This is a genomic window from Streptomyces sp. NPDC055239, assembly GCF_053606205.1.
This window is the reverse complement of the sequence record NZ_JBSGRD010000018.1, coordinates 131775-176970: the sequence shown is the minus strand read 5'-3', so window position 1 is coordinate 176970 and position 45196 is coordinate 131775. Positions and strand designations below refer to the sequence as shown.

52 protein-coding genes and 2 pseudogenes are annotated in these 45196 nt (G+C 67.6%); 42 read left to right on the top strand and 12 right to left on the bottom strand.

All coding sequences use genetic code 11. The features are described from left to right. Window positions 1–341: 341 nt before the first annotated feature. Window positions 342–509 (bottom strand): helix-turn-helix domain-containing protein, encoded by a 168-nt coding sequence (locus tag ACWFRJ_RS40235; protein WP_453543122.1) that lies wholly within the window; start codon window positions 507–509, stop codon window positions 342–344. A 781-nt stretch (window positions 510–1290) separates the two neighbouring features. On the opposite strand from ACWFRJ_RS40235, the gene ACWFRJ_RS40230 reads away from it, so the two are divergent. The 3 genes from ACWFRJ_RS40230 to ACWFRJ_RS40220 are packed head-to-tail and all read left to right on the top strand — an operon-like array spanning window position 1291 to window position 3891. Continuing rightward, a complete protein-coding gene (locus ACWFRJ_RS40230; RefSeq protein ID WP_453543119.1) occupies window positions 1291–2361 on the top strand; it encodes a DNA polymerase III subunit beta family protein in 1071 nt (356 codons plus the stop codon). Between the two features lie 22 nt (window positions 2362–2383). Then, window positions 2384–2893, top strand: coding sequence for a hypothetical protein (locus tag ACWFRJ_RS40225; RefSeq protein ID WP_453543116.1), 510 nt, complete (start codon window positions 2384–2386; stop codon window positions 2891–2893). Then, entirely contained in the window at window positions 2890–3891 is a 1002-nt protein-coding gene (locus tag ACWFRJ_RS40220) for an IS481 family transposase (RefSeq protein ID WP_453543113.1), read from the top strand. The genes ACWFRJ_RS40225 and ACWFRJ_RS40220 overlap by 4 nt, the downstream gene beginning before the upstream one ends. A gap of 97 nt (window positions 3892–3988) precedes the next feature. Here the strand turns inward: ACWFRJ_RS40220 and ACWFRJ_RS40215 are convergent, their stop codons facing one another. Next, a complete protein-coding gene (locus ACWFRJ_RS40215) occupies window positions 3989–4870 on the bottom strand; it encodes an aminoglycoside phosphotransferase family protein (RefSeq protein ID WP_453543110.1) in 882 nt (293 codons plus the stop codon). Next, window positions 4867–6270, bottom strand: coding sequence for a helix-turn-helix domain-containing protein (locus ACWFRJ_RS40210; RefSeq protein WP_453543108.1), 1404 nt, complete (start codon window positions 6268–6270; stop codon window positions 4867–4869). Before ACWFRJ_RS40210 ends, ACWFRJ_RS40215 begins: the two co-directional genes overlap by 4 nt. A 173-nt stretch (window positions 6271–6443) precedes the next feature. On the opposite strand from ACWFRJ_RS40210, the gene ACWFRJ_RS40205 reads away from it, so the two are divergent. The 12 genes and pseudogenes from ACWFRJ_RS40205 (at window position 6444) to ACWFRJ_RS40150 (ending at window position 14708) form a co-directional block, all read left to right on the top strand. Continuing rightward, entirely contained in the window at window positions 6444–6890 is a 447-nt protein-coding gene (locus ACWFRJ_RS40205) for an ATP-binding protein (protein ID WP_453543142.1), read from the top strand. Window positions 6891–6934: 44 nt separating this feature from the next. Beyond that, a pseudogene (locus ACWFRJ_RS40200) lies at window positions 6935–7114 on the top strand (DUF5999 family protein); the annotation flags it as partial. Between the two features lie 298 nt (window positions 7115–7412). Continuing rightward, window positions 7413–7787, top strand: coding sequence for a DUF6415 family natural product biosynthesis protein (locus tag ACWFRJ_RS40195; protein WP_453543105.1), 375 nt, complete (start codon window positions 7413–7415; stop codon window positions 7785–7787). Window positions 7788–8017: 230 nt separating this feature from the next. After that, entirely contained in the window at window positions 8018–9538 is a 1521-nt protein-coding gene (locus ACWFRJ_RS40190) for a sensor histidine kinase (protein ID WP_453543102.1), read from the top strand. Window positions 9539–9616: 78 nt separating this feature from the next. Beyond that, window positions 9617–10129, top strand: coding sequence for a roadblock/LC7 domain-containing protein (locus tag ACWFRJ_RS40185; protein WP_453543099.1), 513 nt, complete (start codon window positions 9617–9619; stop codon window positions 10127–10129). Continuing rightward, entirely contained in the window at window positions 10126–10539 is a 414-nt protein-coding gene (locus tag ACWFRJ_RS40180; RefSeq protein ID WP_453543096.1) for a DUF742 domain-containing protein, read from the top strand. The genes ACWFRJ_RS40185 and ACWFRJ_RS40180 overlap by 4 nt, the downstream gene beginning before the upstream one ends. Before the next feature lie 52 nt (window positions 10540–10591). Continuing rightward, a complete protein-coding gene (locus tag ACWFRJ_RS40175) occupies window positions 10592–11179 on the top strand; it encodes a GTP-binding protein (protein ID WP_453543093.1) in 588 nt (195 codons plus the stop codon). Continuing rightward, window positions 11179–11820: a GAF domain-containing protein gene (locus tag ACWFRJ_RS40170; protein WP_453543090.1), complete on the top strand. Its 642-nt coding sequence runs from the start codon at window positions 11179–11181 to the stop codon at window positions 11818–11820. The genes ACWFRJ_RS40175 and ACWFRJ_RS40170 overlap by 1 nt, the downstream gene beginning before the upstream one ends. A gap of 87 nt (window positions 11821–11907) precedes the next feature. Further along, a complete protein-coding gene (locus ACWFRJ_RS40165; RefSeq protein WP_453543087.1) occupies window positions 11908–13179 on the top strand; it encodes an acyl-CoA dehydrogenase family protein in 1272 nt (423 codons plus the stop codon). A gap of 95 nt (window positions 13180–13274) precedes the next feature. Further along, window positions 13275–13754, top strand: coding sequence for a helix-turn-helix transcriptional regulator (locus ACWFRJ_RS40160; protein ID WP_453543084.1), 480 nt, complete (start codon window positions 13275–13277; stop codon window positions 13752–13754). Window positions 13755–13846: 92 nt separating this feature from the next. After that, entirely contained in the window at window positions 13847–14404 is a 558-nt protein-coding gene (locus tag ACWFRJ_RS40155; RefSeq protein WP_453543081.1) for a hypothetical protein, read from the top strand. Between the two features lie 100 nt (window positions 14405–14504). Next, window positions 14505–14708 carry a DUF5999 family protein gene (locus ACWFRJ_RS40150; protein ID WP_453543078.1) on the top strand — a complete coding sequence of 68 codons (204 nt, stop codon included), beginning with the start codon at window positions 14505–14507 and terminating at the stop codon, window positions 14706–14708. A gap of 59 nt (window positions 14709–14767) precedes the next feature. Here ACWFRJ_RS40150 and ACWFRJ_RS40145 read toward each other — a convergent pair whose 3' ends face one another. After that, on the bottom strand, window positions 14768–15622 hold the full coding sequence (locus tag ACWFRJ_RS40145; RefSeq protein WP_453543075.1) for a hypothetical protein: 855 nt from the start codon (window positions 15620–15622) through the stop codon (window positions 14768–14770). A gap of 330 nt (window positions 15623–15952) precedes the next feature. Further along, the gene (locus tag ACWFRJ_RS40140) at window positions 15953–16414 is read right to left on the bottom strand and encodes an NUDIX hydrolase (protein ID WP_453543072.1); all 462 of its coding nucleotides are present in this window, start codon (window positions 16412–16414) and stop codon (window positions 15953–15955) included. A 168-nt stretch (window positions 16415–16582) separates the two neighbouring features. Here ACWFRJ_RS40140 and ACWFRJ_RS40135 point away from each other — a divergent pair, with 168 nt between their 5' ends. From ACWFRJ_RS40135 to ACWFRJ_RS40090, 10 genes are all read left to right on the top strand, one after another. Then, window positions 16583–17380, top strand: coding sequence for a TauD/TfdA family dioxygenase (locus tag ACWFRJ_RS40135; RefSeq protein ID WP_453543069.1), 798 nt, complete (start codon window positions 16583–16585; stop codon window positions 17378–17380). 274 nt (window positions 17381–17654) lie between these two features. Continuing rightward, a complete protein-coding gene (locus ACWFRJ_RS40130; RefSeq protein WP_453543066.1) occupies window positions 17655–18059 on the top strand; it encodes a 6-pyruvoyl trahydropterin synthase family protein in 405 nt (134 codons plus the stop codon). Next, entirely contained in the window at window positions 18056–18814 is a 759-nt protein-coding gene (locus ACWFRJ_RS40125; RefSeq protein WP_453543063.1) for a 7-carboxy-7-deazaguanine synthase QueE, read from the top strand. Before ACWFRJ_RS40130 ends, ACWFRJ_RS40125 begins: the two co-directional genes overlap by 4 nt. Continuing rightward, the gene (locus tag ACWFRJ_RS40120) at window positions 18804–19298 is read left to right on the top strand and encodes a phosphoribosyltransferase (RefSeq protein ID WP_453543060.1); all 495 of its coding nucleotides are present in this window, start codon (window positions 18804–18806) and stop codon (window positions 19296–19298) included. Before ACWFRJ_RS40125 ends, ACWFRJ_RS40120 begins: the two co-directional genes overlap by 11 nt. Next, window positions 19268–20131, top strand: a complete 864-nt coding sequence (locus tag ACWFRJ_RS40115; protein WP_453543057.1) for a class I SAM-dependent methyltransferase — start codon at window positions 19268–19270, stop codon at window positions 20129–20131. Before ACWFRJ_RS40120 ends, ACWFRJ_RS40115 begins: the two co-directional genes overlap by 31 nt. Next, complete coding sequence (locus tag ACWFRJ_RS40110; protein WP_453543054.1) at window positions 20128–20808, top strand: hypothetical protein; 681 nt, start codon at window positions 20128–20130, stop codon at window positions 20806–20808. The genes ACWFRJ_RS40115 and ACWFRJ_RS40110 overlap by 4 nt, the downstream gene beginning before the upstream one ends. Further along, window positions 20793–21827 (top strand): radical SAM protein, encoded by a 1035-nt coding sequence (locus ACWFRJ_RS40105; protein WP_453543053.1) that lies wholly within the window; start codon window positions 20793–20795, stop codon window positions 21825–21827. The genes ACWFRJ_RS40110 and ACWFRJ_RS40105 overlap by 16 nt, the downstream gene beginning before the upstream one ends. 44 nt (window positions 21828–21871) lie before the next feature. After that, entirely contained in the window at window positions 21872–22909 is a 1038-nt protein-coding gene (locus ACWFRJ_RS40100; protein WP_453543051.1) for a DegT/DnrJ/EryC1/StrS family aminotransferase, read from the top strand. Beyond that, window positions 22897–23565 carry a 3'-5' exonuclease gene (locus tag ACWFRJ_RS40095; RefSeq protein ID WP_453543049.1) on the top strand — a complete coding sequence of 223 codons (669 nt, stop codon included), beginning with the start codon at window positions 22897–22899 and terminating at the stop codon, window positions 23563–23565. The genes ACWFRJ_RS40100 and ACWFRJ_RS40095 overlap by 13 nt, the downstream gene beginning before the upstream one ends. Window positions 23566–23585: 20 nt before the next feature. After that, window positions 23586–24320 carry a dTMP kinase gene (locus ACWFRJ_RS40090; RefSeq protein WP_453543046.1) on the top strand — a complete coding sequence of 245 codons (735 nt, stop codon included), beginning with the start codon at window positions 23586–23588 and terminating at the stop codon, window positions 24318–24320. Here ACWFRJ_RS40090 and ACWFRJ_RS40085 read toward each other — a convergent pair. After that, window positions 24310–24801 carry an NUDIX domain-containing protein gene (locus tag ACWFRJ_RS40085; protein WP_453543043.1) on the bottom strand — a complete coding sequence of 164 codons (492 nt, stop codon included), beginning with the start codon at window positions 24799–24801 and terminating at the stop codon, window positions 24310–24312. The genes ACWFRJ_RS40090 and ACWFRJ_RS40085 overlap by 11 nt on opposite strands. Here ACWFRJ_RS40085 and ACWFRJ_RS40080 point away from each other — a divergent pair. The 5 genes from ACWFRJ_RS40080 (at window position 24794) to ACWFRJ_RS40060 (ending at window position 28925) form a co-directional block, all read left to right on the top strand. Then, complete coding sequence (locus tag ACWFRJ_RS40080) at window positions 24794–25552, top strand: HAD family hydrolase (protein ID WP_453543040.1); 759 nt, start codon at window positions 24794–24796, stop codon at window positions 25550–25552. The genes ACWFRJ_RS40085 and ACWFRJ_RS40080 overlap by 8 nt on opposite strands. Continuing rightward, on the top strand, window positions 25549–26427 hold the full coding sequence (locus ACWFRJ_RS40075; protein ID WP_453543037.1) for a hypothetical protein: 879 nt from the start codon (window positions 25549–25551) through the stop codon (window positions 26425–26427). Before ACWFRJ_RS40080 ends, ACWFRJ_RS40075 begins: the two co-directional genes overlap by 4 nt. Window positions 26428–26864: 437 nt before the next feature. Next, window positions 26865–27917, top strand: coding sequence for an NUDIX hydrolase (locus ACWFRJ_RS40070; protein WP_453543035.1), 1053 nt, complete (start codon window positions 26865–26867; stop codon window positions 27915–27917). 110 nt (window positions 27918–28027) lie between these two features. Beyond that, the gene (locus tag ACWFRJ_RS40065) at window positions 28028–28540 is read left to right on the top strand and encodes a class I SAM-dependent methyltransferase (RefSeq protein ID WP_453543032.1); all 513 of its coding nucleotides are present in this window, start codon (window positions 28028–28030) and stop codon (window positions 28538–28540) included. 37 nt (window positions 28541–28577) lie between these two features. After that, window positions 28578–28925: an NUDIX domain-containing protein gene (locus ACWFRJ_RS40060; protein ID WP_453543029.1), complete on the top strand. Its 348-nt coding sequence runs from the start codon at window positions 28578–28580 to the stop codon at window positions 28923–28925. Window positions 28926–29045: 120 nt separating this feature from the next. Here ACWFRJ_RS40060 and ACWFRJ_RS40055 read toward each other — a convergent pair whose 3' ends face one another. The 3 genes from ACWFRJ_RS40055 to ACWFRJ_RS40045 all read right to left on the bottom strand — a co-directional run bounded on the left by ACWFRJ_RS40055 (window position 29046) and on the right by ACWFRJ_RS40045 (window position 32070). Next, on the bottom strand, window positions 29046–30479 hold the full coding sequence (locus ACWFRJ_RS40055; protein WP_453543026.1) for an IS701 family transposase: 1434 nt from the start codon (window positions 30477–30479) through the stop codon (window positions 29046–29048). A gap of 169 nt (window positions 30480–30648) precedes the next feature. Further along, a complete protein-coding gene (locus tag ACWFRJ_RS40050; RefSeq protein ID WP_453543024.1) occupies window positions 30649–31101 on the bottom strand; it encodes a hypothetical protein in 453 nt (150 codons plus the stop codon). Window positions 31102–31209: 108 nt separating this feature from the next. Beyond that, entirely contained in the window at window positions 31210–32070 is an 861-nt protein-coding gene (locus ACWFRJ_RS40045) for a restriction endonuclease (RefSeq protein ID WP_453543021.1), read from the bottom strand. 470 nt (window positions 32071–32540) lie between these two features. Between ACWFRJ_RS40045 and ACWFRJ_RS40040 the strand changes: the two genes are divergently transcribed. The 4 genes and pseudogenes from ACWFRJ_RS40040 to ACWFRJ_RS40025 all read left to right on the top strand — a co-directional run. Continuing rightward, complete coding sequence (locus ACWFRJ_RS40040) at window positions 32541–32957, top strand: hypothetical protein (protein WP_453543018.1); 417 nt, start codon at window positions 32541–32543, stop codon at window positions 32955–32957. Next, complete coding sequence (locus tag ACWFRJ_RS40035) at window positions 32957–33505, top strand: hypothetical protein (RefSeq protein WP_453543015.1); 549 nt, start codon at window positions 32957–32959, stop codon at window positions 33503–33505. Before ACWFRJ_RS40040 ends, ACWFRJ_RS40035 begins: the two co-directional genes overlap by 1 nt. Before the next feature lie 18 nt (window positions 33506–33523). After that, the gene (locus ACWFRJ_RS40030) at window positions 33524–33670 is read left to right on the top strand and encodes a hypothetical protein (RefSeq protein ID WP_453543012.1); all 147 of its coding nucleotides are present in this window, start codon (window positions 33524–33526) and stop codon (window positions 33668–33670) included. After that, a pseudogene (locus ACWFRJ_RS40025) lies at window positions 33661–33909 on the top strand (coenzyme F420-0:L-glutamate ligase); the annotation flags it as partial. The gene ACWFRJ_RS40030 and the pseudogene ACWFRJ_RS40025, both read left to right, overlap by 10 nt. A gap of 369 nt (window positions 33910–34278) precedes the next feature. On the opposite strand, the gene ACWFRJ_RS40020 reads toward ACWFRJ_RS40025, so the two are convergent. Next, window positions 34279–34683: an acyl-CoA thioesterase gene (locus ACWFRJ_RS40020; protein WP_453543010.1), complete on the bottom strand. Its 405-nt coding sequence runs from the start codon at window positions 34681–34683 to the stop codon at window positions 34279–34281. Window positions 34684–34797: 114 nt separating this feature from the next. Beyond that, a complete protein-coding gene (locus ACWFRJ_RS40015) occupies window positions 34798–36195 on the bottom strand; it encodes a helix-turn-helix transcriptional regulator (RefSeq protein WP_453543007.1) in 1398 nt (465 codons plus the stop codon). Window positions 36196–37215: 1020 nt separating this feature from the next. On the opposite strand from ACWFRJ_RS40015, the gene ACWFRJ_RS40010 reads away from it, so the two are divergent. From ACWFRJ_RS40010 to ACWFRJ_RS40000, 3 genes are read left to right on the top strand one after another with little or no spacing between them, the layout of a single operon-like run. After that, window positions 37216–37605: a hypothetical protein gene (locus tag ACWFRJ_RS40010; protein WP_453543004.1), complete on the top strand. Its 390-nt coding sequence runs from the start codon at window positions 37216–37218 to the stop codon at window positions 37603–37605. Continuing rightward, window positions 37605–38786: an MAB_1171c family putative transporter gene (locus ACWFRJ_RS40005; protein WP_453543001.1), complete on the top strand. Its 1182-nt coding sequence runs from the start codon at window positions 37605–37607 to the stop codon at window positions 38784–38786. Before ACWFRJ_RS40010 ends, ACWFRJ_RS40005 begins: the two co-directional genes overlap by 1 nt. A 17-nt stretch (window positions 38787–38803) precedes the next feature. Next, window positions 38804–39994 (top strand): amidohydrolase family protein, encoded by a 1191-nt coding sequence (locus ACWFRJ_RS40000; protein WP_453542998.1) that lies wholly within the window; start codon window positions 38804–38806, stop codon window positions 39992–39994. 35 nt (window positions 39995–40029) lie between these two features. Here ACWFRJ_RS40000 and ACWFRJ_RS39995 read toward each other — a convergent pair whose 3' ends face one another. Next, window positions 40030–40893: a helix-turn-helix transcriptional regulator gene (locus ACWFRJ_RS39995; RefSeq protein WP_453542995.1), complete on the bottom strand. Its 864-nt coding sequence runs from the start codon at window positions 40891–40893 to the stop codon at window positions 40030–40032. 551 nt (window positions 40894–41444) lie between these two features. Between ACWFRJ_RS39995 and ACWFRJ_RS39990 the strand changes: the two genes are divergently transcribed. From ACWFRJ_RS39990 to ACWFRJ_RS39970, 5 genes are all read left to right on the top strand, one after another. Next, window positions 41445–41591 (top strand): hypothetical protein, encoded by a 147-nt coding sequence (locus tag ACWFRJ_RS39990; protein ID WP_453542992.1) that lies wholly within the window; start codon window positions 41445–41447, stop codon window positions 41589–41591. Further along, window positions 41588–42475: a helix-turn-helix domain-containing protein gene (locus ACWFRJ_RS39985; RefSeq protein ID WP_453542989.1), complete on the top strand. Its 888-nt coding sequence runs from the start codon at window positions 41588–41590 to the stop codon at window positions 42473–42475. Before ACWFRJ_RS39990 ends, ACWFRJ_RS39985 begins: the two co-directional genes overlap by 4 nt. 2 nt (window positions 42476–42477) lie before the next feature. Next, entirely contained in the window at window positions 42478–43182 is a 705-nt protein-coding gene (locus ACWFRJ_RS39980; protein ID WP_453542987.1) for a zinc finger domain-containing protein, read from the top strand. A gap of 156 nt (window positions 43183–43338) precedes the next feature. Continuing rightward, complete coding sequence (locus ACWFRJ_RS39975; RefSeq protein ID WP_453542985.1) at window positions 43339–43980, top strand: WhiB family transcriptional regulator; 642 nt, start codon at window positions 43339–43341, stop codon at window positions 43978–43980. Beyond that, window positions 43977–45196: hypothetical protein (locus ACWFRJ_RS39970; RefSeq protein WP_453542982.1), on the top strand; the 1220-nt coding region annotated here is incomplete at its 3' end. The genes ACWFRJ_RS39975 and ACWFRJ_RS39970, both read left to right, overlap by 4 nt.

Sequence of the window (45196 nt, the reverse complement as noted above, 5' to 3'; positions counted from 1 at the left end):
AACCTCATCGCCCCATACTTCGCAACACGAACCGCCCTACTCGCACGGCCGGGAGCAGCCCTCTTCGCGTTGTAGATATCCGTCAAACGCGTGATGGCGCTCTCTTGGGTCGCATACCCTGACTCTTGGGTTTGCCGCCCACCGCCCGCCCTATATCTAATCTTGTAATGATGAATACATTTGGACCACCGCTCCTGCGCATGCTCGCAATCCTTAAAGAAGGACCCCATCCCGCGGGCGAGGGTTCTTGTTGCCAAAGTGACAATACCTCTTAGTCGACTACCCCGGACCTCTGTGCCGTCGCGATCACCCCGCTCAATGGGCTGCCGCGTATCACCACATCACCCCCTACGCTGCCACATCCACGCCCTCACCTCAGACTCTTTGAATTGCAGCTTCGCATTCCTGCCAAGGCCAAATCGATAGGGCACCAGACCCAACCTCCGCCCACTCTTGTAAACCCAAGAGGTGGACATATTTATATACTCCGCCGTCTCTCTTACACTCATGAATCGCTCCACAGAGACTCCCGATACGTCGCCTTATAGCCGTCCGCGCCAGCGACTATCAGACAGATGAAGCAAAGCTCTCTCGCCCTCCAATCACGCAGCACGGACCGACCCCTACGGTGCCTGCGTCCGCCACTACTCCGCCGCCAAGCGCAGCCGAATGCGAACACCTCAATGGTCGCGACGATCGCCGGTTTGGCTAACCGGCGATCGTCGGCTATGTTGCGCGCCGCATCACGTACCCGACGTCTGCTCGGCCTTGCCGTCGGCGAGAGGGAGCGGGTACGAGCACAAACCTCCGGGGGGCGCTGTCCGACGCGACCGCTAGCAGCCCGTGTTCGTAAGCCGGTCGAGATTCGCCGAGGCGCGGCGCTCGGAAATCCCGAGGGCCGGGCCACGTGCCGGGTTGGGCACCTAGATACCGTGCAACGTACGCGAGGACGACACGAGCACCGCGGTACCCTCGCTGCAAGAGATCTTCACCGAAAAGGCTGGCCGCACAGACGCAGAGCCCGGTGGAAACCGCAAGGCAGTCACCCGCCGTTTGGCCAACCCAAGCATGCAGTCCACCGAGGACAAAAACCGCCGGTGAAGTAAAGCGGGCAGATCGTATTGCGTATTCATACAGGCGGGCCTCCCAAGTAGGGGCCACGTCAGCCGGGCAACCCGCGCGACGCGTCGTTCCGAGCCGTTTCGGGAACTAGGTGTTGCTGGCCATGAGGTTGGTGTCGCTGCTCGCTGGTGTTGACCTTCGAGTTGGTTGAAGCTCCATGATGACGTGGTGCCAAATGATGAGCTGATGCCGATCGGGGCCTTCGCCCAACGCAGTGGTTTGACCTCCAGCGCGTTGCGGTTCTATGGCGACTCCGGGCTGCTGCCCCCTGCTGAGGTCGACCCGGTCTTGGGCTACCGCTACTACAGCGCCGACCAGGTGGCGCGGGCGACCGCGCTGCGTCAGCTTCGCGAGCTCGCCATGCCCCTGGCTGCTGTCGAGGCGGTGCTCGGTTCCGGGGCTGACGAAGCATCCCGGCTACTCGATGAGCATGTCGCAAGGGTCGTTGGGGATGCAGCGGCCGTGCAGCAGAAGGCTGCTGTCATCAAGTCTGCGTTCGGCAACGTGCCAGGTCTTCTCATCGCGGTGATGAAGGGGCCTGTGCTGGCGGATGCGGTCGAGCAGGTACTGACCGCGACCGCGCATGACCCCGGGATGCCAGCACTCGCCGGCCTCCGCATCGAGGCACGTCAGGAGGCAGTCACCCTGACTGCGACGGACCGGTACCGGCTCTCCACTCGAACCCTGGTGCCAGCTGAACCACCGGGGCAGACGTGGGCCGGCACGGTCGACGGCGACGAGCTGCGGGCCTCGGTCGCCGGTAGCCGCCGCAGTCCGCTGGTGCGGCTGGAAGCGGTCTCGAACGGGATCTGGTTCCGCGTGGCCGACCGGGAGGACCGGCACTGTCGGTTGCTGCCAGAGGAGTTCCCCGACTATCGGCTGATGCTCGCGTCGCTGGGCGAGGTCACCACCCGCGCGACGGTCTCGAAGGATCTGCTCCTGCGAGCTCTGGAAGAACACCCCGGCGAGCGCATCGCTCTGCACTTTGCCGACCACGAAGTGAACGTCGTGTCAGTGGACGACGAGCACCCAAAGGTCCCACTTCCGGCTACCGCGACGGGCCTGTCCCTCCAGATCTGGTTCGAGCTGACCACGCTCTATCCCGCAGTGAGCACCGCGATCGGCCCTGACGTAATGCTCGACCTACGGGGACACGACCAGCCCGTCACGATCCGCTCCGCCGACCGCGGCGATCTCACCACCTTGGCCATGCCTGTCAAGCCCGACCACTCCGCCTGAGATAGATGAAGAGGAACAGCTCATGACCACCGCACCCGCCAGCCCCGACCCGACCATGGAAGCCATCGGACAGGCAGTCGCCGAGGGCCAAGCCGGTGACAGCGTGTCCGCCCGCCAGAAACTGCTGGACATATGGTCCACGATCGGTGTCACCGGCGACCCGTTGCACCGCTGCTCCCTCGCTCACTACCTGGCAGATCTCTACCAAGATCCCGCCCATGCCCTCGCCTGGGACATCCGCGCCCTAGACGCCGCTGACGCCGTGACCGAGCAGCGCGCCCAGGCACACGACGCCAGCCTCCACATCGCGGGCTTCTACCCCTCCCTGCACCTCAACCTCGCCGACAACTACCGCCGACTCGGCTCCTTCGAAGCCGCCACCGAGCACATCAACGCGGCCAAAACGCACGCCCCCATCCTTCCTCAGAATCCCTACGGTGACCTTCTTCGCGGCGCCATCCAGGAGGTCGCCGAGGCCATCGCCGGGCAGGACCGCACACGGCGAGCCTCTGCGCCCGGTTCTCCTGCGTGACGCACAGGAACGCGCCCCTGACCGTGGAGGGGCGACGCCGTCTCATCGAACGGTGTCGCACGAGGCCCATCGCCCACGTCGCAGCCGAGATGGGGATTTCCCGGGCGTGTGCATCAAAGTGGGTCAACCGATACCGGCGCCACGGCGACCTCGGGTTGGAGGACCGATCTTCCACACCGCACCACCAGCCCACTGCGACACCATCCACGGTCCTCGACCTCATAGAAGAACTGCGCCGCACCCACAAGTGGTCCGCAGCCAGAATCGCCTTCGAGCTGTCCCAGACCGGAACGCCGATCGGCCGGAGGACCGTGAACAGGCACCTGGCCGAGATCGGCCTCAACCGACGCCGATTCATCGACCCCGACGGTGAAGCCAACCGACAGCCACGGAGAATCCACGCCCGACGACCCGGCCATATGATTCACGTCGATGTGAAGAAAGTGGGCCGCATCCCCGACGGCGGAGGCTGGCGCGTGCACGGACGCGGCAGCGACCAGGCGAAAACCGTGGACCGGCGGAAGAAGAAAACCGAGCGCGGTGGCTACGTCTATCTACACTCGGCTGTCGACGGGTACAGCCGGCTCGCCTACAGCGAAGCACTGCCCGATGAGAAGGCCGCCACAGCGATTGCCTTCCTCCATCGTGCCCGGGCCTGGCTCGCAGCACATGGGATCACGCGCATCGAGCGGATCGTGACAGACAACGGCGCCTGCTACCGAGCCGAGAGCTTCTCCCGAGCCCTTCTCGGCGCCAGACACCAGCGCATCGCCCCCTACACTCCACGGCACAACGGCAAGGTCGAGCGATACAACCGCATCCTGGCCGAGGAGTTCCTCTACGCCCGGACGTGGACATCGGAAGCCCAACGCTCCCAACTCCTAGGACGCTGGATTGTCCACTACAACTACCACCGACCCCATACCGCGATCGGAAGCCAACCACCGGCAGCACGACTGCCAGACGGCGTCACCAACGTCCTGGCCTCCTACAACTAGGTCGCAGCCGAGCAGTAGCACCGTCTGACCTGATGTTTTTCATTTCTACCGTGGGCGAATGCCTCGTCTGCGTCTGCTCACTGGCCCGGTCCGCTGACTACACGATCCCCTTCCATCCCCACGGAGGCTCCCCGGCCCGGCCGCGCAGGCAGTCGATGCGGTACTGCGCCTCGCGCTGCCACTCCGGGCGTGTGGAGGCGTGCTGAGCGGCGTACGTCGCCATCCGCAACTCGCGTGCACCAGCCAAGAGTTCATACCCTTCCCACTCTGTGACGTCAGCGCCGTAGGTCTCGCAGAAGGCGGCATACTCCTCAGGAGACACTGCGCCGGTCGTGGTGAGCTTCACCGCGGTCGACACGAGGTCCCACTCCGGCGGGCCGAACGAGGCGCGCTCGAAGTCCATCAACAACGGGCCAGCCTTCGTGCGCGCCACGTTGCCGACCCATGCATCCCCGTGGACTACGCACTCCGGCAAGCCCTTCGGCCTGGATGCCCACCGACCCTTTAGTTCCTTGAGTCGGCCGTACAGCCATTGCCGGTCCCCCTCAGAAAGCGTGCTCGCTGCGTCGATACGCTCGACCAGTCGGACGAACGGATCCACTTCACCGAGCCGCAGGTCTGGTTTCGGCAGTGCGTGCAACTGCTTGAGGAGCGCAACGACGTCGGTGACGGTCCCGATCTGGTGTGGCGGCAGCTCCTCCCAGAAAGTCACCGGGTGCCCGGTGGCCGTTACCGGCTGTCGCAGGTCGAGGGCGCGTACGGAGGGCACACCCTGGGCTGTCAGCCAGCGGGCGACCTGAACCTCGCGGGCCGCGGCTGCGGACTGGCCAGGCCGGGCGATACGCACCACCACTCCCCCGGGAAGACGCCATATGGCGTTCTCGGCGAGCCGTATCGGCTCGGCGTCGGTCGCGTCGAGGCCGGCAGCGAGGCACGCCGCCTGAAGTACATCTCGGATAGGCGTGGTTGAAGCGGTCACGCATGCACCGTAGCCGCAATGCGCTCGCGCAGGTCGCCGGCCTCGGCGAGCTTCCGGTACCGGCCCGCGAACCGGGCGAGTTCCCGCAGGTCGTCCGCGGCCCGGCACGAGGTCAGCTTGCCGACGTCGTCCAGTGCTCGATGGCCGAGCACGACCGCGTGTCGCGGATCGTCGCCCTTGGCCATGATTAGAGAAGCGAGCTTCGTCTCGGAAATGGCACGCGAGCGGGCGAAGGCATTGCCGTGGCCCTTTACCGCGATCTCAAAGCGACGGGCCGCTTGCCCCGGGTCCTCATCCGTGTGGACAGCGAGATCGAACAGTGCGTGTGCGGTGTCGCCGTGGTGCTGGGCGTAGTCGTAGTACGCCATCCACGGCGGATCCTGTGCCACGTCGGACTGTTCGAACGCGGCATCGGCTTCTCCGACCGCGCGCAGGGTGTTGGCCACGTCGCGCATCTTGCCGAAGGCGCGGGCCCGGGCGGTATGCAACATGGCGCGCTCGGTGGCGGTAAGTCGGTCGGCACGCACCAGCCCCTTCTCTGCATGCGTGAGGCCCGTGTCCGGGTCGCCAACCCAAATCTCGTGCCTTGCCATGAACGAGTACGTCTTGGCGCGGAGATGCCACTCTCCGGCTTCTTCCGCGCATTCGGCGGCTAGCCGGAAGCTGACTCGGGCATCGTCGTGAGCGTACGCGTCGAATTGCGAAGCGCCGACGACGATCCCCAATCGGGCCACGGAAGCAAGGAGATCAGGGCGCAGCGGCTCGGGGCAGGGCACCGGCAGCAGGGAGGCGCCCCACATGATGGCGCCTCGGGCGAGTTCTCGTACCGCGCCGCCGCCTCCGTACTCGTTGTCCTGGCGGTGGATGACATCGGCCAGCGACTTCAACTGCCCGATTTCGCGCGGGCGGATCTGGGTCGGGATCTCCCGGGGGGCGGTCGGGGTGACGAGGCGGGCGAGGTCTATGGGTGCAATGGCGGCAAGGCCGCTCGTGGCGAGGAAGGCACGACGGTCCACAGGGGCAGGGCTCCCACTTGGAGATGTTGTACTACCTCTGCCCAGGATGCGGCCTTCACGGACCTGAACCGACGCCTCCACCCCACCGGGGGTTGCACTTTCCGTTTCGGGGTGGGGTTTTTCCGTTTGCCCGAACACCATCCCCCACGCCCTGGTGAGGACTTCGCTGGTCTCCAGTACCTCGTCCAGGCGCTCAGCCAAGTCCTTTGAGCAGGCGGCAGTCCCCTTCTCGATCTTCTCAATAAGAGAGCCGCTGACCTGCACCTTCGCACCTAACTCGGCGTGCGTGAGGGGGGCTCGCTTCTTACGCCAGGTCCGCAGTTCGTGGCCGAACCAGTCGCGCGGAGACGCATCCGGAGTCAACTGCTTCTCGGGTCTTGGCATGGGCTGTCCCTCGCTCGCGAAACGGAAGGTCGAGGTTTCCGAATCAGGATCTGCACACGTTCCTGTCGGCCTGACTCAATGGTTGCTGACGGCCGCCACCCCAGTACACACCGCATCTGGCGCCGGTTGGAGAGATTTCGTCGAACGAGGGACTCCCCGTGAAGTCAGACCTGATGGGCAATCAACAACCTGTCGTGGACGGCGCAAGCGCAGCGATCCGGACGCGCTCCGGAACGTGCGAAGTCGACGTCGTTCTGACAGCCGCGGCCGTCTCGGGCGTGCGTGACCTCGTCAGTGCGTGCCTACGTCTGTGGGGTCTGGCCGAACTTGAGTCGCGGGTCACTCTCACTGCGTCCGAGCTGTTAACGAACGCCTTCCAGCATGCCCGCAAGGAGGGTGAGTCCTCGGTCCACGTAAAGGCCGTCCTCACCCGTACTCCTGACGGCGTCTTCCTGTGTGTAAGTGACCCGCATCCCCGGCTTCCGGCCCCCGTCTGCGCGAGCGACAGCAACGAAGGCGGTCGCGGTCTAGTGCTGATCAAGGAGCTCAGCGACGGATACGGCTGCTCGTCCACTGCGTACGGCAAGGACGTTTGGGTCACGCTCCTGTGCTCCGCGTAGCTCTAACTTCCGTGCCTCGTGCGAGATCTGAAAGGACCAGCACCATGTGCCGGCACTTCCCGCCGTGTCCCACGGCCGACGCCTCCGACCGGGAGGCCGCGCGGACTATCGCGCACCACCCGGAGCAAGGCCGGAGCTTGCTGTGCAACAAGGTTCTGTTCTTCGACACCGGTGAACTGCCACGCAGCGGAACGATCATCCCGCCGTCTCGTCCCTTCCTGGCGCAGGCGTGCGCTGATGGGCGGGGCTGTACCTCTCCGCCGCCGGTGTCGGATCGGATGCCCCGTCACGGTGCCGCTTTCCCCTGCACCGCCCACCTGGGAGGACCCGGATGAGCCCAGCACCAGGCGTCGCACCAATCGCAGCCAAACTCAATTGGCCTGATGTAAGAGGAGTTGCGTCATGTGGCTGTCGCTGTCTTCCGGTCGAGACGCCCGTCAGCGCGTTGCCCCTAGAAGGCAAAGCGGTATCGGCGCCGGGCCTGGCTCGGAGCGGGATCGGTCTGCAGCCGCAGCAGAGACGGTGGCGCTCGTACTGGACGAGGAGTCGCCGCTGCCGGAGAGCGCGGCCGACGTGGAGGAGCTCGCACAGCGCCTTGGCGATCACATCAGTCAACTCGAAGGCTTGGTGCCGCCAGGAGCGTCCGCGCTGCGCGACGCGCAGCAGCTCTCTTCGGCGGGGGTCCCCGACGGCTACGTGCCCAGCAGGGTGCATCTGGTCAAGCTGGCCGAGGCAACCCAGGAACTCATCGCTGCCGTGCAAGCCCACGGCGTTACACCCGCGATGCCGACGCGCGGACGGCGTTGGTGGAAGCCGCGAATCAACGTGCTCCGCGGCTCCGTCTTCGCTGTTGCCTTCGCCTGCCTGATCCTGGCCGCGTCCGTGCCCCGGGCATGACATGACCGCCACCGGGGCAGTTCTGATCGCTCTGCTTCTCGGCCCCATGGCGTGGCTGGTTCTCCGCGGTGATCGAGCAACCGATCCCGCCGCTCGGCAGGGCAGGGACTCCCCACAGGGGTGCGATCGGGGTTCCTGCGCCCCGTTCGCCATCACGCAGACCGCAGAAGACCGACAACGGCCGCACACCACTGCACGCTTACCGCCCTCCCCCACCGACGAGGATTCCCATGTCTGACAGCGCGCTCCCGACACGGCCGGCCGCCTCCGGCCACCGCAGAAGGCGGCCCCCACGGATCGACGCCTTCACGCTGCGCTGTGTCCGCCGTGCCGTAGCACTGCCCCTGTTGCTGCTTGCGGCGTTGGCAGGTGCTGTTGTCTTCGTCTGGTCGATGTCCGCGGTGGCTCCCGGTTGGACCGGGGTCATACTGGCGTGCGGGCTGATCGGCATCGCGCTGGTGGCAGCCCGTGGGGCACGCACGGCCGCCGAGGCCGTGCAGACAGCCGCGGAGGAAGCCCGGACAACGGAGCTGACAGCGGTCACAGGGGGCGCGGCGGCCATCGAGAAGTCTCTGCAGTGGTCGGCGGACGAGCTCTGCCGAGGCGCACGACCGCCACTGCCCGACGGGCAGGCGCCACCGTCGGCCAGCGCGAGCGCAGAGATCGAAACGGTTCTGGCTGCACTCCACGTGCAGGCCGTCGCGTCGCTGATACGCGTGCACGACGAGTCCCAGTCCGTCGTTCTCCTGGAAGTGCTGCGCCGCCTGGCCATGCGAGAGCACGCCTTGGTCGGCAAGGCGCTGGGGGCATTGAGTCAGCTGGAGATGCTGACCGACGACCCGGAACTGCTGTCGCAGATCTTCGAGATCGATCACCTCGTGACGCGGATGCGCCGTCAGGTCGAGAGCACAGCGGTGCTGGGCGGACAGTCCCTACGTAACGTGCGCCGGCCGGTGCCCGTCACGACCGCGCTGCGCGGTGCAATTTCCGAGGTGGTGCAGTATCCGCGTGTGGTGGTCGCGGCCGGTTCCGTGGGTGCTGAGCTGGGTCTTCCGGGACATGTGGGTCCGGACCTGACTCACCTGTTGGCCGAGCTGATCGAGAACGCCTGCGAGTGCTCCGATCCGGCGACACGGGTGACTGTGCGAGCGCAGCGGGTCTCGAACGGGCTAGCGGTCGAAGTCGAGGACCGAGCCATCGCCATGCATCCGCAGGCGCGCGCGCAAATGAACCGTCTACTCAAGGCCCCTGACGACGTCGACGTCAGCGGCCAGGTGCGAGCGGGACAACTGGGCCTGCTGGTCGCCGCGAAGATCGCCCAGTCGCATGGGCTGTCCGTTCTCCTGCAGGAGAACGTGACGGGAGGCACCACTGCCCTGGTCGTCATTCCGGCGCGGCTCCTTGTAGCGATTCCTCCCGTTGGCGACACGAGCGCCGACCGCCGGGAAAGGCGTCCCTCCGCGCAGTCGGCGCGGCAGGTGGCTGTGGCGCCAGCCGCCCCACAGGCAGGCCAGGTCACTCGCCCGACCGCCGTGGGCGCCCCGGGAGCCGGAGAACCGGAGCACCCTGCGGATGCGCCCGCCCTTCCCCGGCGTACGCGTCAGGTCGGTTCGTCCCCTCCCCCACGTGAGCGGGAGCAAGCTCCTGCGACCGCGGCGACACCAGGGATCGCAGCCGCCTTCCGTAACGGCATCCAGGCCAGCGGGGCCGTCGGTTCGCCCCCCGATTCGGGAGAGCAGCCCAGCCCGTGAAGCTCGCCCCCCACTTCCCCCGCGTTCCCGGTGGCCCGGATGCATCCGCTGGCCCTTCCCCCTTCTGGAGCGATTCCTATGAGCACCCCTGAGATGAACGACATGACCGGTGCCGCGCCCGCGTCCGAGACGACAGCGAGCGTTCAGCGAAAGGACATGGCCTGGCTGCTGCGGCAGTTCGCGGCCGACGTTCCGGGCGTCACCCACGCCATCCTGCTGTCACGGGACGGGCTGCGGCTGCTGGACAGCGACGTCGACAAGGACTGGGCGGACGAACTCTCGGCATCCTTCAGCGGAGTGGCCTCCCTCGCGTCGGGCACGACCGGCCCCAGCCACCAGAAGCGACCAGCCAGGCAGGTCGTCATCGAGCGGGACGACTGCCTGTTCTTCGTCCAGAGCGCCGGTCGCAGCGCGGCCTTCGAAGGCCATCCCGGCAACGAACGCGGTGTGGTAGACACGGTCCTCGGCGTCATCGCCACCACGGACGCCGACGCCGGCCTGGTGGGATTCGAGACGGGGCGCCTCGTCCAGAAATTCGCCCCCTACATGCAGATCCCCGTCCGCGTCGGCACCGGCGATGAAGCCCGGTGAGCACACACGGCGGCGCGAGCGAGGACGCGGCGTTCGTGCGGACCTACACGCTGACGCGCGGGCGCACCCGACCGCGGCACCTGCTCGGCCTGGAGACCGTGCTGGACGCCGGACTCGGACGGCCAGGCCCAGGCCAGGCCGAGGAATGCGAAGAGATCCTCGCCCTGTGCCGCGAGCACCGGCGTTCGGTGACCGAGCTGGCGGGACGGCTCGGCCGTCCCGCCACCACCGTCAAGATCCTCGTCTCAGACCTTCTGGACGCCGACGCCCTGATCGTCCCCGTCACCGCCGCCTATGCCGAATCCGACACGGACGCGGAAGCACGTCCCTCCCCGCAACTGCTGGCGGCCCTCTCTGCGGGCCTGAAAAGGAAGTGGCCCGATGCCATCGCCTACTCCCAGGCCGGATGACCCGCCGGTAGTGCTGCGGACTCCGTCGCACCCGCATACCGGCGCACCGACCGTGCTGAAGATCGTGATCGCCGGTGGCTTCGGTGCCGGCAAGACCACCGCCGTGGGCGCGGTCAGCGAGATCACGCCGCTGAGCACGGAGGAGTACCTGACGGAGGCGAGCACGGAGGTGGACAGTCTGGCGGGCGTCGAGGCCAAGCAGACCACCACGGTCGCCTTCGACTTCGGCCGCCTCAGCCTGCCCGACGCGCCCGTGCCGCTGGAACTGTTCTTGTTCGGCACGCCCGGCCAGGACCGGTTCGTCGATCTCTGGTACGACCTCTCCCGCGGAGCGGTCGGTGCGGTCGTCCTGGTCGACACCCGCCGTCTGGACAGCAGCTTCACCCCTGTCAGCTTCTTCGAGGACATCGGTCTGCCCTTCGTCGTCGCTGTAAACCAGTTCGACGGAGCCCACCGCTATCACCCCGAGCAGGTCCGCACTGCCCTGCAACTCCCCGTCGGTGTACCGGTGGTCGTCTGCGATGCCCGCGATCCGAATCACGTCGCCAGCGTCCTGTTGGCCCTTGTCGGACACGCCGTGAAGAGCGCACCGGCAGATTCTTATCGCCCCACGTCTCCCACCACTCTCCAGGACGCCTGATGTCATATCCGCCCAACGACTCCTACCTCGTCCCGCAGGCCGCCTCGCCCACGCTGTCCTTGCCGCGACGCGGCCAGCAAGACACCGTCCACGGGTCGTCCGTCCCGGTCGGCGCCGTCGTCACCGGCTCCCCGGCCCCGGAGGCGATCGAACTGGCACAGCGTTATGAGCTGCTTGAACGCCTGGGCGTGCCCACCACTGCGAGCCAGGAATTCGACGCCCTCGCCACCGATATGGCCGACAAGGCCGGATTCCTGTACGGGTTCGTCAATCTCTTCCTGGAAGAGCAGACCTTCGTCGGACTGCACCAGCCGCCCGCGGACAGCGGGTACGTCATCATCGGCCGCGCCATGAGCCGCGACCACGGCTGGTGCCCGGACGTCATGGCCCGCAAGAAGGCCCTCCCGCTGCACGACGTACACGCCAGCCCGCGCTTCAGCGGCAACCACGTGATCGACGCGGTCGGGATCCGTTCCTACTTCGGCGCACCGCTCATCCATGAGAGCGGCATCTTGCTGGGCACGGTGGGCGTCATCGACCCCGAGAGGCGGCCCCTGAGCCAGGCCCGACGGATCAGAGACATCACCATCAGCGCCGGCGCCCAGACCATGGACATGATCACCCGCATGCCCGTCCGCTAAGCGCGTTCCGCCACCACGCCCGGAAGCCGCAGGCGAATCCCCGGCCGCTCCACCGTGTGACCTTCACCCAGGGAGAGGGAGACGACCATGCCCACCACATCCGCCACGCCGCCGCCGGCGCTGCGTCCCTACCTCGGCACTACCGACGCGGACTTGGCCCGGCACGAACTGCTGTGGGACGAGGCGGACGTCTTCGCGGCCGAGCACGTCGCGCCGCGCGCCGCACGGATGGAGGCAGCTCCGGGCAGGGTGGAGCGCAAGATCGCTGATCTGATGGCCGCCAAGCGGTGGTTCGCCGTCACCGTTCCGTCCGCCTTCGGCGGCCTGGGCGCCAGCCATGTGGCCAAGACGATCCTCGTTCACCGCATCGGGTACGTCTCACCGGCTGTCGCGGCCATCCTGCAGGCCACCCTGATCCCCGTCGGTGCCTTGTTGCACTTCGCCACGTCCGAGCAGAAGAGCCGCTGGCTGCCGAGGGTGGCGGACGGTTCGCTGCTCTTGTCGATCGCCGTGACCGAACCACGGGCCGGCGGGCACTTCGGCGGCATCGAAACCACCGCCGAGCGGACCGGCGATCAATGGGTGATCAACGGCAGCAAGGCCCATATCGGCAACAGCCATCTCGCGGGTGCCCACCTCGTCCTCGCCCGGACCTCCGAGCCCGGCGTGCGGACCTCCCAGGCACTGACCGCGTTCCTGGTCGAATCCGACCGCCCCGGGCTCTCCGTCTCCGACCACCGTCCCGGCCTGGGCCTGCACGGCTTCTCCGCCGGCCGCCTCGACCTCGACCACGTCCGCGTCCCCGCAGGCAACGTGGTCGGAGAGATCGGGCAAGGGCTGAGCGTGGCCCAGAGCAGCAGCATCCTCTACGGCCGGCCCAACCTGGCAGCGGTCAGCCTCGGCATCCACGAAGCGGTTGTGGCCACCACGACGGCACGCCTCAAAACACGCCCCCGCTACCGGGGCGTCCTGTCTGATCTGCCGGTCCTGCGGGACCGCATCGGTGATATGGAGGCCCGCCTGCGCGCCGCACGCATCCTGGCCTACCAGTCCGTGCACCTCCTCGACCAGGGCCTGTCCTGCGACACCGACCTGATCAACGCGAAGTACCTGGGCCACCGGTGGGCCTTGAAATCAGCCCAGGACGCCATGGAGCTGCATGGCGCCCAGGCACTGGACCGCGACTACGTCATTCAGCGCCTGTGGCGCGACATCCAGCACACCTACCCACCCGCCGGAACCGGCGAAGTCCAGCGCCTATGCCTCGCCGACGCCGCCCTCGACGATGACCAAATCCAGTGGTCCGAACGCCTCGCCGCCAAGACCAGCTGGGCACGCCCCGACCCCACCGCCGCATGAGCTGCCGCGCACGGTCCGCATCACAGGCCCCTGCCGCGAGCGGTGCTCAGCGGCTCGGCTGATTGCCAACTTCACCTTCAACGTGAAAGCCCGACATGACCACCACTACTCAGACCACGTCCCTCCCACCAGCCCAGCAGCGCGTCGCCCAGCACCTTGTGGACGGGCTCACTCCCCGCAACATCGCCGCCGGGACAGGGGTGACGATCGGCACGGTTCGCCAGTACATCGGCAACATCCGAACGACCCTGAACTGCCCACCCCGGTGCACGATGCCGGTCCTCATGCATTGCCTGTGCACCGGCAAAGAGGTCGAGCTTCCCCCGACGAATAGGCCAGTACCAGAGCTCATCCCGGAACAGAAGAGGCTGCTGCGGGCAGTCGCCGAGCACAGCAGACCCCGCGACATCGCGCTGGCCGCCGAGATCGCCCCCGCCGACCTCCGATCCGCAATCAACAAGCTGCTGGCCAAGACAGGGACGACCGACACCACCCAGCTCGTCGTCCTTGCACATACATGGGGCCTGTTGGGCGCCGGGCCGACCAGCACAGTGCACAGCGGGGCGAGCCAGTGAGCACAACATCCCCTTCCGCATCCGCCGGACCAGACCCCGCTCCCCTGCTCCAGCGCACTGCAGCGATACCGGCGACATACGAGGTGCGCTCGATGCACACGGACGCCGAACGAGCCAAAGCCGTCGCATTCGTCCAGGGCTGGCAGCGCTGGCTCAGCCTGCACGGTCTGCCTGCGCCCGCCCAAGCCGCTGTCCCAGCCCTCTTTCGTGCCCCAGCGGCGGAGCCGGCCGGGCTGTTCGAGGACGGGCTTCTACTCGCCTGCATGCTCCTGGAACGCGAGCCCGCCCTGAGCTGGGGCGATGGCCCGTGCCTCTTCCTCGGGCACGTCCACACCCTGCCCCATAGCTCCGACGACGCGCTCCGGCTGATCAGCCTTTGGGCCTCGGACTTCGCCGCCCGCCTCGACCTGCCGCACGTCCGGGCCGAGGCCCACGCCCGCCCCCGACTCGACACCGATCCCCCCGCCCCCGTCCTGAACCACCTCACCGACATGGGGTGGAACCTGCCCGACCCAGGAACCGAACAGAACTGGCAGCGAGTTGTCCGCCTCGAAATCGCAGCCGTGCACCGGCCCGAGCTGGACGCGCTCGTCGGCTACAGCGTCCGCGAGCCGCACCCTGCCAAGGACGGACGCCGGAGTGCCGCGTGACGGGCCAGCGCCCACGCTCGGCAGTCCGACTCGCCGGGCCGAGCTGCGATTCAGCCGCGCCGTCTCCCACCGATACAGCCGCCCACCCACGAGGTCTGCCATGTGCCCGCACTCCCCACCCTGTCCCACCGCCGACAACTCTGACCGCGACGCTGCGCAGGTGTCAGCGCTTCACCCCGAGCAAGGGTGGAGCCTGCTGTGCAACGGCGTCCTGCGCTTCGAGGACAAGGGAAAGCTACTCCCGGACGGCAGCAATATCGCCCCGCACCGCGGGCTGCACCTGTTGCAGGCGACGTCGACATGAATGAGCTACAGGCGATGAAGGTGCTCGCCAAGACGCCACGGCTGACCCGCCATCGATCATCAGGCAGCCATCTCATCTCGGATTCGGTCCAGCGCCTGTTCGGCTTCGCCCCGGACGTCCGGCAGCCGGCGCCCGGCGGTACGGATGACCCGCTGAAGTTGATGCGGCAGACGTTGACGAGCAGATTCCTGGATCGCAATACCAAGGGATTGCGCTGCTCCAACGTGATCACCGGCCAGCAGCTGAACGTGGCCCACCGTCACTGCTTCAATCACACGCCACTGCGGAGCGGCCGTAGTTGCGGGCAGCGGGCTGGCCTCGACGAGGCGTATGGCGATGTCCGGTCGGCCGGTGGCAATGAGGCCGCGCAAGCGGATCTCATACAAGGCGAACGGGTTGAACAGCGAAGTGTGCTCGGCCTGGTCCAAGAGTGTGTCGGTCTCGCGCATCACGGAATCGAACAGAGCGGTGTCGCCCAACTCACCGGCGGCACGTGCCAGCAGAGGGAGTACGGCCGCGCGAGCGGCGCTGCTATGAGCGAGTGCTTCTGCACGGTGGAGCCGCTCGACGGCCGCGCCGCGCAGGTTGGCCTTTCGCAACTCATTGCCGTGCATACGCAGGGCGTACGAGGCGAAGGCGACGTCGTCGAAGTGCCGGGCGATGTCGAGACCTTTAGCGGTCCATCGGGCTGCGATGTGCAGACGTTCCTCGGGCAGGACGTTCCCAAGTGCCACGCCAAGACCGACGCGTGCTTGGGCGAGCAGGCGCAGGGCTTCTCGCTCGGTGTGGCCGTCAGCCGCGCGAGCTTCGAGGCGGGCCACCAGGGGCCACAGCTCGGCGACGGCTTCGGAGGCGTGTCCGGACTGGCGGGCTATCTCGGCAAGCCGGACGGCGCTCTCGCCGAACTGCAGCATTGCGCGGTGATCCGTGTCTGCCGGGTCTGTGACTCCCAGGATGTGCGGAGGGATCTGCAGACGTTCGGCGACACGGCGCCGCGATTCCAAGTCGTCCAAACGCCGCTTGCCCAGCTCGAACAGAGAAACGTAGGTCTTGTCATACCCGATCAGCTAGCCGAGTTGAGTCTGGTTGAGTCCGTGAATGGCTCGGTAGAAGCGCAGGATGACGCCCAGGTCGCGACTGTCCAATGCCGCCTCGGCTTGAGGAGTGGCCCACCTCCACAACGCGTGCCGAGAAGTCGGCCTCAGATGCCCTGCCGCGTTTCCATCCCCGCTGGCCATGGCCGGTTACGGCTCCTTGCGGTCGCCCGCGGCGAGGGCGAGCTGCGCGTACTGGGTAGCGATGGATCGCTTGTACCCGTCCGGCATCACCAGGCCGGGCACTTCGGCCTCAGTAAAGAGGCCGACCTCTTTGTGCTCGTGGCTCACTACCGGTTGGCGTTCTGGTGTCAGGACGGCGCAGCCGTACGTAACGATCAGCACGCGGCGGCCTGGAATGGGTTCATACACCCAGGTGTCCAGGAGGCGCTCGGCGGTAACCTTCCAGCCGGTTTCTTCGTGGACCTCCCGCTCCAATGCGGCCTCGCAGCTGAGGTCAGGAGCCTGCTGGGTCGAGGTGTTTCCGATCTCCAGCCGTCCGCCCGGCAGTTCCCACTCCTGCCGTTCATTCTTCAGCAGCAGCACACGGCCACGTGTGTCAACGGCAACGCCTTTGACCGAGACCGGCCAGAGCGGCGGGGAGTAGGGCATCCCGCTCCTCGAAGTACAGGGGACAGGCCAGCTATCCGGAACGTAGCACGCAGCGCGCAACAACGGTGCGGTATAGCCGCTTTGCCGTGGTCGACAATCTGTCGCTTTACCGAGCCTCCCGCCCTTCCTGACAGTGGATACACCGACCCGCCACAAAGGAGCCCTGCGATGCGCCGTTCCTCAGCTGACCCGTTCGCGCGCCATCTCGTGGACGTCGCATCTCCCGACGCGCAGGACAAGATCGCCGGCCAACTCCGTGAGCGGGGACTTGTGACCGTTACGGGCCTTGCCTCGCGTACAGCGGTGCTGTCCTTCGCTTCGCGGATCATGGAGATTATCCCTCACCGGGATAGCGAATCCGATGGACTGACCACCATCCGCAACACGGACCAGCTAGCCGCGCGGCCCGGATTCGCAGGCTTCGGCTCGGGCGAGTTGGCGCCCCACACCGAACGCTCCGGAATTCCCGTACCGCCTCGCCTGATGCTCCTGGTCTGCAGGCAGAAGGCAACGGCGGGAGGGGAGTCCCTGCTCGCCGATGGGCGCGAGGTGCACACCGAGATCTTCCAACACTCCTACGAGGCTGGAGTAGCGCTCTCCACGCCCCGCACGGCGTACTTCGGCGCCGGCGACGGACACCTTGCCGAGATCTTCACAAATCACCCTGAAGGTGACGTATCCATCCGTCTACGGCTGGACCGACTAGCCCAGTTCAACCCGACCGTGCAGCCCTACGTGTCTCGACTCCGCTCCGTCATCTGCCGACACCAGCTCCGCCTTCCGCTGACGGCAGGCCAGGGATACCTCTTGGACAACCGGCGATGGCTACATGCGCGAACCGCCTTCACAGGCGACCGAGTGTGCTGGCGCGCTCTGGGCGAGCCCCACTTCAGCGTTCCGCACGGCTTCACCCCCAAGGCCCAGCCGATCCGACTCCGGCGAGCCACGGCCTCGACAACCCCCTAGTCCGCCGGCGAGCCCCACCTTCAGCACCACCGCGCCGAACTTTCGCAAGCCTCAGCGGAGTAGCCGCATGAGCATTCGTGCCGTTTCTTCCTCGCATGAGAACCGGAGCCCCCGTGCGCGGAGAACCCGAAACCACACCCGGTGGAGGAGGCGGCGCCGTGGCCCCGCGCCCGGCGGCGCTCCTTGCGGAGCATGCGGCCTGCCCTCAACTGTCCGCTTCCCGGCGGCCTCCCTATCCCCACTCGATGCATCAGTGCAGTCGGAAGGAAGCCTTATGCGCTATACGGTCACAAAGAAGATCGGCCCGATCAGCGTGATGCACGCCATCGTCGGCCTGCCGGACGGCCATCCGTGCCGCAATATGCACGGGCACAACCTGTACGTGGAACTCGCCATCGGTGCTGACCAGCTGGTGCGCCCCGGTTTCGTTGTCGACTTCAATGACCTCGAACCAGTCGAGAGCTACCTCAAGTCCTGGTCCCGTCTGGACTCCCTCGCCGTGCTCTTTCCCTCTGGCCGGGACGCCACCGTCGAGCACCTGGCCGAACACGTGGCGGACTGGTACACCGAGCAGATCCAGCCCAAGACGAGCGGGCATCTGCTGTCCGTGACCGTCCACGAGAACGACACCTGCTCCGCCACCTTCACGGTGCCGTCGGCGCTGGAGGCGACTCGATGAGCGCGGTCGCGGCGAAGATTCTCCAACAGGCGGCATCAGCCGGGGAGCTGGCCGTCAACGAGATGTTCGCGTCCCTGCAGGGGGAAGGGCCCTCGGCCGGACAGTGCGCCGTGTTCGTCCGCCTCGGCGGCTGCAACCTCGACTGCGGCGTCGGTCAGGGCGCGCGGTGGTCGTGCGACACCCCGCACACCTGGAAGTGGGACGAACCCGGCATAGACCCGGCCATGGAACTGAACGCCACTTCCATCGACAAGGTCGTCTCGGAAGTGGCCCGTCACCAGGCCCCCCGGGTGGTCATCACCGGTGGCGAGCCACTGCTCCAGCAGCGCGCACTGATACCTCTGGTCACCCAGCTGTGTGCGGCGGGCTACCTGGTCGAGTTTGAGACCAACGGAACGATCGCGCCGACGCCCGAACTGAGCGAGATCACCGCCCAGTTCAATGTCTCGCCCAAGCTCAGCGGTTCGGGCGTGCGGCACAGCAAGCGCCTCTCTTCGAGCGCCCTCACCGGCTTCAAGGCGTCCGGCAAGGCAATCTTCAAGTTCGTCATCACCGACCCGGCGCTGGATCTGCCGGAGGTCGAGGAGGTCGTCGGAGCCCACGGGCTCGACCCGGTGTGGCTGTTGCCTGAAGGTACTGACAAGGACACCATCCTCGGTGGCATGCGCGCCCTTGCCGATCTCGCCATTCCCCGTGGCTGGGCGGTCAGCCCGCGCCTGCACATCCTGATGTGGGGAGACGAGCGTGGCCGCTGATCTCCAGCTCGGTGCCGTCCTGTCCTGGCCGGACCTCGACCGCTACACCGGGCAGCTCGCCGAGCGCATCGCCGCGGAGGGGGCGCCGCAGACCATCGTCGGCATCATGCGCGGCGGCATGATCCCCGCGATCCAGCTTGCCCACCGGCTCACGGTGCGCGATGTGCGGACCGTGGAGGTCACGCACACCGCCAGCGACGCGATCAACGCGGCGAAGACCGGCGCGCCCGCCTATCGCAACCCTGCCTCGCTCGGCGACCTTGCCGGGCACGACGTGCTCCTGGTCGACGACATCGCCGGGAGCGGGGCGACCTTGGAGCACACCCGCCGCATGATCACCGGGCTCGCTCCGGGGCGACTGAGGACAGCCGTGGTGAGCGTGAACCTCGCGAACTGGCAGACCGCGTCCACCCCGGACACCGTCATCGACTACATCGCGCTAAACTGCGAAGGATGGGTGATCTTCCCGTGGGAGACCCACTGACCACGCCGGCCGCCAAGACGCGGCCCGAGCAGTACACGACCCGGCCGGGCACCCCGATGATCGGGCCGTACAGCATCAACCAGATGGACGACTTCTACACCGCGCTGTTCAACGGGTACGCGAAGCCGTCGGGAATCATGAACTTCCTGCAGCACCAGTACATCGCGGAGCGCTGTACTCCGGGCGCTCACGTGGTCGATGTGTGCTGTGGTCGTGGCCTGCAGTTGCCGATGCTCTACAAGACCGCCCCGTCCATCGCCTCCTACACGGGGCTGGACATCGCCGGGGACAACATCACCCAGGCTCAGGCCATGACCGGGCGGCTCAACGAGCACTACCAGGGCAGCCCCTTCAAGATCAGCTGGGTGGAGGCGGACGCGTCCGCGCCCTGGCCGCAGAGCGTCCCCAAGGCCGATGTCATGATCAACACGAGTGCGTTCGAGCATCTGCCCCGCGAGCGCGGAGTGTTGTGTCTCCGGCAGATGGCTGAGGGGCTGGCCGACGGCGGGCGGCTGTATCTGTCCACGCCCGAATCGCCCGGCCCGGCGCCCCGCCCCTTGCAGTACCGCGTGCATGTGTACGAGTGGAACCGTGAGGAGCTTGAGCCGGAACTCAACGCGGCGGGGCTCGAAGTCGTCGACGCCATCGGTCTGCTGCCCACCGAGCCCGAGCGGGTGGCGGCTGCCCTGGCCGGGCGCTTCGGCCAGGGCGCGGCCGAGCTTTTCGAGCGCCTGACTGGCGTCGTCCCGCAAGCCTTCCTCGATCCGCTCGCCGCGGCCGCGGTCCCGGAGGCCGCACAGGAGATCCTCTACGTGTGCCGGAGGCGGTCATGACGTTCTGGGTCAGCCTGGAGGGCCCCAACGGCGTTGGCAAGAGCCACCTGGCCCGGCGGCTGGCAAGGCGCCTGGGGCCGGACTGCGCACTGGCCGAAGAGCTCAGCGACCTGCACGGCGATGACCTGGCCCCGACGCTGGTCGATGTGCTCGCCGCCGGCAAGGATCCCTTTCTGCGCGGCGATGCCCCGCTGGCCCGCACCCTGATGCTGATGGCACTCAAGACCCGGGTTTGGGAGCAGTTCAGCATCACCGGCCCGCATCCGCCGGTGGTCCTGGAGGATCGGGGTGTGGACACCGTGGCGGCCTACCAGGCGGCGATCATCGCCGGGACCGGTGCCCCGGATGCCGCACTGCACCGCGAGATGGACCGCATCTATGCCGCCGCCACCGCCATGCGCCCGCTGCCGGACCTCACGTTGCTGCTCGTGGACGACCCGGCCGAATGTGCGCAGCGTTACGCGCTGCGCACCGGGGACCCGCTGTACCCGGCGGACAGGGCCCTGTCGGACTGCGCGATGCGCCTGTACCGGTACCGGGCCATGAAGGAGCCCGGCCGGATCAAGGTCATCAACCGGTGGGGGCTCAATGAGGCGGACTCGCTCGATCTGATGGAGAAGACCATCAGCGATGCCCTTTTCGCGCAGCGGGAGGTGAGCGGATGCTCCGCGACGTAGACCTTCTGTGGGCCCTGCGCAGTCCGTGCAATCTGGGCTGCACCTACTGCTATTTCGGGACCATCGAAGAACACCGCGAGCAGCCCGTGGTGCAGGCCGGGCAGCTCTCTCACCTGTCGCGCAACGACGTGTCCCTGGCAGACATCGTCCGCTTCACCGCCACCCTCGCCGACTCTCCGGTGCGCCGCGTGTTCCTTGCCGGCGGCGAGCCTCTCCTGTGGCCGCCGGTCCTCGAGATCGTCGAAGCGATCAAGAACAGTGGCATCGAGGTCGTGCTGTGCACCAACGGCATCCCCCTGGCCCGCGACGACATCGCCCGCAGGATCGTTGAGCTCGGCGTGGACGCCGTGTCGGTGTCTCTGGACGGCGACAGCGCTGGTATCAATGACCGCTACCGCCCTGCTCGCAACGGCAAGGATGGCTTCGATGACGTGCTTGCCGGTGTGCGGAACCTGAGCGAGTGGCGCGCCAAGGGTAGCGGAACACGGCCCCGCATCGGGCTGTACGCGGTGATCGGACGGCACAACATCGCCTCGATCAACACCGTGCCGAGCCTGGCCGGCGACCTCGGACTGGACTACTTCGTCCCTCAGCCCCTTCACCTCGATGCCGAGCACCCCCTGTATGAGGAGTTGAGCCTGCGGGAGCAGGACATCGAAGCGGTCGGCGCCGAGCTGGACCGGCTGTGGCGCAATCGGCCCGTGGGCTTGCCGGACACCACCTATCCCGGCCAGTTCCTCACCGCCATCACGCCTGGCTCCCGCCGCCACGTAGTGAGCTGCTTCGGCGGGACACGGCTGCATTTCATCGAACCGGACGGGTCCGTATGGGACTGCCCCTCCGGCCTCAAGATCGCCGCCACCCCCGTGGAGCGGCGCCGCTCCATCAAGGACCACAGTGCAGCTGCCCTCTTCGACCACGACGGCAGCTGCGCCGATTGCGTCCTCTTCTCGGCCGACTGCCTGCCCATGTGGCCGTTGACCGGCTTCTCCACCCTTCTCGCCGGGAGGCGTCCATGACTCGCGCCACCGTTGTGCCGGCCCCAACAGGAGGGGTACGTCCCATGGCCGACCTGTTCACCACCGAGCGCGCCCGCGCCTACGAACACGACCTCGCCCAGGCGCTCGGGGTGGCGCACGCCATCAGCGTCAGTTCCGGCACCGCGGCCTTGCACGTGGCGCTCCTGGCCGCGGGCATCGGGGGCGGGGATGAGGTCCTGGTCCCGGCCCTCACCGTGCCGATGTCGATCGCCGCAGTGCACCACGCCGGAGCCGCTCCCGTCTTCGTGGACTGTGATGCCGACGGCGTCGGCCTGGACCTGGACGATGCCGCCACCAAGCTCAGCCCGCGCACCCGCGCCGTCCTGCCCGTCCACCTGTGGGGCCGCGCCCCTGACCCCGGCGCCCTGCGTGCCTTCGCTGCCGAGCACCGCCTGCTGGTGATCGAAGATGCCTGCCAGGCGCTCGGCACTCACGTCGGCGGTCAACTCGCAGGTACCCACGGCGACATCGGCTGCTTCTCGACCAAGGACGGCAAGCTCATCTGGTCCGGGGAAGGCGGCTTCCTCGTAACCAACGATGACGCCTTGGCAGGCGAGGCACGCGCCCTGGCCAACCACTACCTCACCCCTCCCGACGGCTCGGCACCCCTCACCCGCATCGGCTTCAACTACCGCCTCGCCGAGCCACTCGCCGCCTACGCTCACACCAACCTCAGCTGCTTCAAGGAGCTCCTCGCGCACCGGCGCGCCCAGGCCAGTCTCCTTACCCGCTTGCTGGAAGACGTCGATCAGCTCGCCCCTCGGCACACCCCCGCGGGGTGGAATGGCTACAGCGCCCTGTTCGAGCTCCGCATCGACGAGCCGCGCGCGTTCTCCACGCTGCTCGCTTCCCGCGGCGTGCCCAACAGCGTCGGGACCTTCCACCTCACGGCCGCTGACCAGCGCCCAGCCCTGGTTACCCGCCCTGCGCCACCCTGCCGTCGCGCCGCCCAAACCATCGACCACACCCTCGCCGTCGTTCTGCACAACGCACTGACCGACGACCGCCTGCGCACGCAGGCCGCCACCATCGCCAAGGAGGCACGGGCGTGGACACCGTGACCCACCTCGCCCACGACGCGGACTACCTGAAAACCACCTTCCACGTCATCGACTTCGAGGGCACCACTCCCACCGGATACTCGCCCGAGCCGATCGAAGTCGCCGTCATCGGCCTGCACCACACACCGCAGGACGGCCCCCAACCCTCCGGATTCCGCTGGGAGTCCCTGATGCGCCCGCCCGCCCACGCCCCCGTCACCCCCGCGGACACCATGCAAATGGGCATCAGCGCCCAGGACATCGAGAACAGCACACCGGCCGCCGAGGTCCTGGCCCACCTGGACGCCGACCTCCCCGAAGCACCTGCCGTGCTCGTCGCCCACAGCGCCTCCGTCGAGGCGGGCTTCCTCTACCGCTACCGCACGCACTGTCCCCGCATGGCGATGCTGCCCGTCCTGGACACCATCCGCATGGCCAAACTTGCGCACCCCGACCTGCCCGCGTACAACCTCGACGCGTTGATCGGCCGCTTCTCCCTGCCCTACCCCTCCAAGCGGCACCGGGCCATGGCCGACGTCGAAGTCACCACGCTGCTCTTCCAGCGCCTGCTGACCGACCTTGCGCAAACGCGCACCGTCACCACCCTCGCCGATCTGATCAAGCGGTGTGCCAAGCCGCCCAAGGCCGCCGAGCCCGAACAGCTCACCTTTGGCTGAGACGCGAAGGGACCTCCACCGTGCATGAGCCCAGCCCCCACACCGGACTGCTCGTCAGCGTCGAAGGGATCAACGGAGTCGGCAAGGACTACCTCCTAGAGAGGTTCCGCCCCCAACTGGCCGCACCCAGCCATACGATCGCCGAGTTCTCTGCACGAATGCGCACCGACGGCACGCCCGGCCTGTCCGAACAGATCCTCAAAGCGATGCATCAGGCCAGCCAAGGCGACCACTTCCTTCGCGGCGGCACGCCCCGCAGCGAGACCCTGCTGCTCTTCGCCGTGAAAACCCACGACTACGAGCACAGCCGCCCCCGCCTTGCCGCCGGCGACATCGTCCTCGAAGGCCGCAGCCTGCACTCCACCGCCGTCTACCAGGCGCTGATCCTCCAGCAGGACCGCCCCCTGGAAACCGCTCGCCGCCTGCTCGACCTGGGAGCACAATGGCGCCCGCTCCCTGATCTCACCGTCTTCGTCACCGACGACGTGGACACCGCGTTGGAACGCGCACAGCAACGCGACCACAAGCAATTCACCGCCGAAGAGCGGCTCCTGCACCACCAGGCCGACGAGCTGTTCCGGGCCCTGGCCGCCACCAGTGACCGCAGCCGCATCCTTGACCGGCGGGCCACGCCCCCCGACACCGCAGCCGCTCGCATCGCCGAATGGATCAACGAGGCACTGCGCGCCGCGCGCGCCGCCGATGTGCCCGAGCAACGGACCGTTTCACCCGCCAGCGGTGAGGTCAGCCCGTGAGCGCCACAAGTTCGGCGATCCGGCCGAAGAGCTCCTTGCCGATCACCTTCGTGTCCTCCGGGGCGTACAGCTCACCGAGGTCCGCCTCAGACACCCATTTGAAGGGGTGTACCGCCACGGCCACCGGCTCCAGCGGCGCGTCGACGACCGCGACATACAGATGGTCGATGTGTACATGTTCTTCGGGGTGGTGGTTGTCCCGGTTCGCCTTGATGGCGACCGTCCACCACGGCGCAGTGACCGCCGGATGCGGATATCCATCCGGCAGTTCCAACACCGGTGCGGGCAGCAGCCGCCCCTCGAACCCGGACTCTTCGACCAGTTCCCGAACCGCCGCCTGCGCCGGGGTCTCATCTGTCTCGACGTGCCCGCCCGGGACCATCCACCACGCCAGCCGAGGATGCTCGATCATGCCGATGCGCCACTCACCGTCGACCACGGCGAAGGGGAACACGGAAGCAGTGGCGTGCTTGATGGTCATATGCCAGTCCCAGTCTTACCCGCAGGAAGCAGCCGCGGACGCGGCCGGATCGCCCGACTCTCCCACAGCGCCTTGGCCCACAAGCGTCGATTCGGCCACCCTTTGCCGTCCTGTCACTCGTGCGCGTGAGAGTGCCCTCCCGTCGCAACTCGACGGCATCCAGGGCCTCATCCTTGACTGGGACGGCACCCTCGCTGACACCCACCAGGCCCGCTACCGCGCCCTGGCCCAAGCTCTATCCCCCTACCACGTCGCGCTTCCTGAGACCTGGTATCGCCAGCACGCCGGCCTCCCGATCCTCGACCTGATCGCGCGGCTGCCCAAGCCCGTGCCCGCGTCGCGGGTTCGTGCCGCCAGCAGCCAACTGCTGCTTCACCACCTCCAGTCCGGCCGTCTGCGGCCCATCCCCGTCACCCTCGCTCTCCTACAGCAGGCTCATACCGCCGGGCTCCCCTGCGCCATTGCCTCCAGCGCCTCGCGCCCCTTGGTGGCTGCCGGACTGAGCTCCCTTGGCCTGCTCGACACCTTCCAGGCCGTAGTGACCGCCGACGACGTCGCCCAGGGAAAGCCTGCACCCGACGTGTTCCTGGAAGCCGCCCACCGCATCGGCGTACCAGCGCTTCGCTGTCTCGCGGTCGACGATGCGCCCGACGGGATCGCGGCGGCTCGCGCGGCTCGAATGAATGTCCTCACCCTCAGCACAGATCAAACGGCTCTGATCCGCCCCGCAAAGGAGGTGATCACACCGTGACCGCCGCGATCACCCATCAGCGCTGCCGCACCCACCGCGCTGCCTTCCCCACCTTCCTCGGACAACGCCTGGCCACCGCTGATGCCAGCCGCTTGCGCCTGCACCTCGACTGCTGCACCAAATGCTGGGCGGCGTGGAACAAGTTCCGGTGGCGCCAAGCGCATGGCTCCCCCCTCCTGCGTGAGCTGGGCGAGTTCCTCGCAGATGACTTCATCGCCTTCCACGATTCCTCGCGTGGCCTGGCTGCCGCCTGGGACAGGGCCCAGCCGACCACTCCGGCCGCACGCGCGGAGTTCTTCCGTTCCAGCACGGACTACCTCTACAACTCGACCATTTGGACCGCGAGCGGCAACCGCCCGCCCTACCTCCGCCAGGCTCTTCCTGTCCTCGAACGACTCGGCGTACGCACCCTCATCGACTACGGCTGCGGCATCGGCCAGGACACCCTCCAGCTGTGCACCCTCGGGTATGCCGTGACCCCGTGCGACTACCACTCGCCCTCGACTCGATTCCTCCAATGGCGCGCCGCGCGCGGCAACCGATCCGTTCAGGTCGTCGAGCCCACTCAACTCGACGACACGCCCGACGCTGACGCTCTATGGATCATCGACACTCTCGATCATCTGGCTCGCCCCCACCAGGAGCTGGCCAAGCCTCTGTCAGCCGTCGCCGCCGTCATCACCGAGAACATCAGCATCCACAAAGCGCACGGCACACAGGGGTTCCACAACCGCCGAACAACGGAAGAGCTGATCGGCTTCTTCGCCGCCCACGGCTTCAGGCCCGAAGTCCCGAGCCATCTCACCTCACACCTGACTGTGTGGCTCCGCTCTCCTCCCGATGCGGGGCAATGCGGCCATTTCAGCCAGGAGTGATGGTCCGGCGAGGTGCAGATGGTCCCTGAACGGCAAGCGCGGCCAAATGCGGCCTTGGAGCTACCGAAACCGGCACTGGGCCTTGATGACGAGCCGGCCCGCCGCACGGTACTGCTCACCGAGCTCAAAACCCGGCAGCCAACCGCCCCATCAATATGGGCGGTCTACCAGCCATGGAACCGTTGAAAGGAATCGAGACAATGCCCCCTTCAACCGGCCCCACCAAGACCTGGGCGGAACTCCATCAGGAGGGCATGGGACCAACCCAGGAAGCCTTCCTCGACCTGGTCCGGCGGACCAAGAACTCTCCATCATCCGCGGCGCCTCCCTCGCGCAGCTGACCACCGAGCGCGTCTGCGACGGGAACGACGGCAACGGCCTGTACGAGTTCGTCGTCCACGGCTACGGCCCCCCACGGCCAGTTGGCCGCGATGGAGATGACCGAGCAGGTCCAGCACTGGCAGCGCAACTACCGCGCCGCCCTCTGCCCGCACATCACCATCCGCCCCCTGGGCCCCAACAGCCCCACGCCCCCGACCGGTGCCCCGCACACGTTCGGCAAGAAGCACGCCGTCGTCACGATCGACTGGCCGACGACTCCCGGAACCGCAGCTCTGCTCACCGACGACGCCGGCCGCTACCTGCTCCACCTGCGCTCGGCGAACAAGCCGATCTGGCGCCCCGGCCAATGGGCCCTGCTCGGCGGCAACACCGAGAAGGGCGAGAGCTGCGACGAAGCCATCACCCGGGAACTCGACGAGGAAATCGGCCTCGCCATTGCGGACCTGACCGCCTTCGTCACTCTGGATGCCAGCGGAGCCTTCAAGGACCGCGTGCGCGTCTACCACGGCACGCTGAACACCCCCGCGCACGAGATCGAACTCCGCGAAGGCATCCAACTGCGCTGGACCAGCATCGACGAGATCGACGAGATGACCATGGACCCCGGCACCGCCGCGGTCCTGCACGCCCACCACAACCACACGCACCAGCCCGAGAGGCGTAAGGACGCGACGCTTCCCGTGCTGGAAGTCCGCGAACCGCGCGATCACCGCAGCCGCAGCATTATCGGCGCCCACCTCGTCCTCATCCGCGATGGCGCCGTCCTGCTGGGCAAACGCCACCCGGACAGTGCCTTCGCCCCCTCGACCTGGCACCTTCCCGCCGGCCACCGCGAAGACCTGGAATCCGCCGTCACCTGCATGGTCCGGGAAACCGAAGAAGAGACCGGACTCCGCATCCCGGAGACCGACCTCTCGCTCGTCCACGTCCTGGACCTGCTCGACCCCGGAAGCACGATCCCGCGCATCGGGCTGTTCTTCGCGCCCGCCCGCGGGGACGGAGAACCCGTCGTACGCGAACCCGAATGCTGCACCGAGTGGTGCTGGTGGCCGCTGGACGCCCTGCCCGAACCCATCGTCGAGTACACGCGCAACGCCTTGCAGGCCATCTCCCACGGCACCTTGTACGCCCCCATGGGCTGGTCCTGACGGGAGCTGCACCCCACCGATCGGCTCGGCCGGATCGCAGCAATTGCGCTGCGCTGCCCTCGCCAGAACCGCTATCGCCTGATCTGCAGCACGCCCGTCGAGGAGGCACTATGCCCGTCGAAGACGTCAACACCGAAGCCTGGACGATCTACGGCCAGCGTCAGCTCGCGCGCGCCTACACCCCGCCCGTCCCCGACCAAATGTGCTGGGCATCCTGGAAGGACGTCGGACCGGGCGTTGAAGTCCTCGGCGATATCGCGGGACGCCGTGTCCTGGACATCGGCTCCGGGGCCGGCCACCACGCCGTGCATCTCGTGCAGGCCCACGGCGCTCGCGTCACCGGAATCGAGCTATCCGCGACCCAGCACGAACGCGCCGTCTCCACGCACGCGCACGTCCCTGGAGTGGAGTTCGTACTTGGAGATGTGGCCGAGTACCTCGCCGGGGCCGAGCCGTTCGACGCCGCGTACGCGATTGGCACACTGGGGTTCATCGACCCGCGCCGTGTGCTGCCGGCGCTGCGCGAGGGGCTGCGTGCCGGAGCGCCGCTGATCCTTCACCCGTGCACACCGACCTGCACGGCCGCGGCCCCTCCACCGAGGTGGCACCGCGCGAGCAGATGATCCTGCTGCGCGATGACCCGCCGTTGCCGACCCAGATGTGGGTTCTGGCGCCGCAGCTGTGGGAGGACCTGCTCACCGAGTACGGCTTCCGCGTCGAGGCCATCGACCTGCTGCATCATCCCAACGAGAGCGCCCAGGTCATCCAGCAGCTCATCCGGGCGCGCCGCCTGCCCGCCCGGCCGGCACGGGCCTCCAGCCGCCCCGCAGCACCAGACCGCCTCTGGCGCACGCGGCCGTCGGTGTCGGAGCCATCCTCCTCAGCGGGCAAGGGGTCCTGCTGGGCCACCATCGGCGCGGCACCTTCGAACTCCCGGGCGGAACTGTCAAGGCCGAGGAGTCCTTCGAAGCCGCAGTCGTCCGTGAACTGGGTGAGGAGACGGTCTGATCGCCCGCCCATCAGACGTCACGCTCCTGGGCACGCTCATCGACCGGGTGGAAGGTGTAGGGAGCCGTTCTACTCCAGCAATTGGGCCCGTATCTCAGCAGTAGATGAGCAGTCGACGGTCTACCGGTAGTTCGTTAAGTCCGGCGGTAGAGGTCGATGCCGTGTCCGGTGGTGACCGCGTCGATCAGTGCCCGGAGCTCGGAGGGCGGGTCCTTGTCGGTCCAGGCTCGCCACCATTGGTTGAGGGTGATGGCGGGAGTCAGCCAGGATCGGATGGTGCGTAAGGCCCCGGGCCAGCAGGGCTGTTGGTGCTGGTGGGGCGTGGGCGGGCCCCCTCTCTGGCCCGTCGCCGGGGCATGGGTCCGGAGCGGTGGCGTCCACGGGTCCGGGCGGGGCGAACCACTGGTGCCAGCAGAAGGAGAAGGTGCAGTTGACCAGGGTCTGGTGGCGGCGGATGGCGCGGTCGGTGCGGACCTGGAAGTCGGCCCAGCCCAGTTCGTCCTTGATCTGCTTGTAGCTCTGTTCGATCCATGGCCGCAGGCCATAAAGGCGGACGATCTCGGTGAGGTCGGCCGGCGGGTGCGGGCCGGAGGCGGCGTTGGGGTGGGGGAGGTTGGTGGTCAGGTACCAGGTGGCCTTCTCCGGCAGGGTGGCCGGATCGGTGGTGGCCACGACCAGGCGGCAGGGTGAGTGGGGGCCATAGCCGCCGAGGCGGGCATCGGCGGCCCACCAGGTCTTGCTATGGCCGTCGCGGAAGTGACGCTCAACTGGGGTCCAGTCGCCGGGGTGCCTGGCATTGCGCCAGGTCAGGGTGCGGGCCGCGTCGACGGGGGTGTGCGGTTGGTTGGCTCGTGCCCAGGTGCCGCGGTGCGGTTTGAGCGCGACCACGTAGGCCAGCTCGGCCTCGCGCAGGGCGAGGTACCAGTCGTCGCTGACGGAGTAGCCGCAGTCGGCGACCACCGCCCGGCAGCCGAAGCCTGCCTCCTTCCCGCGGACCGCGAGAGCGGCACCGATCTGTGGTTTCGTGCGGAAGGCCGGGTCGGAGCGGGCGCGGGTGAAGTGATGGGCAGGCGTGTACGGCTGTGCGTGCAGCGGGTAGTAGACACGGCCGTCGGTCCACACCGTGGTCACCGTGACGATGCCGTTGTCCGTCTTGCCCAAACGGCCCAGCCACTGCCGGCCCACGTTGGCGGTCGCCGTGCCGTCCTTGCGGTCCCCGGAGTCGTCGATCACAATGACCCCGCCCTCGTGCGGAGCCGTCGCCGGCTCCTCGCGCAGCAGCTCGAGCCGCCGGTCGTTGACCGGATCGGCCTCCCAGGGGGACTCGGACAGGAAGAACTGCAGCCGCTGCACCCCCGGTATCCCCGCACCCGCCACCGGCTCGGCCCCGGCCAGGCACGTGATCGTCTTGTTCCGCTGACGCGGCGCCAACAGCCCCGTCAGATACTCGCGAAACCCCCGCCGCTGGGCCAGACTGAAGAAGAGGTCGTCGAACCGGGCCGCGTACTCCTCCAACGGCCCCGGCGCAGGCGGACACGGACGGCGAGCAGTCATCTTCGGCTCCCAGCAGGGCAGTTGACTCCTCCTACCGGCCTACGACCAGCCTCCACCGCCGTCAACCCACACGACCACCGGATTTAACGAACTACCGGTAATTGAGCAGATGGCATGGTGAAGTTGACGCCCTCCGAGCTGACCCTTTTCCACGGCCTCCCCCTGGGAATCACTCGTGCTGGATCAGGAACGCCTCATAGATGTCCATGATCAAGTCCGAGGGATCTTCGCCTCGATCCCTCATATCCAGCATTTCACCGAGGTCGGCTTTGGTGATGAATAGGATCACCTTTTCGTCATCACTGAAGATCGAGTTTCGGCGAATATGCGCCGACTTACTCGGCTCAACATTCGTGCAAAGTAAGGCAAGTCGACCCCAGGCCCGGCGCAGATAATTGGCGGTCTGATCGACTTCTTCCCGCCCAATCCCTGTCTTGTCGTAGTTCTTGAACTCCACTGCGATCATCCGAGCCTCAAGGTCCTGTCGGAAGATCCCCCAGTTGCTCGACGGGTCGAGGTGTCGGTTCGGAAAGACGGCGTCCCGGCGCTCCACATTGGAGTAGGTGTGCGCCTGGGGGGGTAGGCGGCCTGAGCGGCGGGACGAAAAGGTAGCTGAGTACATCGAGCGCGATCTCCTCAAATCTCTTCCACCCGGACGCCCCAGCCGGGCACGAGTCAAGGTCTGCACGCAATTGTGCAACTGTCAGTGCGGCTTGGGTGGCCATCCCCCTCACCGGCCTCGTTCGTAGTACGAGCGCCCGTACTTGCGCACCAGGTCAGGATGTTTGAGTAGCAGGTACTTGACCTGAGCGCCGTCCAAGACGCGGATCTCGGGGGACTCCGGGAGTGAGGCAAGGTCCGTAAGTGCGCGCTTGGCCACTGAGGTGAGCTGACCATTCGTCACAATCATGACGGCTCGGCCACCTCCTGCCCTGGCGACCTTCTGCGCAATTTCATGCACGGCCGCCACCGACACGCGTGAATGCCGATACGCCTTGACCTCCACGACGTACTTGATCGGCGGCATCTTGTCGGTTCCGGGGGTCTTCGCTACGAAGTCGTATCCACGGTCTCCCGCTCCGCTGAAGGCGATGACGTCGAAGCCCTCACTACGGAGAAGATCCTCTACCAAATTCTTGAAATTCGCCGGCCGGAGGTCCAGGAGGTCAAGCGCCCTCCCTCTTTCGATTCTCCGTGTGAGTTCACCGATCGACGCCTCTCCGTGCGTCATAGTCACCCCGGCTCGCCCCCTCAGCGGTTGGGGCACTGGCCCTGACCCAAGAATCACTGGGATGACATCGACACCACGCTGATCCATGCTGCTGTCAAGACTGCGCAGTTGCTCATCATTCGGAGGCATGTTCGGAGAGACCAGAAGGAGTAGCGAGTCAGCGCCTTTGAGACCCAAAAGGAGCCCCGCCTGCCTGCTCTCTCCTAGAGCCGTCGCTTGCTCTCCCCGCCCTACGTATTGCTCCATTCTCCGCACAGTGAAGCCGTGTCGGGCCAGACCGGAAACGATCTCCTTGGCCCAAGGCCGATCGGGCGTCAAGTGCCACATCAACACGGCGTGTGAGCCGCTCTCGTGTGCCACGGCCTCCTCCATTCCCGGTTCGTGCCGACGCTCACTCCGCTTCGAGTGGCGCCGCTTGGTGGGCCCTTCACTGTAGAACTCCACACGGTGGCCAGAGCGATGGATCGTCATCAGGCGGTCGGTAGCCGCAGCGACGTCATGCTGGTGGCGGCCGGCTGTGCTGCAGGGAAAGCCCGGCAAGACTGGCTACGGAGCTGCGGGCAGAGCCATTTCAGCGAGCCCCAACGCTGACCACCGGAGACGGAATCCGGGAGCCTGGAGCCGCGGCACCGTCAGTCTGAGCCGCTACTCAAGTGCTGGCGCCGCAGGGCAGCGTCACCCCGTACAAGGGAAACTACGCCCTCGTCAGCTTGCGAGTTGGGTTCACGGCGTGAACGTATTTTTCGACCAACCCGCTCACCTCACGGGTCGTTGCCGCGAGAGCGGTGTGCCCCCTGTTTGCGGCGCGGTCTCCTGGCTACGGTGCGTTCATGCTGGAAGCTCTAGTTGCCGCGGCCGCAGGAGTCCTCGGCGCCGGAATCGGCGCGTGGGCCGCGCTGCGGGCCCGTAAGCCGACCGAGGCGAAGGTCGAGTTCGTCGACGTCGCTGTCGTTCCCATCGAGGACCTTGGGGAGATCTTCGAGGTCGCGGAAGGTGATGTGGTCTCGGAGCTGAGGGAGCGTGCCCAACGGATGCTTGGAGCTTATGCCCGACGGCCACGCGGCGACTGGACCGGCTGGGGAGGGGCGCATACGGAAGAGGAGTATTTCCCCATCGCTCTCGACGTCAAGGTGCGAAATAGCGGCGGCCAGACAGCCTACCTCCATGAGTTCGGTATTCATGTAAGAGATCCGTTGCGGGTCTCCGGCGATGTCCCGCGCGCGTGTGTGCCTTTGGGGATGGCCTGATGGACGAACTCGACCGCATTCAGTCTGCGCTGCAGCTCGTCACGAGTAGTTACGGAGTGCGCAACGATCTGTGCAGGGATTACAGTTCGTCGGCCGCTATCAAGCGGCGGATTTCCCAAGAGCTGCCGCCCGATCCTGTCGACCGCTTCGTCGTGGTCCTCCGTCATCCCGATCCCCAACAGGTGGCCTTCTTCCGGATGGAGGCCGAGGTCGCGTACAACGCGGACAAGACCGTCCGTGCAGAGCGACCACTTAGATCACCGCTGCTGACGCATCCCATCTTCAGTTCGACGGAGGACGAGCTGGAGCACCTGAGAAGCGAGCTTCAGAAGCGCAGGCAGCCCGGACGCGGGTTACGTCTGGACGGGACGCGCATGGAGCCAGTGAAGGCGGTGCGCCGCTGGTTTGAGTCATACGAGGAGAAGTTGAAGGAAGTCGCCTCCATCTACGTTGAAACTGGAAGCGACTCGTGTGAGGAGTACGAAAGGCTTCTGGGTGCTCTTGCGGAACTACCCAGGATGCGACGCGACCTCGCAGTAGATGAGTGATCGCACCTATAAAAGCTGTTGCAGAAGGCTGTTTTCGGGATCGCCTCGAAGGTCGTCTCGATCGCCGAGGGACGTTTCGTCAACCTCGCGGGGGTGACCCCCGGACCGGCCGCCCTCGGCCTGTCCGCGCGCGCACCGGCAAACCGGCCGAGATCGTGGAACTGATCCTCGGAGAATTTAGCGACCACTTCGTGGCAGGCCAGCGCGGGCCGATCATCGCGCGACACCACCTCGGATATCAGCTGACGTTGGCCGGTATCGACCGCGCCGGACCTGACGGCGCGTGGCTGCTGCCCAAGGACCCCGACGCATCCGCCCGCGCGCTACGCGACGCAATCACTGCGTTCAGCGGCGCTACCGTCGCCGTGGTGATCGCAGACTCCGACGGACGCGCAGACCGGCGTGGCGCCACCATCATCAGCATCGGCGCTGCCGGGCATCGCGCCGCTGCGTGTCACCGAGCACACCGAGCCCGACGGGAAGACCAAACGGCAAGAGGAAACCCTCACCGACCTGGTGGCCGCAGCTGCGGGCCTGATCCCAGCGCGGACGCGGTGCCCTCGTCGCCGTGCTGCGGGGCGTCTCCTACGAACACAGCGACGAGGGAGTGGTCGCGATCCTCCACCACAGGCCGGCCCTGCTTGGTCCCTGTCGACCGTCGCGCCGTCGCCCGCACTGCACCACGACAACCTGCACGTGGGACGCAAGCTGCCGTTCTGAGGAACGTCTCTAGCCGCTCACGAATCCCGAACGTCGGCGGCAACGCTACCTGTTCAGGATTCGGTGTAGCGCGCGACGAACGCCCTCTCGGCTTCGGTGAGGCGTCGAGGTCGGCCGGAGTCGAGGTCGTACGCAGCGATCATGGTCGTGCCCTCGGCGTACAACAGGTTGGCATCTCGGATCTCATAGGCCAGTTCGAAGGAAACCGCCCGGCTCTGCGTCACCCGGACGTCCACGTCGACCGGCGCTTCGCGGTAGTGCAATGGGGCGCGGAAGTCGATGGCAGCACGGCTCACGACGAACGCGTTCTGAAGGCCAGCCTCGCCAGCCGCCAGAACCTCCCGGAACATGCGTGTGCGTGCCTCCTCCATGTATCGGAGATACATGGAGTTGTTGATGTGCCCGTAAGCGTCCGCGTCTGCCCAGCGCAACGGGCAAGGGTAGGTGTACTTGTGCACGAGAGGGTTCCTTCTGCTGGTGAGAGGCTGCGGCAGCGTGGTGGCCAGGCCAGCCGCAGCGAATCCGGCGCATCGCCCTTGCGGAGTCTGGCGGGGTTCCGTGGCGGTCCTGCCCTACGGGTTCGACCGATCACCATCGGCCGACGGCAGCTCCGTACGGATCTCGTGGAGAAGGCTCAACCATGCGTCCGCCTCGGTGAAGTAGCGGGCAATCGCCGTGGCAGCACCTTCTGGATCGGTCGGCAATGAAGCCCGGACCACGTCCCTCACCTCGGCTCGGATCTGGCCTTCAAGATCGTCCCAGGAAAGTCGCGCGAGCACCGTGAGAGGGGCGACCTCGGTGACTCCCCAGCGTTCGGGGGCCTCCTCGACTGCCCAGGTGACGCTGCGCTTTGAGGGCGAGAGAGCCAGTTGCGCGTCGGGGCCCATCCGGGAGCTGATCGCGGGCAGGGGGATGCCGTCCTCGCCCGCCCGAGCTGCAGCCTCCTCCGGACTGCTGACCAGGATGCGAGCCCGACGGAGGTCTTCGTCACGCAGTCGGTCGGCTTGGGCCATCCGCCCCTGCGCCCGGTCTATCTCCTGCGCAGAGTTGTGCGTCTCGTCGGCCCAGGCATCGCGGACGCCGCCGAGTGCGTCGTGCGTGGCGTCCGGTTCCACTGCGATGCCTGCCTCGACCCACGTCATGACGACGAAACGGCAGTCGGGCATGATCGCCGGGTAGGCGACGTGGCTGACGATCTCGATCGTCCGGTAGTCGAGCGTCGGCACGGAGGCGAGGAAGACGTGTCCGTCGCGGTGCTCGACCAGGTCGGCATCGGACTCCCAGATACGCCGGATATCGGGGTTCTTCTTGACGTCCTCGATCAGCTCCAGGAGGTCGGCGTCGTCGCCGTGGGTGGTCAGGGCGAAGCGCAGCATCCTGATGAAGACCATGGCGTGCTTGTGCCAGTCGTGGTACGTGGCACGGCCCTCGGCGGTGGTGAGAGCCCAGCGGATCAGATTGGCCCGCGGCTCCATCACCCATGGCCATAGCTCCGCCATGGCCTGGTTGTAGGCCAGGATGTTCCAGTTTCTGTCGCTCAGGTACGTGGGGCTGGGCATCTGTTTGTCGATGAGGAGCCGCAGTGCGGCGGCGACCTCGGGTTGCCCTTCCGCCGGCGCAGCCCGGAGGTAGGTGCCCACGTTGGAGAGCAAGAGTGCGTGGCGCTCGCCGGAGTCGAGGTTCAGCAGCTCGGCCAGCTCGTCACACTGCTTCTGAGAGAACCGTGGTGTCGCACCGTTTTCGATGTCGCGGTAGGTGCGCACACTGATGCCCAGAGCACGGGCTGCCTTGGCCTGGATGACGCGAGCGTCCTTCCGCCAGCGCTTGAGCATCGCGCCAAACCCCATGAAGTGGCCGGCGAGCTGACCTACAACTTCCTCGGAGGAAATCTCTGCTTCCGCATCACTGGTGCGGTCGGGATCCGGTTCCGCATCTCCGGTGCGGTCGGGATCCGGTTCCTTCGCGGCCATGAGATTCTCCCTCTTTGCTCGAACGGGGAGATGCCCGTTTCCGGGCATGAAAGAGGAGGTCAGCATGATCGCTGACCCCCCGCCTTGCCGTTTCCCCACTAAAGACGATACGCAACGTTTAGGCGATCTTGACCAGTTGTGGCGTGGACCACAAACCGCCCAGGCGATCTCGCTCCGTCCAGAACCTGCGCCCCGGATCGACGAAGGGCATTCATCACCGAATGGGACATCCCCACCTGCGATTCATGATCAATCTGCAAAAGCGGCAAATGTTTGCCGCTTTTCACTTTCCTTCGAATCGACCACCCCGGGCCGACCGCGAAGGATCTTCGAGTGGATCAACGAATCACCTCATTCCGCTTACGTGGCAAGCGACTTGAGGGTCCACGGCCGAACCGAAGGGCGCCTGCCACCCGAGTCACCTAAATGTACAAACTCGGGCAAAAGATAACCGTTGACTCGCTCTCGCTGGTTTGGCTTGAATCCCTCTGTCAGCAGGTTCAACAAACCGTTGCGGGGCGCGGTGAAGGTCATTGCGTATCCCGTGCAGCGTGGGGACTCGTGTGCCCCGGACTTGGTTCCACCCTGCTGACGGAGATGGTGGCGGAGTCTCGTCCCCGCCATAGCCGCAGGCGACCGCTTCGTGGCCTGCTCCCTGCGCCAACACGATCCGCTACGCATCACAGCACGACCCGCCTCACCCGCATCGGCCCCTTCGGGCGCAGCAGTGGGGCACGAGCAAGAGGAAGACCTATGTGGTGGCGAAACAGCGGCCCACTCGCCGAGTCGAGGTCGCCTCTCCTGAATGTGCCCCGCCAGCGGGTTGCCGCAGCCGTGGAACGGGGGCTCCGCCCCCACCGTGCTCCGCGCATCAGAGTCGGCGATCGTGATCTGCAGCGTCGCCTTCGGCACCAGCTGCGGGCCCTGGACGTCCAGCCGCCGCTGGATGTAACGGCGCTGTGCCGTGCGCTGTCCGCGAAGCGGGGGCGACACATCGAGCTGCGCCCCTACCCGATGCCTATGCCCGGACCGCTGGGTTTGTGGGTTGACACCCCAGCCGCTGACCTCATCGTCTATCAGCAGCACACCACGCGGCTGCACCAGGACCACATCATCCTGCACGAGGTCGGGCACATCCTGGCCAACGACGACGAAGGCATTCCGGAGGACCCCGACGATCCGGCAGAGGGATGGTGGGCCGGCATGCTCCCCGCCCTGAACGCCGCCAGCATCCGCCGGGTACGCAAGCGCTGCACATACGACTCCGATGAGGAATGCGAAGTGGAACTGAGCGCGACAATCATCCTGCAGTGGTCCTCCGTGCTGAACCGCACTACTCCCGCTGTCGCACAGGACCCCGCGGTACGGCGGGTCAATTCCGCACTAGGCGACACCCGAGGGTGGTTGTGATGGTGACCATGGCCTTTTTCGCCGCGCTCGCGGCGGCCATTGCCTGGAAGGTCCGCCAGGTAGTCCGGGATCCTCACAATGCCCCGCTGCGCTCGGTCACCCTTTGCCTGGTCTGTGCCGCGGCGTCGTACCCCCTGGCCATGCCGGGCGGTGCTTCCGGAGTCGACGCCGTCGCCGGACACGGCGCGGCCAAATTGCTGCAGAACGTGCTGCTGTTGGCGACCCTCTTCTTCCTGATGTGCTTTTACCTGCACTCCGCCGCCGACGAGGAGACCGGCCGAGGCCGCGCTCGCTGGGAGGCAGCGGGGCTGGTGCTGGTGGTCGCCGCGTTGGTGGCCATCGTCGCGAGCGGCCCTCACGAGGTCCTGGTCGGCAGCTTCTCCACCGCAGACATGACCATTCCCCAGGCAGCCAGCTTCTACCTGCTGGCGGGCGTGTACATGATGTACGCGCTCGGAGCCGCCTTCTGGTGGACCTGCCGCTACGCTCGGCTCTCCCCCCGGCCGCACTCCACCGGCCTGTGGACAACCGCCGTCGGACTGGCCTCCATGGCATGCGCCTGCGCGATCCGCGCTGTCTTCGTGGTCCTCCGGAGCATGGGCGGCACGGTTCCCTCGGGCCTGAACGCCGCGGTGGCCGCCCTGCTGGTGATGTCGATCATGTTGTTCGTCGTCGGCGTCAGTTACCCGATCGCACGGGCCCGGATAACGGCAGTACGGATCTGGCACCGGCACCGCCGTATCCACCATCGTCTGCAGCCCCTGTGGGAACTGCTGGCCGAGGCGTACCCAGCCAGCGTGCTGCAGCCGACTGCGAAGTCCTGGCGGGAGACCTGGGACGGACGGAGTGTGCACCGTCGCTACCACCGACGCGTGGTGGAGTGCCGCGACGGCCTGGTGCAGGTCAGCCCGTACCTGCCGGCCCTGCCCGGCCAGAGCGCCCGTGACGCTGCCCTGGACAGCGCGCCGCCCGAGGCACTGGCCCAGAGCCTGCGCGACGCGCTTGCCGCCGGAGCACCCGGCACATCAGGCACAGTGGAACCAGTGGCTGCGGTTCCTCTGGCCCTGCCCTCGCAGCAGGGCCCGGATGCCGACGTCGAGCAGCTGGTGGCACTGGCGGATGCCTTGCGTCGCGCCACCCCTCGGAACATGTCGGCCATGACGGCCGCGAACCACGGTTAAGCACAAGGGAGTTACGCATGTTGATCTGCGCCGGACGAGTCCTGACCGGGGACCGTGGCCAGTACGTGACCGACGGAGCGGTCCTGATCAAAGACGGCCTGATCGCAGCCGTCGGCGGCCGGGAAGAGGTCGAGGCCCTCGCGCCGGCGGACGAGCCACGCCTCTACTACCCCGCCAGCACGCTGATGCCCGGACTGATCGACGCACACGTGCACCTTGCGTTCGACGGGGGCGCCGACCCAGTCGCCACTCTGGAGCAGCAGGAGGACGAGGCCCTGCTGGACGGGATGCGGGCTCGAGCCGAGCAGCTGGTGCGGATCGGTGTGACCACCGCCCGCGACCTGGGTGACCGCGGTCACTTCGCGGTGCGCCTGGGCCAGGAGATCGAGCAGGGCGACGTACCGGGGCCGCGCATCGTCTCCGCGGGTGTACCCCTCACTCCTCCCGGCGGGCACTGCTGGTTCCTGGGCGGCGAGGTCTCCGGCGAGCAGGAGATCCGCGAGCTGGTCCAGCGCAATGCCGAAGCCGGCGCTCAGGTCATCAAGGTCATGGAGACCGGCGGGGGCCTGACCAAGGGCGGCGCCAAGAGTCACGAGACCCAGTTCGCCCCCGCCGACCTCGCCGCGCTCGTCGATGCGGCCCGCGCCGCCGGACTGCCCGTCGCCGCGCACGCGCACGGTGTCGACGGAATCATGGCGGCCGTCGAGGCCGGCGTCGACACCATCGAGCACTGCACCTGGATGACCGAGGACGGCATCGAGGTTCACGACGACATCCTGGAAAAGATCGTCGCCAAGGGCATCCACGTGTGCCCGGCCGTAAGCCCGCACTGGAAGATGCTGCCACGCTTCTTCGGTCCGGAGCGGGCCGAGGCCATGTTCGACGCGGTGCGGCAGATGGCCGAGGCCGGCGTGCGTCTGATCGCGGGCACCGATGCGGGTGTGCAGCGGGCGGGCCACGACGGCCTGATCGCCGCGCTGGAGTTCTACGAGCACCTGGGCGTGTCCAACGACCGCATCCTGGAGATGGCCACCAGCGAGGCGGCGCTGGCACTGGGCTTGGCCGACCAGACGGGGCAGATCAAGGTCGGCTATAGCGCCGACATCCTCGTCGTGGACGGAGACCCGCTGACCGACCTCACCGCCCTGGAGGACGTCCGGGCCGTCTTCGCCCGCGGCGTCCGCAGCTACCGCCCCGGCCAGGTATAGACAGTCACACGCTGCGTTCGCACCGGAAGCGAGGACTACTGCTTGGGGCCGTCCGCCCCAGGCAGGTCTCGCTGCTGCAGCTCGGCGGCGGCCTTGTTGATGAAGGCCAGAAGGTCGGCGCTGAGCCCGTCCTCGCCCAGACCGCGCGCCGCCATCTTGCCGACATTTCCCGAGGCCAGGAGCTGCAGTCCCTCGACGACTTGGCGCGCTGTGGCCTCGTGGGGCTGGAAGTACATCGGCGATACACCGAACACGGCCGCCAGCCCGTCCCGGAGCACGGGAGAAGCCTCGGTCTCAGCGCCGGTCCTCAGCGCGCAGATGCTGGCCTCGGTAGCGATGGGGGCCCCGGCATGCTCGTTGACCTGGCGAGCTAGGTCCTCGTCCGAAGGCCGCACCTCCGGGCCCGCATAAGAGTGCGCAAGCAGATAGCTGATCTTCTCGGCCAACGACTTGGGGACCTCCGTGGCGGGTGGCGGAGCCTCCTGCCCGAATGATCGCTCCTGCGCCGCCAGCAACGCCTCCGCGCTCACCCCGTAGCCCCTGGCGAGCGGCTCGACGTACTGCTCAGTGAGCCGCCGGACGCCCTTCTCGGCGTTCGACACAGGGCCGGAGCTCTTCGTCCCGATCAGCTCCGGCACCTGCTTTAGGTAGATGCCCGCGTCGCAGCGCAGATCGGCAAGGTCCGGGAGCCCCAGGCGCGGAAATAGCTCGTCCAGGTCCCGGCCGACCGCAGCGGCGACTGTCGGCAGTTTCTCGGCGTCTGGGGGCCACTGTCCGGTCTCCCAGCTGCCGACCGACGATGGCGAGACGCCCAGCTCCTGGGCCACGTCGCCCTGCGTGCGATGCGCAGCGCGCCGCACGTCATAGAGGCGGCGACCGTCAAAGAGACGAGGCGGCATTCCACTCCCTGGTTGTTTTTACTGAAGAAATCACAGGCCATTGACCCGTTTCCTGATGCTGGGATAGTTTCAGCGTAGCGAACGAGGGGGGATCCGTACACCTCGTCGCCGACCTGAGCTCGTCCGGCCCCGGGAGCCCGCTCGTGCCGCCCTGACCCTTTCGCAAGCCGATACGCACAGCCAGTGCGAACAGACGACCGAGGCCCCGCATTCACACATCAGCCGCAGATGAATCCGGCGGACGATCGCGCGGTGACTGTCTGCGATCAGTACAGAGTTTAAGAACCAACTCTGGATCTTGACGCGGGTCCGTGCCTATGTTCGTCGTCGCCGGGCAGCCCGCCCGCAACGACGGACGGGAGGAGCCCGCGAGCACGGACCGGACCGAGAAGGTCCTATAAAGCAGCGACGGCGTCCGAGAGCGTAACTCCCGGACGCCGAACGCTAAGTGGCATACCCGCCCCGGCAAGGGCGGAGGTTGCCCACCATCACCACGCTGAGTCCTTCCGAGGGGCGCATCAGCGTGGCAACACTGCAACGGGGAGTATCGCATGTCTCCTGCCCTGCGCAAAAGGCCGATCTGCCTGGCCTGCGCGGCAGTCATCCCCGGCTCGGCGCATCAGCGCCCCGAGCCGGACCACACCATCCTGGCCCCGTCGAACCGCCGGCCCCGCCTCGTGAGCGGGGGCAGCCGATGAGCGTCGATGCCCGCGAATGGGTGTGGGAGCACAGCTCCAGCAGGGGCACCGCGCGCCTGGTCCTGCTGTCGATCGCCGACCGCGTCCCCGACGAGCAGTGCGTCGCCTGGGCCTCCATGGCCAGTCTGGTCAAGCGGACCAACGCATCGCTCACCGCCGTCCGCGCGGCTCTGCGGGCTCTCGCCGACGGTGACGAGCTGGAGCTGCTCGTCGACTACCAGGGCCCGCTTCGGACCATGGTCTACCGGCTGCCCCACGCCGCCGCCTTCCTGGCCAAGGCCGAGGCGGCCAGGGCGGAAGACCCGGAGGCCCGCGTCGAATCGTCCGATACGGAGGTGCCCGAGCTGCAGCCGGAGAAGCTCCAGCGGCACGGGATCTGGCCCAAGAAGGGTGTGGATTCCACACCCTCGCCACGGAGTCCGACCCGTGTGGATTCCGCACCCCCGCGACGGATTCCGCACCCCCGACGGTACGGAATCCGCACCCCCGACGGTACGGATTCAACACCCCAGAACCGTAGTGAACCGAAGGTGAACCGTAGGTACAGCAGTAGTGGGCTCATTCCGGCCGCCGAGTGGCAGGTCGACCCCGAGACCCACGCCTGGGCCCGCCAGCAGGGACACCTCGACCGGCTCGGTGAGGCGGGCCTGCAGGCGGCCGATGCGAAGTGGCGGGCCCACCGCGCCGACTTCAAGCCGCGAACGGCCGGGGCCTGGGCTGCCGACTGGCGCTCCTGGGTCGCCCGGGAGCACCCACCGGGCCGCCCGGCCCTTTACGCGCTGCCCGGCAAGGCCGCCTCCCAGCCCGGCGGCATGACGCGGGCCGAGGCGCACCAGGCCGCCCTCCTCGCCGCCCTCGAAGAGCCGACCGGAACGGAGGGCTGACCATGGACCGCCGCGAAATCGCCGCCCTGCTGGCCTACATCGGCCGCCTGGACCCCCGCACCATCCGCATCGAGGGGGAGGCCCGCGACCAGCTCGCCCAGTGGCACGAACTGCTCGGCGACGTGCCGATGGTCACCCCGCACGGCTGGGACGCCCGGATCGCCGCCCGCCAGCACATCCGCCTCTCGCCGTACCCGATTCAGCCCTCCGACGTCGGCCGGCCCTGGGAGAGCTACCGGCGCGACCGCATAGCCCGGCACTCCGATCCCACCCCGTCCGTCGACCCGGACGACCAGGCCGCCTGGACCGCCGAGCTGGTCGGCGCCCGGCACGCCGTCGCCGCCGGTGCCACGCAGCCCGCACAGGCGCGGGCCATCACCACCGGACGCGAAGGGATCGACCCGAAGCTGAAGGCCCGGCTGAAGCAGATCGGCTCCTGCATACCGCCCGCTGCCCGGGCTGCCCTGGCGCCCTACCGGCCAGCCCAGGCGGCGCGCGAGGCGGCCATCGCCCAGGGCCAGCCCGACGCCCTCGGCGTCCGCTGCGAGTGGTGCCTGGCCCCGCCCGGCGAGCCCTGCCGGCGTCGGCGGATCGGCCCCGACAACGGGGTTCGCGGAACCGCCCCGCGCGCCACTCCGCACCCCGGCCGCCTCGATCTTGCCGCCGCTCAGCAGGCCACGCAGGTCTCGCAGTCCGCGCTGGCCTGACCTACGCGCAAGGCCGGTGCATCCCGTCCGGTGCACCGCCACACCGCCGTCCCGCCCCTGGCTGCGGCCCACGCCCTCACGCCGCAGCCGGCACCCGACACCGCGTCCCTCCCCCGCCCTGTGACGGGCCGACGCGGCAGCACATCGGAGACCATCATGCGCCACATCACCACCCACGACGCGCCGGCCACCGGCCTGCGCGGTATCGGCGACACCAGCTGGCACACCCGCGCCGTGTGCCACGGCATGGAGGTCGAGGACGCCGACGCCGTCTTCTTCCCGCGGCCCCGGGACCACCAAGCCATCGCGGAGGCAAAGGAGCTGTGCGGCTTGTGCCCGGTGCGCCGCGACTGCCTCGACTTCGCCCTGCAGAACGTCCTCAAGGAGGGCGTCTGGGGCGGCCTCACCGAAGCCGAGCGGCGTCCCTGGCACGACGGTCTGCCCCAGCGCCTGGACTACCGGCGCGTGACGGCCTTCTTCCGAGGACGCGACGTGCACCTGACCGAGGCCGAGCGCCAGATCGTCATCGACCACGCCTACGTGCGCGGCTGGCGGCCCGACCGGCTCGCCGCCGCCCTGCAGATCAGCCACAAGCACGCCCGTGACCTGCTCCGGCAGGCGGCCAACAAGGTCTTCGACCGCGACCGCACCTACGGCGTGCCACGGCCCAAGAAGCGGCGGAAGAAGTCCACTCCGGCAGCGGGCAGCCCGGCGCCCGTCGCACCCGGCACTCGGCATCCCAAAGCCCGCCCGGCAGCGTCGACTCCAGCGTCCGCCACTCTCGGAAAGGCCGCATGACCCACCCCGTCCTGGCCCTCAGTGCCGCTCCGGACCTCTCTCTCCTCCTCGCCTTCGGCGTACCCGCCGCCTTCGTTCTGGTGCTGACTGCCTGGACAGTCCGGCGCCGGGCAACCCGCTCGCAGAAGCCTCTCGGCAGTCCGGCGGTGAAGGTCGCGGCCCTTGCCGCCCTCGGCTGCACCGCGTACAGCGCGGACACGAGCTGGCGCTTTGCGGCCGACTTCCTCGACATGGCCGGAACCGCCGAACGCGTCGGGATGTTCGCCGCGGCCGAACTCGCACTCTTCGCAACCGCGCTGATGGCACGCCAGAACCTGGCCACTCAAGGGGCTCCTGGTCTGCCGGGCACGCTGGTCTGGGTGATCACCGGAGTACAGGTGATCCCCGCCTACGCCGAGAGCGGTCCCATCGGCGGCACCGTCCGGGCCTTCGTCGGGCCGATCATGGCAGCGATGCTGTGGCACCTCGCCATGGGCATCGAACTGCGCCTGCGCACCCCGGCCGCCGCCTCCCACGGGCTGATCGCCGTACTGGGCCGGGAGGTACGCGAGCGGCTGCTGTCCCGCCTGGGCATCGCCGCCCGGGACCGCGACGCCGCACAGATCACCCGGGACCGGGCCACCACCCGCGCGGTCGCCTTGGCCGCCCGCCTCGCCGAGCGCACACCCGTGCAGCAGCAGAACTGGCGCGGCCGTCGGCTCACACGGCGCCTGTCGAAGGCGGTCGCCAGGGCCTCGGTCGGCACCGATCCACTCCAGCGCGCGCAGCTGCTCAACCAGCTCGCCGCCCGCCGGCACGCCCTCGCGCTCGCCACGGTCCCGCTGCCCTCACCCTGGTCCCCGGCACCCAGCACCACACCAACAACCACGGTCCCCGCGAAATCGCCGGTCCCCACAGCCGGTCCCGACGAGGCGGACGGGGACCGGGGACCGAGCACCGTACGGGGACCGGTCCCCGAAACCGCGGACTCGAAGGCGTCATCAAGCGCGGGGACCAAGGGCGAGGATGCGGGGACCGGTGTGGGGACCAAGACCCCTGAAACCGGCGAAGATTCGGGGACCGGTCCCGGCCAGCCGGAAGCCTGCACGGGGGACGCCGGAAGCGTGAGGACAGGCCTTCCGGTCCGCAAGGTCGCTGCTCAAGGCCCTGATTCAAGGCGGGGACCGAGCACCAGTGAGTCGGGGACCGACCCCAGCGGGGACCGGGGACCGAGCAC

Bases quoted from the DNA above. Each gene is read 5' to 3' on its own strand.
- ACWFRJ_RS40055 (WP_453543026.1), bottom strand. From the start codon at position 30,479: ATGACTGCTCGCCGTCCGTGTCCGCCTGCGCCGGGGCCGTTGGAGGAG.
- ACWFRJ_RS40005 (WP_453543001.1), top strand. From the start codon at position 37,605: ATGGTGACCATGGCCTTTTTCGCCGCGCTCGCGGCGGCCATTGCCTGG.
- ACWFRJ_RS40050 (WP_453543024.1), bottom strand. From the start codon at position 31,101: ATGTACTCAGCTACCTTTTCGTCCCGCCGCTCAGGCCGCCTACCCCCC.
- ACWFRJ_RS40040 (WP_453543018.1), top strand. From the start codon at position 32,541: ATGCTGGAAGCTCTAGTTGCCGCGGCCGCAGGAGTCCTCGGCGCCGGA.
- ACWFRJ_RS40140 (WP_453543072.1), bottom strand. From the start codon at position 16,414: ATGCCCTACTCCCCGCCGCTCTGGCCGGTCTCGGTCAAAGGCGTTGCC.
- ACWFRJ_RS40165 (WP_453543087.1), top strand. From the start codon at position 11,908: ATGCCCACCACATCCGCCACGCCGCCGCCGGCGCTGCGTCCCTACCTC.
- ACWFRJ_RS40135 (WP_453543069.1), top strand. From the start codon at position 16,583: ATGCGCCGTTCCTCAGCTGACCCGTTCGCGCGCCATCTCGTGGACGTC.
- ACWFRJ_RS40015 (WP_453543007.1), bottom strand. From the start codon at position 36,195: ATGGCCGCGAAGGAACCGGATCCCGACCGCACCGGAGATGCGGAACCG.
- ACWFRJ_RS40235 (WP_453543122.1), bottom strand. From the start codon at position 509: ATGAGTGTAAGAGAGACGGCGGAGTATATAAATATGTCCACCTCTTGG.
- ACWFRJ_RS39980 (WP_453542987.1), top strand. From the start codon at position 42,478: ATGGACCGCCGCGAAATCGCCGCCCTGCTGGCCTACATCGGCCGCCTG.
- ACWFRJ_RS40190 (WP_453543102.1), top strand. From the start codon at position 8,018: ATGTCTGACAGCGCGCTCCCGACACGGCCGGCCGCCTCCGGCCACCGC.
- ACWFRJ_RS40085 (WP_453543043.1), bottom strand. From the start codon at position 24,801: ATGACCATCAAGCACGCCACTGCTTCCGTGTTCCCCTTCGCCGTGGTC.
- ACWFRJ_RS40205 (WP_453543142.1), top strand. From the start codon at position 6,444: ATGGGCAATCAACAACCTGTCGTGGACGGCGCAAGCGCAGCGATCCGG.
- ACWFRJ_RS40150 (WP_453543078.1), top strand. From the start codon at position 14,505: ATGTGCCCGCACTCCCCACCCTGTCCCACCGCCGACAACTCTGACCGC.
- ACWFRJ_RS40160 (WP_453543084.1), top strand. From the start codon at position 13,275: ATGACCACCACTACTCAGACCACGTCCCTCCCACCAGCCCAGCAGCGC.
- ACWFRJ_RS40115 (WP_453543057.1), top strand. From the start codon at position 19,268: ATGGGTGATCTTCCCGTGGGAGACCCACTGACCACGCCGGCCGCCAAG.
- ACWFRJ_RS40100 (WP_453543051.1), top strand. From the start codon at position 21,872: ATGGCCGACCTGTTCACCACCGAGCGCGCCCGCGCCTACGAACACGAC.
- ACWFRJ_RS39975 (WP_453542985.1), top strand. From the start codon at position 43,339: ATGCGCCACATCACCACCCACGACGCGCCGGCCACCGGCCTGCGCGGT.
- ACWFRJ_RS40225 (WP_453543116.1), top strand. From the start codon at position 2,384: ATGACCACCGCACCCGCCAGCCCCGACCCGACCATGGAAGCCATCGGA.
- ACWFRJ_RS40185 (WP_453543099.1), top strand. From the start codon at position 9,617: ATGAGCACCCCTGAGATGAACGACATGACCGGTGCCGCGCCCGCGTCC.
- ACWFRJ_RS40070 (WP_453543035.1), top strand. From the start codon at position 26,865: ATGACCGAGCAGGTCCAGCACTGGCAGCGCAACTACCGCGCCGCCCTC.
- ACWFRJ_RS40110 (WP_453543054.1), top strand. From the start codon at position 20,128: ATGACGTTCTGGGTCAGCCTGGAGGGCCCCAACGGCGTTGGCAAGAGC.
- ACWFRJ_RS40065 (WP_453543032.1), top strand. From the start codon at position 28,028: ATGCCCGTCGAAGACGTCAACACCGAAGCCTGGACGATCTACGGCCAG.
- ACWFRJ_RS39990 (WP_453542992.1), top strand. From the start codon at position 41,445: ATGTCTCCTGCCCTGCGCAAAAGGCCGATCTGCCTGGCCTGCGCGGCA.
- ACWFRJ_RS40170 (WP_453543090.1), top strand. From the start codon at position 11,179: ATGTCATATCCGCCCAACGACTCCTACCTCGTCCCGCAGGCCGCCTCG.
- ACWFRJ_RS39985 (WP_453542989.1), top strand. From the start codon at position 41,588: ATGAGCGTCGATGCCCGCGAATGGGTGTGGGAGCACAGCTCCAGCAGG.
- ACWFRJ_RS40210 (WP_453543108.1), bottom strand. From the start codon at position 6,270: ATGCCAAGACCCGAGAAGCAGTTGACTCCGGATGCGTCTCCGCGCGAC.
- ACWFRJ_RS40035 (WP_453543015.1), top strand. From the start codon at position 32,957: ATGGACGAACTCGACCGCATTCAGTCTGCGCTGCAGCTCGTCACGAGT.
- ACWFRJ_RS40080 (WP_453543040.1), top strand. From the start codon at position 24,794: ATGGTCATATGCCAGTCCCAGTCTTACCCGCAGGAAGCAGCCGCGGAC.
- ACWFRJ_RS40155 (WP_453543081.1), top strand. From the start codon at position 13,847: ATGCACACGGACGCCGAACGAGCCAAAGCCGTCGCATTCGTCCAGGGC.
- ACWFRJ_RS40000 (WP_453542998.1), top strand. From the start codon at position 38,804: ATGTTGATCTGCGCCGGACGAGTCCTGACCGGGGACCGTGGCCAGTAC.
- ACWFRJ_RS40125 (WP_453543063.1), top strand. From the start codon at position 18,056: ATGAGCGCGGTCGCGGCGAAGATTCTCCAACAGGCGGCATCAGCCGGG.
- ACWFRJ_RS40010 (WP_453543004.1), top strand. From the start codon at position 37,216: ATGCCCGGACCGCTGGGTTTGTGGGTTGACACCCCAGCCGCTGACCTC.
- ACWFRJ_RS40145 (WP_453543075.1), bottom strand. From the start codon at position 15,622: ATGCTGCAGTTCGGCGAGAGCGCCGTCCGGCTTGCCGAGATAGCCCGC.
- ACWFRJ_RS40105 (WP_453543053.1), top strand. From the start codon at position 20,793: ATGCTCCGCGACGTAGACCTTCTGTGGGCCCTGCGCAGTCCGTGCAAT.
- ACWFRJ_RS39995 (WP_453542995.1), bottom strand. From the start codon at position 40,893: ATGCCGCCTCGTCTCTTTGACGGTCGCCGCCTCTATGACGTGCGGCGC.
- ACWFRJ_RS40130 (WP_453543066.1), top strand. From the start codon at position 17,655: ATGCGCTATACGGTCACAAAGAAGATCGGCCCGATCAGCGTGATGCAC.